The 57,372-nt window shown below is 57.9% G+C and carries 53 protein-coding genes and 3 tRNA genes (2 of these 56 running past the window's edge); 29 read left to right on the top strand and 27 right to left on the bottom strand.

Features of this window, described 5'->3' with window-relative positions:
* The 4 genes from fdhD to H035_RS18360 form a co-directional block, all read left to right on the top strand.
* On the top strand, positions 1–802 hold the 3' portion of the coding sequence (gene fdhD / locus H035_RS0105565; protein ID WP_022948009.1) for a formate dehydrogenase accessory sulfurtransferase FdhD. Its footprint begins 41 nt before the window's first position; 802 of the gene's 843 nt are visible here — the last part of the coding sequence; the start codon falls outside the window, past its left edge; the stop codon is at positions 800–802.
* The gene (locus tag H035_RS0105560) at positions 799–1,035 is read left to right on the top strand and encodes a formate dehydrogenase subunit delta (protein ID WP_022948008.1); all 237 of its coding nucleotides are present in this window, start codon (positions 799–801) and stop codon (positions 1,033–1,035) included. The genes fdhD and H035_RS0105560 overlap by 4 nt, the downstream gene beginning before the upstream one ends.
* Before the next feature lie 102 nt (positions 1,036–1,137).
* Positions 1,138–2,058: a LysR family transcriptional regulator gene (locus H035_RS0105555; protein WP_022948007.1), complete on the top strand. Its 921-nt coding sequence runs from the start codon at positions 1,138–1,140 to the stop codon at positions 2,056–2,058.
* Between the two features lie 108 nt (positions 2,059–2,166).
* Positions 2,167–3,348: an NAD-dependent formate dehydrogenase gene (locus tag H035_RS18360; protein ID WP_022948006.1), complete on the top strand. Its 1,182-nt coding sequence runs from the start codon at positions 2,167–2,169 to the stop codon at positions 3,346–3,348.
* A 224-nt stretch (positions 3,349–3,572) separates the two neighbouring features.
* Here the strand turns inward: H035_RS18360 and H035_RS0105545 are convergent.
* Positions 3,573–3,647 (bottom strand) — tRNA-Val (locus H035_RS0105545).
* Positions 3,648–3,833: 186 nt separating this feature from the next.
* Between H035_RS0105545 and lon the strand changes: the two genes are divergently transcribed.
* The 6 genes from lon (at position 3,834) to H035_RS0105510 (ending at position 9,612) form a co-directional block, all read left to right on the top strand.
* Positions 3,834–6,230, top strand: a complete 2,397-nt coding sequence (gene lon, locus H035_RS0105535) for an endopeptidase La (protein WP_022948004.1) — start codon at positions 3,834–3,836, stop codon at positions 6,228–6,230.
* Between the two features lie 173 nt (positions 6,231–6,403).
* Positions 6,404–6,676 carry an HU family DNA-binding protein gene (locus H035_RS0105530; RefSeq protein ID WP_022948003.1) on the top strand — a complete coding sequence of 91 codons (273 nt, stop codon included), beginning with the start codon at positions 6,404–6,406 and terminating at the stop codon, positions 6,674–6,676.
* 18 nt (positions 6,677–6,694) lie between these two features.
* A tRNA-Val gene (locus H035_RS0105525) sits at positions 6,695–6,770 on the top strand.
* A 7-nt stretch (positions 6,771–6,777) separates the two neighbouring features.
* A tRNA-Asp gene (locus tag H035_RS0105520) sits at positions 6,778–6,854 on the top strand.
* A 61-nt stretch (positions 6,855–6,915) separates the two neighbouring features.
* Positions 6,916–8,802: a SurA N-terminal domain-containing protein gene (locus H035_RS18355; protein WP_022948002.1), complete on the top strand. Its 1,887-nt coding sequence runs from the start codon at positions 6,916–6,918 to the stop codon at positions 8,800–8,802.
* A 198-nt stretch (positions 8,803–9,000) separates the two neighbouring features.
* Positions 9,001–9,612 carry a DUF502 domain-containing protein gene (locus H035_RS0105510; protein ID WP_022948001.1) on the top strand — a complete coding sequence of 204 codons (612 nt, stop codon included), beginning with the start codon at positions 9,001–9,003 and terminating at the stop codon, positions 9,610–9,612.
* A gap of 102 nt (positions 9,613–9,714) precedes the next feature.
* Here H035_RS0105510 and H035_RS0105505 read toward each other — a convergent pair whose 3' ends face one another.
* The 4 genes from H035_RS0105505 to dusA form a co-directional block, all read right to left on the bottom strand.
* Complete coding sequence (locus H035_RS0105505) at positions 9,715–11,970, bottom strand: heavy metal translocating P-type ATPase (protein WP_051149820.1); 2,256 nt, start codon at positions 11,968–11,970, stop codon at positions 9,715–9,717.
* 163 nt (positions 11,971–12,133) lie between these two features.
* Entirely contained in the window at positions 12,134–13,597 is a 1,464-nt protein-coding gene (locus H035_RS18350) for an urease accessory protein UreH domain-containing protein (protein WP_022947999.1), read from the bottom strand.
* A 161-nt stretch (positions 13,598–13,758) separates the two neighbouring features.
* Positions 13,759–14,037 carry a heavy-metal-associated domain-containing protein gene (locus H035_RS20720; protein ID WP_022947998.1) on the bottom strand — a complete coding sequence of 93 codons (279 nt, stop codon included), beginning with the start codon at positions 14,035–14,037 and terminating at the stop codon, positions 13,759–13,761.
* Positions 14,038–14,193: 156 nt separating this feature from the next.
* Positions 14,194–15,153, bottom strand: a complete 960-nt coding sequence (gene dusA, locus H035_RS18340; protein WP_084684836.1) for a tRNA dihydrouridine(20/20a) synthase DusA — start codon at positions 15,151–15,153, stop codon at positions 14,194–14,196.
* 87 nt (positions 15,154–15,240) lie between these two features.
* On the opposite strand from dusA, the gene H035_RS20715 reads away from it, so the two are divergent.
* Positions 15,241–16,422 carry a GGDEF domain-containing protein gene (locus H035_RS20715; protein WP_022947996.1) on the top strand — a complete coding sequence of 394 codons (1,182 nt, stop codon included), beginning with the start codon at positions 15,241–15,243 and terminating at the stop codon, positions 16,420–16,422.
* Here H035_RS20715 and H035_RS0105480 read toward each other — a convergent pair.
* The 12 genes from H035_RS0105480 to rpoE all read right to left on the bottom strand — a co-directional run bounded on the left by H035_RS0105480 (position 16,410) and on the right by rpoE (position 27,115).
* Complete coding sequence (locus tag H035_RS0105480) at positions 16,410–17,114, bottom strand: hypothetical protein (protein WP_152485970.1); 705 nt, start codon at positions 17,112–17,114, stop codon at positions 16,410–16,412. The two genes, H035_RS20715 and H035_RS0105480, sit on opposite strands and share 13 nt — an antisense overlap.
* An 85-nt stretch (positions 17,115–17,199) precedes the next feature.
* Positions 17,200–17,940, bottom strand: coding sequence for a pyridoxine 5'-phosphate synthase (gene pdxJ / locus H035_RS0105475; protein ID WP_022947994.1), 741 nt, complete (start codon positions 17,938–17,940; stop codon positions 17,200–17,202).
* Positions 17,930–18,652, bottom strand: a complete 723-nt coding sequence (gene recO, locus H035_RS0105470) for a DNA repair protein RecO (protein WP_022947993.1) — start codon at positions 18,650–18,652, stop codon at positions 17,930–17,932. The genes pdxJ and recO overlap by 11 nt, the downstream gene beginning before the upstream one ends.
* 12 nt (positions 18,653–18,664) lie before the next feature.
* Entirely contained in the window at positions 18,665–19,546 is an 882-nt protein-coding gene (gene era, locus H035_RS0105465; protein WP_022947992.1) for a GTPase Era, read from the bottom strand.
* 3 nt (positions 19,547–19,549) lie between these two features.
* The gene (gene rnc, locus H035_RS0105460) at positions 19,550–20,242 is read right to left on the bottom strand and encodes a ribonuclease III (protein ID WP_022947991.1); all 693 of its coding nucleotides are present in this window, start codon (positions 20,240–20,242) and stop codon (positions 19,550–19,552) included.
* Positions 20,239–20,613 carry a DUF4845 domain-containing protein gene (locus H035_RS0105455; protein WP_022947990.1) on the bottom strand — a complete coding sequence of 125 codons (375 nt, stop codon included), beginning with the start codon at positions 20,611–20,613 and terminating at the stop codon, positions 20,239–20,241. The genes rnc and H035_RS0105455 overlap by 4 nt, the downstream gene beginning before the upstream one ends.
* 7 nt (positions 20,614–20,620) lie before the next feature.
* Positions 20,621–21,385 carry a signal peptidase I gene (gene lepB, locus H035_RS0105450; protein WP_022947989.1) on the bottom strand — a complete coding sequence of 255 codons (765 nt, stop codon included), beginning with the start codon at positions 21,383–21,385 and terminating at the stop codon, positions 20,621–20,623.
* A gap of 15 nt (positions 21,386–21,400) precedes the next feature.
* A complete protein-coding gene (gene lepA, locus H035_RS0105445; RefSeq protein WP_022947988.1) occupies positions 21,401–23,209 on the bottom strand; it encodes a translation elongation factor 4 in 1,809 nt (602 codons plus the stop codon).
* Positions 23,210–23,229: 20 nt separating this feature from the next.
* On the bottom strand, positions 23,230–24,657 hold the full coding sequence (locus H035_RS0105440) for a DegQ family serine endoprotease (protein ID WP_407635329.1): 1,428 nt from the start codon (positions 24,655–24,657) through the stop codon (positions 23,230–23,232).
* 213 nt (positions 24,658–24,870) lie between these two features.
* Positions 24,871–25,875 carry a MucB/RseB C-terminal domain-containing protein gene (locus H035_RS0105435; RefSeq protein WP_040574348.1) on the bottom strand — a complete coding sequence of 335 codons (1,005 nt, stop codon included), beginning with the start codon at positions 25,873–25,875 and terminating at the stop codon, positions 24,871–24,873.
* Position 25,876: 1 nt separating this feature from the next.
* A complete protein-coding gene (locus H035_RS0105430) occupies positions 25,877–26,455 on the bottom strand; it encodes a sigma-E factor negative regulatory protein (RefSeq protein WP_022947985.1) in 579 nt (192 codons plus the stop codon).
* 15 nt (positions 26,456–26,470) lie between these two features.
* Positions 26,471–27,115 carry an RNA polymerase sigma factor RpoE gene (gene rpoE, locus H035_RS18330; protein WP_022947984.1) on the bottom strand — a complete coding sequence of 215 codons (645 nt, stop codon included), beginning with the start codon at positions 27,113–27,115 and terminating at the stop codon, positions 26,471–26,473.
* A 174-nt stretch (positions 27,116–27,289) separates the two neighbouring features.
* On the opposite strand from rpoE, the gene nadB reads away from it, so the two are divergent.
* Positions 27,290–28,891: an L-aspartate oxidase gene (gene nadB / locus H035_RS0105420; protein ID WP_026596294.1), complete on the top strand. Its 1,602-nt coding sequence runs from the start codon at positions 27,290–27,292 to the stop codon at positions 28,889–28,891.
* Between the two features lie 3 nt (positions 28,892–28,894).
* Here the strand turns inward: nadB and amrS are convergent, their stop codons facing one another.
* On the bottom strand, positions 28,895–29,989 hold the full coding sequence (amrS, locus tag H035_RS0105415; RefSeq protein WP_022947982.1) for an AmmeMemoRadiSam system radical SAM enzyme: 1,095 nt from the start codon (positions 29,987–29,989) through the stop codon (positions 28,895–28,897).
* A gap of 90 nt (positions 29,990–30,079) precedes the next feature.
* Here amrS and amrB point away from each other — a divergent pair, with 90 nt between their 5' ends.
* A complete protein-coding gene (gene amrB, locus H035_RS0105410; protein ID WP_022947981.1) occupies positions 30,080–30,862 on the top strand; it encodes an AmmeMemoRadiSam system protein B in 783 nt (260 codons plus the stop codon).
* Positions 30,849–31,421, top strand: a complete 573-nt coding sequence (amrA, locus tag H035_RS0105405; RefSeq protein ID WP_022947980.1) for an AmmeMemoRadiSam system protein A — start codon at positions 30,849–30,851, stop codon at positions 31,419–31,421. Before amrB ends, amrA begins: the two co-directional genes overlap by 14 nt.
* A 6-nt stretch (positions 31,422–31,427) precedes the next feature.
* Here amrA and malQ read toward each other — a convergent pair whose 3' ends face one another.
* Both malQ and glgC read right to left on the bottom strand, forming a co-directional pair.
* Positions 31,428–32,909: a 4-alpha-glucanotransferase gene (gene malQ, locus H035_RS0105400; RefSeq protein WP_022947979.1), complete on the bottom strand. Its 1,482-nt coding sequence runs from the start codon at positions 32,907–32,909 to the stop codon at positions 31,428–31,430.
* A 47-nt stretch (positions 32,910–32,956) separates the two neighbouring features.
* On the bottom strand, positions 32,957–34,234 hold the full coding sequence (glgC, locus tag H035_RS0105395; RefSeq protein ID WP_022947978.1) for a glucose-1-phosphate adenylyltransferase: 1,278 nt from the start codon (positions 34,232–34,234) through the stop codon (positions 32,957–32,959).
* Positions 34,235–34,352: 118 nt separating this feature from the next.
* On the opposite strand from glgC, the gene glgB reads away from it, so the two are divergent.
* Both glgB and glgA read left to right on the top strand, forming a co-directional pair.
* The gene (glgB, locus tag H035_RS0105390) at positions 34,353–36,524 is read left to right on the top strand and encodes a 1,4-alpha-glucan branching protein GlgB (RefSeq protein ID WP_026596293.1); all 2,172 of its coding nucleotides are present in this window, start codon (positions 34,353–34,355) and stop codon (positions 36,522–36,524) included.
* Complete coding sequence (gene glgA / locus H035_RS0105385; protein WP_022947976.1) at positions 36,521–37,996, top strand: glycogen synthase GlgA; 1,476 nt, start codon at positions 36,521–36,523, stop codon at positions 37,994–37,996. Before glgB ends, glgA begins: the two co-directional genes overlap by 4 nt.
* Here the strand turns inward: glgA and guaD are convergent, their stop codons facing one another.
* Together guaD and H035_RS0105375 are read right to left on the bottom strand one after the other, a co-directional pair.
* Complete coding sequence (guaD, locus tag H035_RS18325) at positions 37,997–39,322, bottom strand: guanine deaminase (protein ID WP_022947975.1); 1,326 nt, start codon at positions 39,320–39,322, stop codon at positions 37,997–37,999. It lies immediately after the preceding gene.
* Positions 39,319–40,122 (bottom strand): TIGR01458 family HAD-type hydrolase, encoded by an 804-nt coding sequence (locus tag H035_RS0105375; protein ID WP_022947974.1) that lies wholly within the window; start codon positions 40,120–40,122, stop codon positions 39,319–39,321. Before H035_RS0105375 ends, guaD begins: the two co-directional genes overlap by 4 nt.
* Positions 40,123–40,278: 156 nt before the next feature.
* On the opposite strand from H035_RS0105375, the gene fae reads away from it, so the two are divergent.
* Together fae and H035_RS0105365 are read left to right on the top strand one after the other, a co-directional pair.
* Positions 40,279–40,830, top strand: coding sequence for a formaldehyde-activating enzyme (gene fae / locus H035_RS0105370; RefSeq protein ID WP_022947973.1), 552 nt, complete (start codon positions 40,279–40,281; stop codon positions 40,828–40,830).
* Positions 40,831–40,885: 55 nt separating this feature from the next.
* Positions 40,886–41,911 (top strand): isocitrate/isopropylmalate dehydrogenase family protein, encoded by a 1,026-nt coding sequence (locus H035_RS0105365; protein WP_022947972.1) that lies wholly within the window; start codon positions 40,886–40,888, stop codon positions 41,909–41,911.
* Positions 41,912–42,068: 157 nt separating this feature from the next.
* Here the strand turns inward: H035_RS0105365 and H035_RS0105360 are convergent, their stop codons facing one another.
* The gene (locus H035_RS0105360; protein WP_022947971.1) at positions 42,069–42,248 is read right to left on the bottom strand and encodes a hypothetical protein; all 180 of its coding nucleotides are present in this window, start codon (positions 42,246–42,248) and stop codon (positions 42,069–42,071) included.
* 242 nt (positions 42,249–42,490) lie between these two features.
* On the opposite strand from H035_RS0105360, the gene H035_RS0105355 reads away from it, so the two are divergent.
* The 9 genes from H035_RS0105355 (at position 42,491) to hepT (ending at position 49,312) form a co-directional block, all read left to right on the top strand.
* Positions 42,491–43,423 carry a nucleotidyltransferase domain-containing protein gene (locus H035_RS0105355; protein ID WP_022947970.1) on the top strand — a complete coding sequence of 311 codons (933 nt, stop codon included), beginning with the start codon at positions 42,491–42,493 and terminating at the stop codon, positions 43,421–43,423.
* Positions 43,424–43,437: 14 nt separating this feature from the next.
* On the top strand, positions 43,438–45,045 hold the full coding sequence (locus H035_RS18320; protein WP_022947969.1) for a MutS-related protein: 1,608 nt from the start codon (positions 43,438–43,440) through the stop codon (positions 45,043–45,045).
* Positions 45,042–45,530: a flavin reductase family protein gene (locus H035_RS0105345; RefSeq protein ID WP_022947968.1), complete on the top strand. Its 489-nt coding sequence runs from the start codon at positions 45,042–45,044 to the stop codon at positions 45,528–45,530. The genes H035_RS18320 and H035_RS0105345 overlap by 4 nt, the downstream gene beginning before the upstream one ends.
* Positions 45,531–45,541: 11 nt before the next feature.
* Positions 45,542–46,219, top strand: coding sequence for an HAD family hydrolase (locus H035_RS18315; RefSeq protein WP_161624003.1), 678 nt, complete (start codon positions 45,542–45,544; stop codon positions 46,217–46,219).
* Positions 46,195–46,962, top strand: coding sequence for a Nif3-like dinuclear metal center hexameric protein (locus tag H035_RS0105335; protein ID WP_022947966.1), 768 nt, complete (start codon positions 46,195–46,197; stop codon positions 46,960–46,962). Before H035_RS18315 ends, H035_RS0105335 begins: the two co-directional genes overlap by 25 nt.
* A gap of 19 nt (positions 46,963–46,981) precedes the next feature.
* Positions 46,982–47,650, top strand: coding sequence for an ABC transporter ATP-binding protein (locus tag H035_RS0105330; RefSeq protein WP_022947965.1), 669 nt, complete (start codon positions 46,982–46,984; stop codon positions 47,648–47,650).
* A complete protein-coding gene (locus H035_RS0105325; protein WP_022947964.1) occupies positions 47,637–48,413 on the top strand; it encodes an ABC transporter permease in 777 nt (258 codons plus the stop codon). The genes H035_RS0105330 and H035_RS0105325 overlap by 14 nt, the downstream gene beginning before the upstream one ends.
* A 74-nt stretch (positions 48,414–48,487) precedes the next feature.
* Complete coding sequence (gene mntA / locus H035_RS0105320; protein ID WP_022947963.1) at positions 48,488–48,901, top strand: type VII toxin-antitoxin system MntA family adenylyltransferase antitoxin; 414 nt, start codon at positions 48,488–48,490, stop codon at positions 48,899–48,901.
* Between the two features lie 63 nt (positions 48,902–48,964).
* Positions 48,965–49,312 carry a type VII toxin-antitoxin system HepT family RNase toxin gene (gene hepT / locus H035_RS18310; protein ID WP_268741928.1) on the top strand — a complete coding sequence of 116 codons (348 nt, stop codon included), beginning with the start codon at positions 48,965–48,967 and terminating at the stop codon, positions 49,310–49,312.
* Between the two features lie 257 nt (positions 49,313–49,569).
* Here the strand turns inward: hepT and pntB are convergent, their stop codons facing one another.
* From pntB to H035_RS18305, 3 genes are all read right to left on the bottom strand, one after another.
* On the bottom strand, positions 49,570–50,967 hold the full coding sequence (gene pntB, locus H035_RS0105310; RefSeq protein ID WP_022947962.1) for a Re/Si-specific NAD(P)(+) transhydrogenase subunit beta: 1,398 nt from the start codon (positions 50,965–50,967) through the stop codon (positions 49,570–49,572).
* A 12-nt stretch (positions 50,968–50,979) separates the two neighbouring features.
* The gene (locus H035_RS0105305) at positions 50,980–52,548 is read right to left on the bottom strand and encodes a Re/Si-specific NAD(P)(+) transhydrogenase subunit alpha (RefSeq protein ID WP_022947961.1); all 1,569 of its coding nucleotides are present in this window, start codon (positions 52,546–52,548) and stop codon (positions 50,980–50,982) included.
* Between the two features lie 305 nt (positions 52,549–52,853).
* Positions 52,854–54,008: a mitochondrial fission ELM1 family protein gene (locus H035_RS18305; protein WP_022947960.1), complete on the bottom strand. Its 1,155-nt coding sequence runs from the start codon at positions 54,006–54,008 to the stop codon at positions 52,854–52,856.
* A gap of 235 nt (positions 54,009–54,243) precedes the next feature.
* On the opposite strand from H035_RS18305, the gene H035_RS0105295 reads away from it, so the two are divergent.
* Positions 54,244–55,170 carry a sulfotransferase domain-containing protein gene (locus H035_RS0105295; RefSeq protein ID WP_022947959.1) on the top strand — a complete coding sequence of 309 codons (927 nt, stop codon included), beginning with the start codon at positions 54,244–54,246 and terminating at the stop codon, positions 55,168–55,170.
* A complete protein-coding gene (locus H035_RS0105290) occupies positions 55,167–56,129 on the top strand; it encodes a hypothetical protein (protein WP_022947958.1) in 963 nt (320 codons plus the stop codon). The genes H035_RS0105295 and H035_RS0105290 overlap by 4 nt, the downstream gene beginning before the upstream one ends.
* Here the strand turns inward: H035_RS0105290 and H035_RS20710 are convergent.
* Positions 56,095–57,372: the 3' end of an EAL domain-containing protein gene (locus tag H035_RS20710; RefSeq protein WP_022947957.1), read on the bottom strand. It continues 1,413 nt past the right edge of the window; 1,278 of the gene's 2,691 nt are visible here — the last part of the coding sequence; the start codon falls outside the window, past its right edge — the gene reads right to left on this strand; its stop codon occupies positions 56,095–56,097. The genes H035_RS0105290 and H035_RS20710 overlap by 35 nt on opposite strands.

Genomic DNA, 57,372 nt, shown 5'->3' with positions numbered 1-57,372 from the left:
GGAAAACACCGTCGAGCGATGGCAGGGGGCGGTACAGACCCGGCAGCAAGATTTTGTCGCCGAGGAAGTACCGGTCTCCCTGATCTACAACGACGTTCCCCATGTGGTTATGTTGGCCACGCCCCTGGATCTGGAGGATTTTGCCCTCGGCTTTTCCCTCACCGAGGGGATCATCGCCGACGCCGCGGAAATCGGCTCGATCAGAGTTTACCAGCGCACCGAAGGCATTGAGGTACGTCTGCGCATCCCTGAGGCGCGGGCCGCATGTCTCACCGGCAAGGGGCGCAATCTCACCGGCCGCACCGGTTGCGGGCTGTGCGGCGCCCAAAGCCTGCGCCAAGCGGTGCGCCACCCTTCGCCGGTGGGGCAAGGGGTTTACGCTTCCGCCCGGGAGCTTCAGGAAAACTTGGCAAGGCTTCGCGACCATCAAACCCTGAACCGCCTCACCGGGGCCGTCCACGCCGCCGCCTGGGTGTTGCCGGAAAATGGTATTCAAAAAGTGAGGGAAGACGTGGGGCGGCATAATGCTTTGGATAAACTGATCGGGGTTCTTTCCCGGACGGGCACCGATTTTGACCGTGGATACGTCCTGGTCACTAGCCGCGCCAGCTATGAAATGGTTCAAAAGTGCGCCACCATGGGCATTACTCTGATGGCGGCCATTTCCGCCCCCACCGCGTTGGCGATCCGGTTGGCCGAAGAAACCGGCCTTACCCTGATAGGCTTTGCCCGCGGCGACAAATATGTCGTCTACACTCACGCCCACCGCCTGGTTCATTCAAAGGAGAAGGATCTAATATGAACGTTGAGCAACTGGTCAAAATGGCCAACGACATCGCCGCCTTTTTCAACGCCGAACCCGACCACCAAACTGCCGTGGACGGTGTTTACAATCACATCAAGCGCTTTTGGGACCCCAGAATGCGCCAGCAGATCATCGCCCATCTTCAATCCGACGGCCCTGGTCTCTGCGACTTGGCCACGGAAGCCCTTCAACGGCTCGAAACCGAGCAGAAGCAACAAAAAGCCTCTTAACCAAGACTTTTGCTTAAACTTGGGGTTAGAGGGTACCGCCCGGGCGGCCGCACAACTTGCTGAGGAGTGGGGTGGTACAAATAAAGCGGGGAATCGACACGCGTGTTCCTACGTCACCTCAAATATCTAGCGGCCCTAGCTGAAACCGAACATTTCGGCCGAGCGGCGGAGATATGCGAGATCTCCCAACCGACGCTTTCTTCCGGCATCCAACATCTGGAAAATGAATTGGGTGTGACCCTGGTTCAGCGCCGACACCACCGCTTCGTCGGTTTTACCTCCGAGGGCAAACATTTGCTCGTCTGGGCTCGCCGTATACTGGCCGACTGGGAGGGACTACGGCAAGAGGCCGGGGTCGCCCGCAGAGAATTGACCGGGGAGCTGCGTATCGGCGCCATCCCTACCTCCCTGCCCGCCGTCCCCCTGATCACTTCCCCCTATATCGCCGATCACCCTCGGGTTAAGCCGATGATTCATTCGCTCAGCGCGGAGACGATCATTCATCGGCTCGATAACTTCACACTCGATCTGGGGATCACCTATTTGGAAGACCCCAGACTCAAGGGATTCAAAGTTCAACCTCTGTACGAAGAACACTACGTCCTGCTCGCCCGCGATACTTCCGCTTTCGGCGATAGAACCGAGTTACGGTGGTCGGAGATCGGCGATTTGCCTTTGTGTCTTCTACCACCCAATATGCAAAATCGGCGAATTGTGAATGCCGCCTTTCGGGAAGCCGGAATTATCCCACACGTCCGGGTGGAAACCGATTCCATCTTCACTTTGTATGCTCAAATCCGGTACGGCGGATTGTTCAGCATCGTCCCCCACAGCCTTCTGTGTCTTTTTGAAATCCGCCAGGAAGTCTCCGCGATTCGCTTGCACCCTCCCCTCACCCGCATGATCGGTGCCATTGCACCCAAGCGTGAACCCTGGCCTCCGGTAATCGATGCCGCCTGGTCGCTCCTTGACCAACTCGACTTACAGTCCCGCTTCGACGCTTTAATAAAAACGATCTATTAGTCCATTCAGGATCACGATTGGATCGCTAGCCGCCAGTTTAAGTACACTCATCTCGTCCAGCCTTTAAGTGGCTGTCAATCCTTATCGACTCAGAACGAGGTGAGAAAAATGGCGAAAATACTTTGCGTCTTGTATCCCGACCCCGTTACCGGCTATCCCGAAACCTATCCCCGCGACGATCTCCCCAAAATGGACCGTTATCCGGATGGACAGACCCTGCCAACGCCCAAGGGACTGGACTTCCAACCCGGCGCAATGCTGGGCAGCGTTTCCGGTGAACTGGGACTGCGGAAATATTTGGAAGGGCTGGGTCATACCCTGGTCGTCATCAGCGACAAGGAAGGTCCCGACAGCGCGTTCGAGCGGGAACTCGTGGATGCCGACATTGTCATCTCACAACCGTTTTGGCCTGCCTATCTCACCGCCGAAAGGATCGCGAAAGCACCCAAGCTGAAGTTGGCGATTACCGCCGGCATCGGTTCGGACCACGTCGATCTCAAGGCGGCCATCGAGCACGGCGTGACCGTGGCCGAAGTCACCTATTCCAACAGCATCAGCGTGGCCGAACACGTGGTGATGATGATTCTCGGCTTGGTACGCAATTACCTGCCCTCCTATCAGTGGGTGGTAAACAAGAACCTGTGGGACACTACCGGCGGACAAGGCTGGAACATCGCCGATTGCATCAGCCGGGCCTACGATCTGGAAGGCATGGAAGTGGGAACGGTGGCCGCGGGCCGAATCGGCCTTGCCGTCCTGCGCCGGTTGCAGCCGTTCGACGTTCAATTGCATTACACCGACAAGCACCGCCTGCCGGAAGCAGTGGAGCGGGAACTGAATCTCACCTTCCATCCGGACGTGGAATCCATGATTCGCGTTTGCGACGTGGTCACGATCAACTGCCCCTTGCATCCGGAGACCGAGCACCTGTTCGACGACAACCTCCTGGGTAAAATGAAGCGCGGCGCCTATCTCATCAACACCGCGCGCGGCAAGATCTGCGACCGGGATGCCGTCGCCCGGGCTTTGGAAAGCGGACAGCTTGCCGGCTATGCCGGCGACGTCTGGTTCCCCCAACCGGCACCCAAGGACCATCCCTGGCGGACCATGCCCCATCACGGCATGACGCCGCATGTGTCGGGCACCACCTTATCAGCGCAAACCCGTTACGCTGCCGGCACGCGCGAAATTTTGGAGTGCTGGTTCGAAGGCCGGCCGATCCGGGAAGAGTATCTGATCGTCGACGGCGGCAAGCTGGCAGGGACCGGCGCCCATTCCTATACCGCCTAGGACCGGATTCGCGTCAAGCAAACACCCCTCGCCCATCGGGCGAGGGATTCTTCATGGGGAAAAAAATCGAATCGAGGATGCGTCGACGAAGTTGATGCATCCTTGTAGTCACCGCTCTGAAAATCACAGCAGATAGGAACCCGCGACAAAAGACGGGAAACTCGCCATCGGCGAACGGCGATCTCTTCGGATAAGGATTGAGGCGTCCGCTTGGGATATGAAGATGGTAGGCGCGGGCAGGATTGAACTGCCGACCTCTGCCGTGTGAAGGCAGCGCTCTCCCACTGAGCTACGCGCCTGAAGAATTTATTATTATACAATTTTATCTGCTTTTGACAAGCCCTTTTGAGCCGGAACCGTCGAATCGAGGAACCATTTTATCGTTCCGGTCCTCAAAAACTTGTATTTCCAGAACTTACCCCCCATATTTAACAATAGCCTCAGTTTCGAAATCCTATCCATTTTCAATCATCAGGATTTGACCTATGACCTCAGAAAAATTCGTACCCGTCCTTCCCTTACGTGACGTAGTGGTCTACCCCCACATGGTCATTCCCTTATTCGTGGGACGAAAAAAATCCATCGAGGCCCTGGATGCCGCCATGCGCGACAACAAGCAGATATTCCTGGTCGCCCAGAAGGATGCCGAACAAGACGATCCCGGCTTCGATGACATTTACCGGGTAGGCACGCTCGCCACCATTCTTCAACTTCTCAAGCTGCCCGACGGCACCGTCAAGGTGTTGGTGGAAGGCAACCAACGCGGCCAGGTGGAAGGTTTTGCCGAAATCGAAGGCACGCTGGTTGCCGATCCCGTTTCTCTGCCCGATCAATGTCACTGCAGCGACCAAGAATTGGACGTTCTGATGCGCACGGCAGTGAATACCTTCGATCACTACGTCAAGCTGAACAAACGCATTCCGCCGGAGGTACTCAACTCCTTGAACGGCATCGACGAGCCGGGCCGCCTGGCGGATACCATCGCCGCTCACATGACCCTCAAGCTGGACGAAAAACAAACCGTTCTGGAAATGAGCGATGTGGCCACGCGGTTGGAAAAGTTGATCCTGCTGATGGAAGGCGAGGTTGACATTCTCGAACTGGAGAAGCGCATCCGCGGCCGGGTCAAACAGCAGATGGAAAAGAACCAGCGCGAGTACTACCTCAACGAGCAAATGAAGGCGATCCAGAAGGAACTGGGTGAATTGGACGATGCGCCCAACGAAATCGAGGAACTGACCCGGAAGATCGCCAAGGCCGGGATGTCCAAGGGAACCCGGGAAAAGGTGGAGGGCGAACTGAACAAGCTGAAAATGATGTCGCCCATGTCCGCCGAGGCCACGGTGGTGCGCAACTATATCGACTGGATGGTCAGCGTGCCCTGGAAAAAGCAGACCAAAGTCAGCAACGATTTAAAAAAGGCCCAGGAGATTCTGGATACCGATCACTACGGCCTGGAACGGGTCAAGGAAAGAATCCTCGAATATCTGGCCGTGCAGCAGCGGGTCAAAAAAATGCAAGGCCCCATTTTATGCCTGGTCGGGCCGCCGGGAGTGGGCAAAACCTCATTGGGGCAATCCATCGCCAAGGCAACCAACCGCAAATACTTGCGGATGGCCTTGGGCGGGGTGCGCGACGAAGCGGAAATCCGCGGACACCGGCGTACCTATATCGGATCGATGCCGGGCAAGGTGGTTCAGAATCTGGCCAAGGCCAAATCCCGCAATCCGGTCTTCATGTTGGACGAGATCGATAAAATGGCGATGGATTTTCGCGGAGATCCGGCTTCGGCCCTGCTGGAGGTACTCGATCCGGAGCAGAACAAGGCGTTCAACGACCATTATTTGGAAGTGGATTTCGATCTTTCGGACACCATGTTCATCGCCACCGCCAATACTTTAAACATTCCCCCGGCCCTGCTCGACCGGATGGAGGTAATCCGCCTGCCGGGATACACGGAAGAGGAAAAGGTCAATATCGCCAAACGCTACCTGATTCCCAAGCAAGTTAAGTTCAACGGCTTGAAAGAAAACGAGATTCATTTAAGCGACGGGGCGATTCGGGATATCATCCGACGCTATACCCGCGAAGCGGGTGTTCGCAACCTGGAGCGGGAAATCGCCAGCATCTGCCGCAAGGTGGTCAAACATCTGCAAAGCAAGGCGGCTTCCCGATCCGTCCGGATCAGTGCGCGGAATCTGGCGAAATATTTGGGGGTCCCGCACTTCCGCTACGGCCGCGCCGAAGAGGCCAATCAAATTGGACAAGTAACGGGGCTTGCGTGGACCGAAGTGGGAGGCGAGCTGTTGACGATCGAATCGGTGGCGGTTCCCGGCAAGGGCAAGCAAGTCTACACCGGCAAGCTGGGGGAAGTGATGCAGGAATCCATCCAGGCAGCCCTGACCGTCGTGCGCAGCCGATCCGAGGTGTTGGGCATCGATCCGGACTTTTACCACAACAAGGACATGCACATTCACGTGCCGGAAGGTGCCACCCCGAAAGACGGCCCCAGCGCGGGCATCGGCATGTGCATCGCCCTCATCTCGGCCTTGACCGAAATTCCGGTCCGCTGCGACGTGGCCATGACGGGCGAAATCACCCTTCGCGGCGAAGTCCTTCCCATCGGAGGGCTCAAGGAAAAACTTCTGGCCGCGCACCGGGGAGGCATCCGCACGGTCATCATTCCCCAGGAAAACGAGAAAGATCTGATGGAAATTCCGACCAATATCAAGCAAAACCTGGAGATCCTCGCGGTTCGCTGGATCGACGAGGTGGTGGAGCGCGCGCTGGAGCGCCCTCCCCAACCCTTGGACGCCCAGTTGGAGGTAACCACCCCTCGAGCAAAATCGGCCAGGGGAAGAAAAGCGGTCACCGCGCACTGAGAAAGAAATCTCACAGTCCCCGAAAAGTAAGGCTCCATGCGGCTTGGCAGCTTGACAGGTCTTTCAGGGGACTGTTATAACAGCCGTCAAATTTGCACGACGCATCGGCGGCGTGTCCAAATTGGACGATTTACAATCTTTTTGCCCAAAACCACACACTCAAGGGGGAATCCATGAATAAATCCGAATTAATCGATGCCATCGCCGACAAGGCCGACCTGACTAAAGCCGATGCTGCGCGGGCGCTGGATGCCTTTCTCGATACGGTCGAGGAAACGTTGAAAGGGGGGAATGCGGTCACTTTGATCGGTTTTGGCACCTTTGCAGTCAAGGAACGGCAAGAACGCCAAGGTCGCAATCCTCGTACGGGTGAACCGATGACGATTAAAGCGGCAAAAATTCCTGCATTTAAGGCTGGCAAAACATTAAAAGATGCAGTACAATAACCTCTTCAGTTCGAGAGGGGGTGCTTAGCTCAGCTGGGAGAGCATCGCCCTTACAAGGCGAGGGTCGCAGGTTCAATCCCTGCAGCACCCACCAGCAATTAGGAGTGGTAGTTCAGTTGGTTAGAATACCGGCCTGTCACGCCGGGGGTCGCGGGTTCGAGTCCCGTCCACTCCGCCATTATTCCGAAACCCCGCCTTGGCGGGGTTTTTTATGCTCGTAGTCTTTCGGGAACTTCACTATGTTGCAAACGATCCGAGATCGTGCCCAAGGAATCTTTGCCTGGATCATTCTGATTATCATCACCGTGCCCTTCGCTCTCTGGGGGATCGGGAACTATTTCGACACCGGCAAGGAAAAGCCCATCGCCGTGGTCGGCAAGCGGGAATTTTTCGAACGCGATTTAATTCGGCTTTACGAGCAACAATTCGCTCACCTTCTGGGGCAAAGTCCATACAGTGAGCAGGAACTGAAACGGCATGCCCTGAATCAGCTGATCGATAACGAAGTACTCTTTCAGGAGGCACGTGACAAGGACTTGGCGGCCAGCGATGGACAAACGGCTGAATTTGTCCGAAGTCTCCCTTTCTTTCAGACGGAAGGGCGCTTCGATGAGGAAAAATATCAACGTCTATTGGCAAGCCAAGGATTGAGCTCGGAACAATTCATCGCTCAAGTGCGCCGTTCCCTGCTCCTGCAACAGATTGAACAAAGCGTGGAGGCTTCCAGTTTCGCCATCGAGAAAGAAGCGCAAAGATTCTACCGGCTCCAGAACCAGCGCCGTAAGATCGCCTACGCGATTCTTCCCTTACCCGAAGAAAAGATGACGGTGGATGATGCGGAAGCCAAAGCCTATTACGAGCAACACCAAGATCGATTCCAAACGCCCGAGCAGGCCTCGGTCGATTACCTCACCTTATCCATCGACGCCATCGGACGGAACATAGAACCCGAAGGAGAAGACCTGCGCCGTTACTATGAAGAGCAACGCACGGCATTGACCCCGGCGGAACAGCGCCGCATCCGACACATTCTTATCTCAGTTCCGCCGACGGCTTCTTCCGATGACAAGCAAAAGGCGTTGACCCAAGCGCGTGAAATCAAGCAGCGCCTGAACCAAGGCGAGGATTTCGCGGCACTGGCCGAGGAATTTTCCGAAGATCCCGGTTCCAAAACGAAAGGCGGCGACCTGGGCTTCGTCAAACCCGGGGAGCTGGAGGGGAATTTCGAAGAAGCGGCATTTTCCTTATCGGAAGGGGAAATTTCCGAACCGGTGGAAACGCCGTTCGGTTACCACCTCATCCAAGTCACCGAGATTAAAGCCGGCAAGCCCAAGTCTTTTGAAACGGTGAAAGAACAAATTCGGCAAGAATTTCAGCGCCAACAAGCAGAAAGCCGCTTTTATGAACTGAGAGAACGACTGGCCCGGCTTGCCTATGAAAACCCCGGAAGCCTGGACCCCGCCGCGGAGGCCTTGGAGCTGGAAATTCAAACCACCGACCGCTTTACGCGAAGCCGAGGGGAAGGCATTGCGGCCAACCCCAAAATCCGTACCGCCGCCTTCAGCGACGAGGTGCTGGCCGGTAACAACAGCGAACCCCTCGAGCTGGACGAGGGGGAAGTGGCGGTCTTGCGCCTGCACGAACATACACCCGCGCAAAAACGCGCCTTCGACGCGGTCCGCGATCGAATCGTCGCCCGACTCCGCCAACAAAAAGCGCGACAAGAAGTGGAAAATCAAGCCAAAAAATGGCTTTCCAAATTGAATCAGGGCATTCAACTGGAAACGCTCGCGGAGCAAACTCAGTCAGAAATTCAAACGGCCGATCTGGTTCGCGACACCCCCGTTCCCGAACTCCGGGAGGCCACCCGCACCATTTTTCAGGCACCCCACCCGGCCAAAGACCAACCGGTATTTACCCGGGTCGCCTTGGCTGACGGTCGCCAAACGCTCATTCAAATCCTCTCGGTGGAAGACGGCGACTACGGCAGTTTGGAAGAGGACAACAAGGACAAACTCATAGCCAATCTGGCCCGTCTATTCGGGCGGATCACCTTTCAAGAATACCAGTTGCAAAAACGGGATCAGGCCAGCCCTGAAATCAACTGGCCTCCGACCGAAGACTAACTTCCGGCAAGAAAACAGCCGGCTCCCGGGGCACGGATGCCCGTCAGCTAGTTCATGCGTCAATAGCGCACGCCTGAACTTCGTCCACCGACGAAGCGTTTTCTTTTTTGCGCCACCGCCGGAAATCGAACTTCCCGCCTGAGTCCGGTTTTTTTACAATATCACCCACTTGGATCAACCGACAAAGAGAATCTTTTTATGCTCAGGATCGTCAAACAAGGCTTCAAATACTTCATGCTCGGGGTGCTGGCGGTTATCCCCCTGCTGTTGACCGTTCAAATCGTCCTGTTCACCAAGGAGCTCCTGACGGACATTATCGTCAGTCTGTACGGTTATTCCGCCAGTTATTCCTTCACTACGACCCTATTGGTCTTGAGCATCGCGCTGCTCACTTACATCGGCTATTCGTTGGCCAAATACCGGCGTTCCATCATTATCTCTGCTTTCGATACCGTCATCGAAAAAATCCCCTTTCTCAATACCATCTACCGCGTCACCAAAAAAATGATCACCCTATTCACCGTCGATAGCGAAGTGAGGAAAAGAGAGGTGGTGTACGTGGAATATCCGAAGGAAGATGTTTGGGTGCCCGCCTACGTGACCAATAAAGTGGGTAGTATGTACGTCCTGTTCGTTCCGACTTCGCCCAATCCCACTTCCGGTTTCACCGTCGTGGTTTCCGAATCGAAGGTGGTTAAATCGGAGATGGATATCGAGGACGCCGCCAGCTTCATTATCAGCATCGGTTCCGATTATCCGAAGCCGGAAGAGGCCGATATCTTAAAGGCAAGGTCCAAACTTTTGGAATAAATGGTTCCAACCGAACCGTGTTCCTAGAATGACATCATCCCATTCCAACTAAAAACTAAAAAGCCTCCCTCTCAAACCCTGAGAAGGAGGCTTTTTTCATCCTTACAATCGGATATAGCGTAAGCGATTGGCGTTGGTCACCACCGTGACCGACGACATGGCCATGGCCGCCCCGGCGATCATGGGATTGAGCAGCAAGCCGAAGATGGGATAGAGCAGCCCTGCCGCCACCGGAATGGCGGAGACGTTATAAATGAAAGCCCCCAATAGGTTTTGCTTGATATTGCGGACCGTCCCCTGGGACAGCTTGATGGCCGCCGGCAATTTCAGCAACGAGCCCTGCATGATGACCACATCCCCGCTTTCGATAGCGATGTCGGTTCCGGTGCCGATGGCAAAGCCCACATTCGCTTGAGCCAACGCGGGCGCGTCGTTGATGCCGTCGCCGACCATTCCCACCGATTCTCCGCGCGACTGCAGCTCGCGCACGACCTCGGCCTTGTCTTCGGGCAGCACTTGCGCCTGAACCTCATCGACGCCCGCTTCCCGGGCGATGGCACGGGCGGTTTTTTCGTTGTCGCCGGTGACCATCCAGACCTTGATGCCCAACTCCTTGAGCTGGCGAATGGATTCCTTGGAATCGGATTTGATGGTATCGGCCACCGCAATGATCCCGGCCACTTTCTTGTCTACCGCCAGGATCATAGGGGTCTGGCCCTGCTCGGAATAATGGTCGAGCCGCGAAGCGACCTCGTCGGCGTCGACACCTTCCGCTTCCATCAAGGCCGGATTGCCGAAGAGCAGCTTCTGGCCGTCCAGCTTGGCGCGCACCCCTTTTCCGGTGACCGCTTCGAATCCGGTCACCGAACGCAAGGAAAACTCGCGATTTTCGGACTCTCCCACGATCGCGCCGGCAAGGGGGTGTTCGGAGCCGGCCTCGATGCTGGCCGCCAATTGCAGGACCAGATCCTCGGTCCAGCCGGGCATCGCTTCGATGGCGGTGACCCGGGGTTTGCCTTCGGTCACGGTACCGGTTTTGTCTAGTACCACCGTGGTCAAACGCCCAGCGGTCTGAAGTGCGTCGCCGTTGCGGATCAAAATACCCATCTGGGCGGCCCGACCCACCGCGACCATGATGGAAATAGGCGTGGCCAGCCCCAAGGCGCAAGGACAGGCGATCACCAACACCGTCATCGCGGTGACGAACGCATAGCCAAGGGCCGGATCGGGACCGAAAGTCCACCAGCTCAGGAAGGTAAACGCGGCGATTCCCACCACCACCGGCACGAACACCGAGGCGATCTGGTCCACCATACGGCCGATCTCGGGCTTACTCCCCTGGGCCCGCCGCACCGATTCAATGATGTGGGACAACACGGTGTCGGTGCCGATTCGGGTCGCCTTCATCAGGAAGCTGCCGCGGAGATTGACCGTTCCGCCGATTACTTCGTCGTCGACGCTTTTCTCCACCGGAATCGATTCGCCAGTGAGCATGGATTCGTCCACGCTGGAGTGACCGTCGATCATCACCCCGTCCACCGGAATCTTCTCTCCCGGCCGCACCCGGATGGTCTCCTCGACCCCCACCTCCTGAATAGGAATGTCCATCTCTTTCCCGTTTCGGACCACCCGCGCGGTTTTCGGTTGCAGTCCGATCAACTTGCGAATCGCCGCAGAGGCTTTACCTCGGGCCCGGGTCTCCAACGCGCCGCCCAAGGTGACGAAGGCGATGATGATGATCGCCGCCTCGAAATAGGGATGGGCTTCGGCCGGCAATACCTCGGCGAAGTCAATCACGATGGTGGAATACAACCAGGCCGCGCCGGTACCCAGGGCGATCAGAGTGTCCATGTTGGCCGATCCGCCACGCAAGGATTTGATCGCTCCGCTGAAGAAATGGCCGCCGGCATAATACATGACTCCGAAGGTCACCAGCGACACCACCGACCAGAAGGTGCTCCCTTCGGCGGTACCGATCAGCGGCCATAAATCGAACCATTCGCCAGCCATCAAGGGAACCCCCCAGGCCGCCGCCACCGCGGATTTACGCAGCAGGGAACGGTAACGATTTTCCTCCATTTGCTCCTGGGCTTCCAAATCCTCGAAGCTTTCCATCACCGCCGCGTCGTAGCCTACCTCCTGGAGCGCCGATCGCAATAGATCGGTGTCCACCTCGCCTTCGACCACGGCCGAATGATCGGCGAAGTTGACATTGACCGCTTTGACGCCGGTCACGCCTTTGAGCGCGTTTTCCACCGTCTTGACGCAACCCGCGCAGCGCATGCCCAGGATGGACAAACGAATATTGCGCTCACCTTCTTCCTGCGCCGGTTGTTCTCTTTCCACTGCTACCGCCATATCGGTATCCTCTTCATCAAACCGTTGATTGTAATTGCTCAATTCTCACGCAAACCCCGGAGCAAATCAAACTCCAAACCAGAATAATTGATTCCACCCTCTCCCCGTCCGGCTTCCGGGAAAGGGCGCTGCGAGCTTGGCTGAACTCACTTCCGATCACTGCCTATTCTTCCTGCAGACACTGTTCGCAACGCTGCAAGGATGCCGCCGAACTGCGCACCCGGCCGCGCCGTATCCAGGGACGGGTTTGAGATTCAGCGGTCGATTCCGCGCCATCGAATACTTGAAACTCGCCGTGCAGCATCCCCATCCAGCAACTCCAGGATATCCGTCCGATCTCCCGGGGAGTGAATTCGACTGTCTGGGTCCCCGGCTTGAGTTCAATTTCCAGATTCAGCTTGGGAACCAGGATCACCCGGTTGCAACCGGTCAATTCCTTGCCTTCGATCACCCATTTCACCGGCACGCCGCGCCGAAGGACAAAGCGATTGGGCTCGTAGCCCCGGGCCAAGGCCTGCATGTGGATCACCTGCTCGGAAACATCCTTATCCGGCTTGCCCTCTCGGGAAACGGAATCGAAGAGCTGCGGAGCGGAATCCTTGCTTCGTTGCAGCAACGTATGGAAATCGTAACCGGAACCGGTCATCGCCAACCCCCGGTTGAGCATGATCAACCCCAGGCTGATTACCAGGATTCCGGAAGCATTGAGGATTTTATGGGTCATCCGATGGGAAATGATGCTCGCCAGAAAGCCGAAGCCGAACATCAAGGGCAAGGTGCCCAAGCCGAATATAAACAGTAGCTTGGCTCCCTCCAGGGCGCTGCCGGTGCCCGCCGCCATAACGTACATCGCCTGCAAGGGGCCGCAGGCGATCATCAAGCCGTTCAGCAGGCCGATGACGAACGGTTGGGTGGTGCGGTGAGTTTCCTTGCGCACAAAACGCGACAGAAAACGCGGCATGGTAAATCCGACGCGAACCGCCGAAAACACATGCAGCATATTGAAACCGTACAAAATCAAAAACGCCCCGGCGAGAATCGCGGCGATGCCGCGCAGCGTGGGGGTAAAGCTGATGAGTGCCCCCAGCATCCCGAAACCGGCGCCCAATACCGTATACGACAGCAGCTTGCCCACCGCATATTGGGTATGAAGCCAATAGGTTTTTTGGCCTTCCTGGGCACCCTTGGCGGTATAACTCAATACGAATCCGCCGCACATCCCCACGCAATGAAAGCCGGTGAGCAACCCCACCACCAGAACCGCCCAGTACCCCAGCTGGACATTCAGATCGGGCAGTTGAAAATGGTCGACGAAACGGGAACCGCCGTAGAGGATCAGCAGGATCCCGGCAACTCCCAAGATGACGCCCAGGGCCCGGTTAAACAAATCCTTGCGCCGGGCGGAACGGTCGATCAGGACACCGCGGTATCCCTTGCGTTCCACCACATCGAGAATTTCCGCCAGGGAAATCCGACCGGGATCGAAAGCCACGCGAACGACCTGGGAAGCGAAATTGGAGCGGACCTTCGCGACGCCGGGAAGCTTGCTCAGGGCCAGTTCGATGACTTTCTCGCAACTGGTGCAATGCATTCCCTCGGCCCGGAATGTCACATGACGCATAAGCATGAAAAACTAGATTCTTCCAAAGAATTATTATTAGACGCATTCTGCGCCTAGATACTCCCTGCAACCTGAAATTCTAATTATATTAGCCGGCAGCAAACCGCCGGATGCGGCATATTGTCGCATCCGGCGGCCCACGGGAGCTGAATCGTCAGTGCCGGGCACTAACTTTTGAAGAATTTGAACAGATTGTCCAAATAGGCTTTGATCTTGTCGAACAGGCTTTCTTCGCCGAAACCGACCACCTTGAATCCTTGGCTCACGATGGTCTGCTTGAGAGCATCCAGATCGGCCTTATTTTCGTCGTAATCGATTGCGACGGACTTGGCTTGATGATCCGCCTTAACCTCGACCACGCCCTCTCGCTCCATGAGCGCGTCGTGGATTAGATTTTCACACGCATCGCACTTCATTCCAGTGACTGACACAGTCGCTTTCGTCATTCCACGTTCTCCTCTCGATTTTTCGGTCCACACGACCCGGGCACATCTCGCCCGAATCCCCGTCAGTAACCGTTTCCACCTTTTCTAATATTACCAGACTCGGGGGAACGCAAAAATGCGCGGTTTGCCGGATCTCTCGCCTCGCTCGGTAGCTCATCACGCCGCCGACCGCCTTTTCTCCAGCCATGCCTCCAATACCTCGAGACCGGCACCTGGTCGACACGCACCGCTTAGATGGCGCCGCCAGTTACGCGCCCCGGGCTGGCCGTGATAGAGGCCCTGCAAATGACGGGTCAGGGTATGCAAACGGATGCCTTGATCCAGCTGTGCGGCCGCATAAGGCAAAAAAGCGCTCAATACCTGTTCGCGATCGGGGACGGGATGATCGTCTCCGTAAAACCTCGCGTCGGCTTGCGCCAATAGATAGGGATTATGGTATACCGCGCGCCCCAGCATCGCCCCATCCACCTGCTCGATCTGACGCCGCGCCTGATCCAGGTCGGCAATGCCGCCGTTGAGAACGATGGTCAAATCAGGAAAATCTCGTTTAAGGCGATAAACATCCGCATATCGCAGCGGTGGAACGGTTCGATTCTCCTTGGGAGAAAGCCCCTTCAGCCAGGCTTTGCGTGCATGGACGATAAAGGTGCGACAACCGGCTTCCGCCACAGTAGCCACGAAACCGCTGAGGTATTCGTAGGTATCCAAATCATCGACTCCGATGCGGCACTTGACGCTCACCGGCAAGGAAGTATAGGCCCGCATGGCGGCGACGCATTCGGCGACCAATTGCGGAGATTTCATCAAGCAGGCGCCGAAACGGCCGGCCCGCACCCGATCGCTGGGACAACCCACATTAAGATTGACCCCATCGTAACCGTATGCCTCGGCGATCTCCGCACATCGTCCCAACTGCGCCGGGTCGCTCCCCCCCAACTGCAGAATCAATGGCTTTTCCCGAACGTCGAAACCCAAAATGCGATCTCGATCGCCATATAACACCGCACCAGCGACTATCATTTCCGAATACAACAAGATCCGGCGACTGATCAGACGCAAAAAAAATCGGAAATGCCGGTCGGTCCAATCCAACATCGGCGCCACGGATAGCATCATTGCATTCCTTTCAGTTCCCAGCGACCCAGAATAAGATAGAATCTATAGCGTTGAAGAATATCAATCCAGGCTGCTCGAAACCATTTCATGAACACCCTGTCATGCGATATCAAAAAGCTGCTTCAGAAATTGGAGGTACTCGACGATTACGACGTGGAGCACCTGTTCATCGAGCATTTGCAAATCAGCCTAAGCACACTGGACGAGCTGCAGCAGTCCTATCAACGCCACTATCTCAATATCATTCGGACCCTGCTGCAGCAATTGTCCCTGCTTCCCGCGCTGCAGCACGAGCCGGTACAGAAGCGCTTGGCTTTTTTGGACAAACTACTGACCTATTCCCCTTCCCTGAGGGATTTGGAAACCTTACACCGCGGCTTGGATGAATTGCGCGCGCTCGGCCCGCTGCCCACCCTCGCGCCGCCATCCGATCAAATTATCGGGGATCCGCCCACCGGGACTTACGCGACATCCCGCCCCCATCCCGCTCCTGCCGGGCAGAGCGAGGTGACCGATAAGATCCAATCCATCCAAAAAAACAACGATCATTTTTCGCAGGCGGTGGAGAAAATTCTCCAGATTATCGAACATCTCGGCCAGGGCGTTCAATTGGACGCCGTCCAGCAGGATCTGAAGGATCAAGCCCAGCATCTGTTGCATGGACAGCATCAATTGGCCCTCCACCTGGAGCAGATCCAGCAGCAACTGGCCGGCACCCAAGCCAGAAACAAGCGTCTCCAGGAAGAACTTCAGCAGGCCCGCGCCCTCAGTTTGACCGACGAGTTGACCGGCCTTCCCAATCGACGCGCGTTTTTGCGGCGGATGGAGGAGGAAGTCGTGCGCGTCCAGCGCCACCCAGAGCCCTTGACCTTGGCGATCATCGACCTCGATCACTTCAAGCAAATCAACGATCGGTACGGCCATCAGGTAGGCGACGAAGTTCTAAAGGCATATGCGCAACACGCCTTGTCGGTCTTTCGACGCCACGATCATGTCGCCCGCTTTGGCGGCGAAGAATTTATCGTCCTCTTACCCAACACCGATATGGACGGCGCGGTCAAAGCCCTGGGAAAAATCTATCAGCGTTCGGCCGACCACGCCATCTCCCTAGGGGCGACTTCGATTTATTTACCTACCTTCTCGGCGGGGGTTGCGCGCTATCGACCCGATGAAACCGCTTCCTGCTTCATCGAACGGGCCGACCAAGCCCTCTATCGTGCCAAGGAAGGGGGGCGGAATCGAATCGAATGCGCCGATCAGGCCGAATGACGCGGGTGTTGAAGCTGGCCGCGTAGTTGGGATAAATCGGCATCCAAGCGTTTCAACCGGATGCCGTAGCGAAACCAGTATCCCCCGGCAGCGATCGTCACCAAGGCAAATGATCCCAAGGTAAAGTAGAACAAAGTTTCCAGCCGGCCGAACCGTTTCAGAAGATCCGCCGTTTCCGCCTGAGCCGCGCCCGGAACCGCCATCGTCGAACTTTGGTTGAAAGCCGCCGAAGCCGGCTCGTCGAGATCACGCGCCAGCAAGCGAATGTCTTTTTTAATGGATTCGATCAACTCCAAATCCTGAAGGCCGGCACGCCCCAAGCGGATGCGATCCTCCAGGGATTCCAACTTCATGCGTAGAGTCTGGGTGACGGCCTCGCCCAACTGTTGCTGCAAACGGGTCAATTCCCGGTTGAGCCGGTCCACCTGAGGATTGCCGGCGGCGACGGGTGCTTCAGGCGAAGTCTCGGCTGGCGAGGCTGTCCGCGCTTCCCACCAACGGGTCAAAGACGGTTGCTTGAAATACAATAGCCCCGCCAACCACAATAAAAGAAAGGCGGTCAATCCGGCCACTAAACGCCGGGTGAAACGGCGCTGCTCCTCCACCGCCAGGCGGGCAAGAAATAACGCGTCCGGCTGTGCGGCAGCCTCCGTTTGAGGAATCGTTTTTTGTTCCGATGTGCTTCGAGTCATTTTGTTTCGCTCCATACAGCGCCCCCTCGAATTTACGCTGTAACCCCCAAGGGACAGATCAATATGACAAATCCGTCGGCGGCGGTCAAATACTCACCCGGCCATCCCGCATCAGTCGTTTCATTTCCCGGACCGCCTCCTCCCAACCCGTGAACACCGCGCGAGCGACGATGGCATGACCGATGTTGAGCTCCGTAAGCTCGGGAATTCGGGCGATAGGCGCCACATTGTGGTAGTGGAGGCCATGACCGGCATTGACCTTCAGTCCCAGGCGGCTTCCCCGTTCGGCCGCCGCCTGCAGTTGATCGAGCTCCCGCATTTGCTCGCTTCCACGCGCATCGGCATAACGGCCGGTGTGCAACTCGATCGTCGGCGCACCCGCCTGCTGAGCCGCTTCAATCTGGGTGGCGTCCGGATCGATGAATAAGGAGACCTCGATGCCGGCTTCCCCCAATCTCTCGCATGCATCGCGCACGCGATCCAGCTGTCCGGCCACATCCAGACCGCCCTCGGTGGTCAGCTCGGCGCGTTTCTCCGGTACCAGACAACACGCATTCGGGAGAATAGCACAGGCGAGAGAAATCATTTCCTCGGTGATCGCCATTTCCATATTGAGACGCGTGTGGATCAATTCCCGCAGCAAACGGATGTCCCGATCCTGGATATGGCGGCGATCTTCGCGCAGATGCGCGGTAATTCCGTCCGCACCGGCTTGCTCAGCCAAGAGAGCAGCCTGGACGGGTTCGGGAAACGGTGTTCCCCGAGCTTGCCGGAGGGTGGCGATATGGTCGATGTTGACCCCTAACAAAATCGGTCTATGGCTCATGTTTCCCCATCCGTTTACGAAACAGGGCGCGGCTTTTCAGCGCCCGCCCTTCGAGACGATGATCGATCAATCCCCGCAGCAAGCGTTTGGCCTCCCGCTGCGCCACCGGCGTTTCCAGGCGCCCTTGAGAGAGCGCCAACAGTGTCTGTCCGTGCAACCAACCCCTGTCATCGCGAATCGGACCGCGCTCCGGGTGGTAACGGTAGCAAGCCGTTGGAACGACTGCGGTTCCATATTCTACCTCATGATCGAGAATCAGACCGTAGCCGATTTCAGCGAACAGTCGTACTTCGAAACAGCGCAGACAATTCTCGAGTTCTTCCCCCCGGGAAAGGGCGGAAAGAGACTGGCAATATTCCCTGTACAAACCGGGGTGGGGATCGTGGCGCTCGAGCAAGCGAGACAGCAATTCGTTCAGGTAAAATCCGCAATACAAGGCGGGACCCGCCAAATGAAGGCGGTGATCGAGCGCTTCGGCGGCGATCAAGTTACCCAGATCGCTTTTTTCCCGCCAACGCATCAGCAAGGGTTGAAAAGGCTGCAGCAATCCATTGCCCCCCCGCTTGCTTCGTCGTCCGCCCTTGGCCAGCAAGGCAACCTTGCCGAGATCGGGCGTGAAGACCTCCAACCAAAGGCTGGTTTCCCGCCAGGGGCGGCGGTGCAGGATGAAGCCCTCGCGCCAGTCTCCTCCGGAACCTTGTGTCGTTCCCATGGGACCGTCTACCTAATCGGCATACCCCATCCGCCGCAAGGCGCGCTCGTCGTCCGACCAGCCCGTTTTGACCTTGACCCAAAGGTTGAGATAGACCTTGGCTTGAAGGAAATTCTCCAATTCCAAACGCGCTTTCCGGCCCACTTTTTTCAGCAAATCGCCCTTCTTTCCGATGATGATCCGCTTTTGACCTTCGCGCTCCACCCAAACAATCGCGTGAATCCGAACCAGTTTTCCCTCTTCCTGGAACAGCTCGATTTCCACGGTCAGTTGGTGAGGCACCTCATCGCCCAGGTAGGACAGCAGCTTTTCCCGAATGATCTCGGCGGTGAAAAAGCGTTGCGGTTTGTCGCTCAATTGATCTTCGGAATAGATCGGCGGGCCTTCGGGGAGACGAGCGACGATGGCGCGCTCCAAACGATCCAGATTGACGTCCTCCAAAGCCGAAATGGGGATGATCTCGGCAAAGGAATAGCGCTGATCGGCTTCGGCGATCAAAGGCAACAAGCTTTCCTTGTCCTTGACCAAGTCCACCTTGTTGACCGCCAGGATCACCGGCACTTTGACTTCCCGCAGTCTTTCGAATACCAAGCGATCGTCTCCGCGAAACCCCTTGCCGTCGATCAACCATACCACCACGTCCACGCCTACCAAAGCCGTCCCGGCGGCCTTGTTCAGATAGCGGTTCAAGGCCCGGGGACCGGCCCGGTGGATACCGGGCGTATCCACATACAGGATTTGGGCTTCGGTGGTGGTTTTAATCCCCAAGATTCGATGCCGAGTCGTTTGGGGTTTGCGCGAAACGATGCTGAGTTTTTGCCCCAGCAAGCGATTGAGCAAGGTGGATTTGCCCACATTGGGGCGACCGATCAAAGCGACATAGCCGGTATTCATCGATTACAAAGCCTTCCCGAACTGTTCGGATAAATTTTCCAACACCGCCGCAGCGGCCCGCTGTTCGGCGCGTTTGCGGGAAGAGTCCTTGCCATAACCAGGCTCGGGCAACAGGGTGACATGACAGGCCACCTCGAAAATTTGGTCGTGGGGGGCGCCCCGCTGGGAGATTTGCTCATAACGGGGAAGCGAAAGCCCCCGCGACTGCAAAAATTCCTGGAGGCGGGTTTTGGGGTCCTTGCGACATCGGCCGGCACTTAATGCTTCCAACTTGGATTCGAACAATTTCAAAACCCATTGCCGGCAAGTATCGATTCCTTGATCCTCCAACAAAGCCCCCATCACGGCTTCCAAAGCGTCCGATAAAATGGAATCGCGCCGAAAACCGCCGCTTTTCAATTCCCCGGGACCGAGGATGAGATGGTTTCCCAGTTCCAATTGCCGAGCCAAGGCAGCCAAGGAGGTCTGATTGACCAGGGTTGCCCGCATCCGGCTCAATTCCCCTTCCTGGACATGGGGAAAGCGATGAAACAGCTCGTGAGCGATAATAAAACCCAGAACGGCGTCCCCCAGGAACTCCAGCCGTTCATTATTGCGCGCCCCCGCACTGCGATGGGTAAGCGCTTCCTGGAGCAGCTGGAAATTCTGAAAATCAAGATCGAGTTTTTTGCATAAGGACTGTAGATCGCCGGTCACCCTCCCGCCTCGACCACATCATTAAAATAGACGATCACGCTTAAATTCCCCAATATCGGCTTTTCCACCGCATAATCGATTTCCACCTTACTGACCCCTTCCCCTTTGGAAATGTGGATATTCTCCTGACCGACATTTTCCACCATGTTGATATCCAGACGCCGAACCAAAAGACTCCGGATTTCCCGGCGGGATTTTTTCGCCAGATCGGGGGTAGCCTTAAGTGACTCCAAGGAACTGGCAACCTTGAAGTGCTCCAAGTAAATAGGCAGGATCTTCAATGTCAGAAGAGCAAAAAAACCGATCAGCCCCAAGAGCAGGAGCATACCGATCAAGGTCATGCCAGATTGACGCGATGGATTGTGGTTCATAATGTCCTCACTGCAAAACCGTCCCGATGCGGTCGAATATGACGCCGGGGTTACTGGGTTCCCAGTGCATCCAGATGAAGAACGCCTCGCCCACCAGGTTTTTTTCCGGGACAGGTCCCCAGTAGCGACTGTCATTACTGTTGTCGCGGTTATCGCCCATGACGAAATAATGCCCCTGAGGCACGACGTACTCCCCCTCCACCGAAGACTGGCCCGGCATGACTAACATTTGATGCTGCGCTTTCCCCAGCTTTTCTTCGTACATCATGGCACCGTTATAGCGTTGATTCTGCCCCACCCCCACGTAAGTTCCGAGGGGCTTCAAGGGCACCGGTTCGCCGTTGACGTACAGTTTTTTATTATAGTAGGCGATATGATCGCCCGGCAGGCCGATCACGCGTTTGATGTAATCCACGGAGGGGTTGTTGGGATAACGAAACACCACGATATCCCCCCGCTCGGGTTCGCTGACTTCGATCACCTTGGTATGAATGACCGGGAGACGAATCCCGTACACGAATTTATTGACCAGGATGAAATCCCCCACCAACAGAGTCGACATCATCGATCCCGAGGGAATCCGGAACGGTTCCACCACGAAAGAGCGCAGCACAAGCACGATTAAGAGGATGGGAAAAAAGGAATGGGCGTACTCCACCAGCAAAGGTTCCTTGGCCTCGCCGCTTTTGCGGAACCACCATAGCCACCCCCCCCAAATCATCCCGGAAATCAAGGTACCCGCTAAAAGAAAGAACTCGAAGTCGAAATCCATGATTTTTATCCTTATTTACTCGGATTCTTGACCGGCCTTCAGGACGGCCAGAAAAGCTTCCTGGGGAATATCTATTTTACCCACTTGTTTCATGCGCTTTTTGCCCGCTTTTTGCTTTTCCAGCAGTTTTTTCTTGCGGGTAATATCCCCTCCGTAGCATTTGGCGGTCACATTCTTGCGCAATGCCTTGACCGTGGAACGGGCGATAATCTTGGAGCCGATTGCCGCTTGGATCGCCACCTCGAACATTTGTCGGGGAATCAAGGTTTTCATTCTTTCCACCAACTCGCGGCCGCGGCTTTGCGCCATGTCCTTGTGCACGATCAACGACAAGGCATCCACCCGTTCACCGTTGATCAAAATGTCCAATTTGACCATCGGAGAGGCTTGAAAACACTTGAAGTCGTAATCGAACGAAGCAAACCCGCGACTGACCGACTTAAGCCGATCGAAAAAATCCAAAACGACTTCGCTCAAAGGCAATTCGAAGGTCAACGAAATCTGATTGCCCAGATATTGCAGGTTTTTTTGCGCGCCGCGCTTTTCGATGCATAATCCGATCACCCCACCCAAATACGCCTGCGGCACCAGAATATTGGCCTCGATGATGGGTTCGCGTATTTCTTCGATCTGATTGACCGGCGGCAGATCGGCCGGATTATCCACCGCAAGGGTCTCTCCTTGGGTGGTCAACACTTCGTAGACGACCGTCGGCGCGGTGGTGATCAGATCCAGGTCGTACTCCCGCTCGAGCCGCTCCTGGACGATTTCCATATGCAGCATACCCAGGAATCCGCACCGGAATCCGAAGCCCAAAGCCTGCGAGGTTTCCGGTTCGAATTGCAAGGCGGCGTCGTTCAAACGCAGCTTGTGGAGGGCCTCGCGCAGATTGTCGTAATCCTCAGAGCTGACCGGATAGAGGCCGGCGAATACCCGGGGCCGCATTTCCTGAAATCCCGGCAGAGGCGCGCTGCACAAGTTGTCGGTGGCGGTGATCGTGTCGCCCACCGGGGCCCCGAAAATATCCTTGATCCCGGACACCACGAATCCGACCTCCCCTGCATGCAGGGAATCCCGAGACTGGCGCTTGGGAGTGAACATACCGAGTTGATCCACTTGATAACTTTTGCCGGTGGACATCACCGTGATGCGCTGCCGTTGGAACAACGCCCCGTTCACCACTCGAACCAGGGAAACCACACCCAGGTAATTGTCAAACCAGGAATCGATGATCAAGGCTTGCAATGGGGCGTCCACATCACCCGCCGGGGGGGGAATCTTGGCCACGAGCTGCTCCAGCACTTCCCGGACGCCGAGGCCGGTCTTGGCGCTGATTTCCAGGGCCTCGTCGGCCGGAATCCCGATGATTTCCTCGATCTCGTGCTTGACCTTGGCCGGCTCGGCCGACGGCAAATCCACCTTATTGAGGACCGGCAACACCTCGAGCCCCTGGTCGATGGCGGTATAGCAATTGGCCACGGTCTGTGCCTCCACCCCCTGGGCGGCGTCCACGACCAACAAAGCCCCTTCGCAGGCCGCCAGGGAGCGGGAAACTTCGTAGGAGAAATCCACGTGCCCCGGCGTATCGATGAAATTCAACTGATAGGTTTCCCCGTTCTCGGCTGTATAGCTCAAGGTGACGCTTTGGGCCTTGACGGTGATGCCCCGTTCCCGCTCGACATCCATCGAATCGAGCACCTGTTGGCTCATCTCTCTTTCGGTCAACCCCCCGCAGAGCTGGATAAACCGATCGGCGAGGGTCGATTTGCCGTGATCGATATGGGCGATGATGGAAAAATTACGAATATGGGTTAATTCGGTCACGCTCGATTTATTCCCTTAACTCACTGAGTTTCTTCAGGTTTGATAGCCAAAAACAACGAACCGTCGCCCCGTTTCACCAAGACCGCCACCGGTTTGTCGCCGGGCAGGCGCTTGAGCTGGCGCAGGAGAGTCTCCACGTCGGGGGTCGGGGTCTTCCCTACTCGCAATAACAGATCCCCCGCGCGAATGCCCGCCTGGCGAGCCGGTCCCGGCAATACTCGACGCACGACCACGCCTTTGTCACCGCTGCGCTGGCGTTCTTCTTCCGACGGATCGGCAACGACGAGCCCCAAGGATTCCACCTTAACCGTATCGGGCTCCAATTGATCCGCCGGCGGAGCCGCAGCGGCTTCATCCTCCGAAAGCTGGCCAATTTTCACCCGCAAGGTACGCAGGCTGCCCTCTCGCAGGACCTTCACCGGCACCGTCTCTCCCACCGCAGTCACCCCCACCAAGGGAGGAAGCATGGAAGAGGTTTTGATCGGATGACCGTCGTACTCGACGATGACGTCTCCCACCTGCAAGCCGGCATTGGCCGCCGGACTGCCTGCCAACACTTGGGCGATCAATGCGCCGTGGGGGCGCTTCATACCGAAGGACTCGGCCAGTTCGCGGGTCACGTCCTGAATCTGGACACCCAACCAACCGCGGATCACCTTGCCCTGGGCCTTGAGTTGTTCGACCACTTCGAGGGCCACGTCGATGGGAATGGCGAACGATAATCCCATAAAGCCGCCGGTACGGCTGTAGATCTGGGAATTGACTCCCACCACTTCTCCTTCCATATTGAACAAGGGCCCCCCCGAATTGCCGGGATTGATGGCCACATCCGTCTGGATGAAGGGAACGTAATTATCCCCGGGCAGACTCCTTCCCTTGGCGCTCACGATGCCGGCGGTGACGGAATGATCGAAACCGAAGGGCGAACCGATGGCAACCACCCATTCACCCACCTCGAGCACCTTCGACGAACCGGTCCGGACGACCGGCAAATCTTTTGCTTCCACTTTCAACAGCGCCAAATCGCTGCGCTTGTCGGACCCGATCAGCTTGGCGGTCAATTCGCGCCGATCCTGCAAACGCACGATGATCTCATCGGCATTTTGCACCACATGATGGTTGGTGACAATGTAGCCGTCTCCGGAAACGATAAAACCGGAACCCAAGGAGCGGGTTTCCTGGGGCAGTCCCCGCTGGCCGAAAAAGTGTTTGAATAATTCCTCCAGGGGGGAACCTTCCGGAATATCCATTCCTTCCGGGAGTTGCGGCATTTCTTGCGGCTCGATTTTTTTAGTGGTGCTGATATTGACCACCGCCGCGCTGGTGTTTTGCACCAATTCGGTGAAATCCGGCAAACGCGCGGCCACAACGTCTCCGCTCAGGAACCACAAACTCCATAGCAACCCCGTCATCAGGTCGCATAGCCGTAATCTTCGAATAATTTTCATCGAATTCCATCCACTACGTATATAAAAATTTCCCCAGAAAAAACCGGTTGCAGGGTCGGGAACCTTCAGGCATTCAATCATCCGGAGTCGGCGAGCCGGTATGAACGGCCCCACACTCTCTCAAACCGTACCAGATGTGGCAACCACAAAACAGAGACAACCATCCCCCCGAGTTCCCGCCCTCATTCGGACCGACCTCGAGAAAAACAGCGCCTAGGGAGAATCAAAAATATCCACCGGATCGGTCTCGTCCGCCTGGACGCCGTCGCCGATCAGGCGGACGGTTTCGGGGGGGACATCCCCCAATACCGTCACCAGGTAACCGTCGATCCGCTTATTGTAGACGTTGACCGCCCCCAACCGAAGCTTCCCCGGATCGAACTCCTCATCGTCGGCATCCTGTTGCTTGATGTAAACGGAAACCGATCCCAAGCCATCAGTGATCAAAATGTGGTCGATCGGTTTGGCGTCGATCGGGTCCACGCGACGGCTATGCCTAACCGTCTGAAACCCCGGCGGCAACTGGGCCAACTGCCAACGGCGCTCGGCCGGTTCCTCCTTGCGGGTCAGCACCTTCCAATGCTCGGTAGCGCCCTCGGGCACTACGCCCGAAGTGGTTTCTTCCTCGACGCCGCCCACGCCCAATTCGGTCACGACAATCGCTTCCAGCACCGCTCCATTCCGATTCAACAACTCGAGCTTGAGAGGCAGCTTGCTATCCCGGTCCACCCAGATACGGCGGCCATAGCGATAGGAATCGGCGGGCTCGATGACGATCTCCTGGGCGGCGCGACCGGCCTCGTGGCCTTGTCGACCCAGTTCCAGGCGATAATATTCGGTCTGTTGCTCGCGCTGGTCGGACCACTCACCGAACAGTGAAGGTGGCAAATTCCGGGACTCCACTACGATTGTCCGCCGCTCGGGAAAATAACAGGTAACCTTGCCTGCTTCCCGAATTACTTCGCGCAACGGATCGTTGAGCGTTTGGAGATGCTCGTGGATGACGCCGTCTTCGATGCGATGGGTCAGGCGCAGCGTCTGGATTCGATTATCACGCGTATACACCACCGTCGCCCGATAATCCAGGTGCTGCATCGCCTCCCCCAACATTCGCAACCATTCACCGGGATTGCGGCGCTCCGGTTCCACCGCCACCGCCAACATACTCCAGCAGGCGAGCAACCAGCCCAGGGTCTGGCACCAACTACGACGATCCATCTTAGCGGTCGGCATGACTGACGATGCGGGCATAGCCGAGCATGTGCTGCGGACCTGCCCAATACAGGCTATCCTCACTGTGGACCAAAAGATAATCCTCCAGGCGGGAATAGCCCGGGCGCCGCCGGATGGGCCTTACTTCGGCGGGATAAACCGGCGGCTGGGCAACGATCATTCGAGGTTTTGCTTCGATATTTTGCGGGGGGGAGGCGGCTGGATCCAGCATCTTTTTGCCGATAATGACGGCCACCATGGCAATCGCCGCGGCTACGGCAAACGGCATAGCCCAACGGTTGAAACGGTATCGCTTGAAATCCGAGGGCTGCGGGTCGGGGTAAGAGGGATTGGAGGGCATGGGCAGGGTTTCTTCTTCGAGAGCACCCCTGACTCGCTCGAGAAACCCTGGGTGGGGTTGAATGCCGCTTCCCGTTTGGAGGGCCTGACGAATCACCTGGTAGCCATACCACTTGGCTTGGAGTTCCGGATCCCCATGGATCTGTTCCAACAAGCCTATCGCTTCCTCAGACTCCAATTCGTCATCCAATAATAGAGATAATTTCCAATTCACATCATCCTGCATGGACCGGCGCCTCTCTCATTTTTCTGCAGATGGCTCAGTTTTTTCATTGCGTTTTTTTTTCTCGCGCATACCTGCACGCAAGATTCTCAGTTTCTTATCGATCGCCTCTCGGGCTCGGAAAATACGTGACCTGACCGTGCCTACCGGGCAATTCATGGTCTGGGAGATCTCTTCGTAACTCATGCCCTCGAACTCACGCAGCGTGATTGCCGTACGCAATTCCTCCGGCAATTCCTCGATCGCCTGCCGCACTCCTTCGGCGACTTCCTCACTCAATAAAACGTCCTCCGGCGTTTCCTGGTCCTTTAGACGTATTGCCGTCTCGAATTGTTCCGCGGTCTCGAGTTCGATTTCCGAATCGGATGGACGGCGGGCACGGGCGGCGATATGATTTTTGGCGGTATTGATCGCGATCCGGTACAACCAAGTGTAAAAAGCACTGTCGCCGCGAAACTTGGCTAAGGCCCGGTAAGCCTTGATAAAAGTCTCCTGGGCGACATCCAAGGCCTCCGACGGGTCTTTGATGTATCGAGTGATCAATTGGACGATCTTGGGCTGATACTTGAGCACCAACAAGTCGAACGCCCGCTTGTCGCCCTGTTGGACTCGTTGCACCAGCTCCTGATCGACTTCTGCCGCCGATCGATTTTCCCCCTTCAATACCGCTTCCCCGTGATGTGATGATGATCGGGCTCGCGCCGCCATGATGAAACCTGGTTGAATCGCCCGCCTTTTCCGGGTTACCCAATGATTTCCTTCATTATCCCGGTTTCCCTTCCCCCGTTCAATGCAAGGCGAATTGGCAGCGATCCCATCTTTTGTTATAAAAATGCAATGAATAGAACCCTTTCTTACGATGTTCTCATTATCGGTAGCGGCGCCGCAGGCTTGGGCGTCGCGTTGCGCATCGCCGATACGGCCAAAGTGGCCGTGGTTTCCAAAGCCCGTCTTTCCGAATGCAGCACCTTCTATGCTCAAGGGGGTATTTCGGCGGTGCTCGATGCCCAAGACTCGATCGATTCCCACATCCAGGATACGCTCGACGCCGGTGCGGGGCTGTGTGACGAAGCCATCGTCCGCTTGGTCGTCTCCCGCGGCAAGGCCTCCATTCAATGGCTCTTGGATCAAGGCGTCACTTTCACCGAAGTGGAATCGGAGGACGGGGAAAAACAGCTCCATCTCACCCGCGAAGGCGGGCATAGCCACCGCCGGGTGGTCCATGCCGCCGACGCCACCGGCAAAGCGGTGGAGGCCTCGCTGCTCGATCATGCCCGGTCCCACCCCAACATCGACCTGTACGAATTCCATAACGCCATCGATCTGATCACCGCCGCCAAGCTGGGGGATTCTCCCCAACGGGTTTACGGCGCCTATGTGCTCGATCGCGAAGCCCAACATGTCAAGGCGTTCCGGGCCCCAGCCGTGGTCCTGGCTACCGGCGGAGCCGCCAAAGCATATCTTTTCACCAGCAACCCGGACACCGCCACCGGCGACGGCATCGCCATGGCCTGGCGCGCCGGCTGCCGGGTCGCCAACTTGGAATTCATGCAGTTTCATCCCACCTGTCTTTACCATCCCCAGGCACGATCCTTTCTGATTTCAGAAGCCTTGCGGGGAGAAGGCGCGAAATTGCTCCTGCCCGGTGGCACCCCTTTTATGCATCGTTTCGATCCGCGCGCCGAATTGGCTCCGCGCGACATCGTCGCCCGCGCCATCGACCATGAAATCAAACGCTTGGGCGTGGACTGCGTTTATTTGGATATCTCCCATAAATCCGCCGATTTCATCCAAGGTCATTTTCCCAACATTTACGCCAGTTGCCTGAAATTCGGCATCGACATGACCCTGGAGCCCATCCCGGTGGTCCCCGCCGCGCACTATACCTGCGGCGGCGTTCTCACCGACTCCCGGGCGCGCACCGATATTCCCGGTTTGTATGCGGTGGGCGAAACCGCCTGCACAGGCTTGCACGGGGCCAATCGCATGGCCAGCAACTCCCTCTTGGAGTGCCTGGTGTTCGCCCAACAAGCTGCCGACGATCTGCGTCGGCGACTCCCGGATTTACCTCCCCCACCGACCATTCCTTGTTGGGACGAATCCCAAGTGACCGACTCCGACGAAGAAGTGGTGGTCAGCCACAACTGGGACGAAATCCGCCGTTTCATGTGGGACTACGTGGGCATCGTGCGCACCGACAAGCGGCTCGAGCGAGCTCTCAGGCGGGCGGAACTACTGAAACAGGAAATCTCCGAGTATTACGGCAATTTTCGCGTGACCAGCGACCTTCTGGAGCTACGCAACCTGATCATTACCGCCGAGTTGATTGTCAAAAGCGCCATGCGGCGCAAGGAAAGCCGGGGGTTGCACTATACCCTGGACTATCCCGCTCCGAACCAAAGCCGTCCGGCCGAAAACACGATTTTGCTGCCTCGTTAACGCTCACGCCGCATATCTCGCCATATCCACCGGATAGCGCCGCGCCCCCCAATCCCCGGGCTGAGCTTCGAATATTCCGGCAAGCGGCGCAGCGCATCGGTTACATTTGCCATCGTCGGTAAGATTCCAATCCGTCAACACATACCAATCCCGCCCGATCAGGCGCTGACCGCAGCCATGGCAGCGGGTACTGTCACCTTCCGGATTGTGCACATTGCCGGTATACACGTAACGCAATCTGTTCTTGAGGGCGATTTCCCGCGCCCGGATCAAAGTGGAACGGGAAGTCGACGACTTATCCATCATTTTCCATTCGGGATGGAAGGCGGTGAAGTGATGGGGCACCTCGGGTCCCAGCCTTTCCGCCACCCAACGGGTCATCCGATCGATTTCTTCGTCCGAATCGTTCTCGCCCGGGATCAACAAGGTGGTGATCTCCAGCCAAACGTCGGTCTCGTGCTTGATGTACTCCAAGGTCTCCAAAACCGGTTGCAAACGACCGCCGCAGATCTTTCGGTAAAAGCCGTCGGTGAAGGCCTTCAAATCTACATTGACCGCATCCATATAACGATAGAACTCTCGGCGCGGTTCGGCGCAAACGTACCCGGCGGAAACCGCCACGGACTGGATCCCCGCCTCCCGGCATGCCCGGGCGGTGTCAATCACGTATTCATGAAAGATCACCGGGTCGTTGTAGGTATAGGCCACGCTTTTACACCCCAGGGCCTGGGCGGCCCGGGCGACGGCGTCCGGCGAAGCTTCGGCGGTCAAGGTATCGAACTCCCGCGACTTGCTGATGTCCCAATTCTGGCAGAACTTGCAGGCCAGATTGCAACCGGCGGTCCCGAAAGACAAAATCGGTGTGCCGGGAAGAAAATGATACAGCGGTTTCTTTTCGATGGGATCGACGACAAATCCGCTGGCCCGACCGTAGGAGGTCAGAACGATCTGGCCGTCCCGGCAAGCGCGAACGAAGCACAATCCCCTTTGCCCCTCGTGAAGCTTGCAAAAACGAGGACACAGGTCGCACTGCACCTTGCCGTCGGGTAGTGCGTGCCAATGCCGGGTCGAAACGGTATCGTTGGCAAACGTTGCCATGTCGGTATTCCCCTATTGAATTTAGGCTTAATTGCCTCCATATAGACACAACTCTCCCACTTCAAGTTCTTCTAGACCAGGAGGTTTGGCATGACATCGGTACGCTACCCCGCAGTCGCCGGACTGTTTTACCCCGACGACCCGGTGGAATTGAGCGAAGTCGTGCGGCGTTTTGTAAGCGCCGAAACGCCACGAGGCCCCATTCCCAAGGCCATCGTCGCGCCCCACGCCGGCTATGTCTATTCCGGCCCGGTGGCGGCGAGCGCCTACCGCCTGCTGACCCCGGCCAAAAACACCATCAGCCGGGTAATTCTGACGGGTCCGGCCCACCACGTTCCTTTTCGCGGCCTGGCGATCCCCGGCGTGGATGCCTTTCTCTCTCCGCTGGGAAGGGTTCCGGTGGATCGCCCGGGCGTCGCGAAAGTCTCCGAATTGCCGTTCGTGAAGCGACACGACGGACCCCATGAGCCGGAACACAGCCTGGAGGTTCACCTGCCCTTCTTACAAAAAGTCCTCGGTGATTTTACGGTCATCCCCATCCTGGTCGGCGACGCCACCGGCGAGGAGGTGGCGACAGTGCTGGAGCAATTGTGGGAGAAAGACACCCTCATCGTAATCAGCTCGGATCTCAGTCATTACCATGACTACCCCACGGCCAAGCACCTGGATGCGGCCACCTCGAAAGCGATCGAGCATCTCGACCCCAGCCGGATCACTTTTGAGTCCGCCTGCGGGCGGATACCGCTGAATGGAATGCTGCTCACCGCTCGCAAGCACGGACTCAAGGCCGAAACGCTCGACCTGCGTAATTCCGGGGATACCGCAGGCCCCAGAGATCGTGTCGTAGGATACGGTGCCTATGCCTTCTTTTGAGCTTTCATTTTATCCGGAGGATCGCCGGACGCTGCTGGAATTGGCCCGGGAATCGATCCATTTCGGAGTCCGTCACGACCAACCGCCGGAAATCGAACCGGATATTCTGCCTAGGGCGCTCCTCGCGCACCGGGCCACTTTCGTCACCCTGGAAAAGCATCGGCGGCTCCGGGGTTGCATCGGCTCCCTCGAGGCGCGGCGCCCTCTGGCCGAAGACGTGATTCGCAACGCATTCGCCGCCGCCTTCGGCGATCCCCGTTTTCCGCCGGTGACCGCCGAGGAGGCGGAGCAACTGGAGATCCATCTCTCCATCCTTTCTCCACTGGAGGAAATCTCCTTCCAATCGGAAGCAACGCTGTTAACCGAAATCAGACCCCGCGCCGATGGCCTGGTTCTGGAGGACGGCATGCACCGAGCCACTTTCCTACCCGCGGTTTGGGAAGCCCTGCCCGACAAGCGGGATTTCCTGCGCCAACTGAAAATGAAAGCGGGCCTGACGCCCGACCATTGGTCCGATACCCTCAAGGTCTATCGCTATCGCGTCGATACGATCGGTTAGCATCGCTTAACCCCGGCCGTATAGATGAACCCAGTGCTTGAGCCGGTCCCCATGCCGGGATTGAAGCTGGTCCCAGGAGAAACGCCAACGCCAGTTGTTGGCGGTGGTTCCGGGGGTATTCATGCGCTGGTCGGACCCCAGGCCGAGCACATCCTGCATCGGCAGCACCACCAACACCGCAACGGATGCAAAAGCGCAGCGAACCAGCGCCTCCGGCATGGACGCCCCGGGTTGCCCCAGGTAGTCGTACAGATATGTTCGGCCACCCGGATCCAGGGACTCGAACCAACCCAGCGAAGTATCGTTGTCGTGGGTGCCGGTATAGACGACGTTGTCGATCGTATGATTATGCGGGAGATAAGGATTGCCGGCCCCGCCCTCGAAGGCGAACTGCAGCACCAGCATCCCGGGAATGCCGAATTTTCTGCGCAGAGTTTCCACTTCTGGGGTGATGATGCCCAGATTTTCGGCCACCAACGGCAATTGGCCGAATCGGGCGTGGACGGCCTCGAGCAAGGCCTCCCCCGGCGCCTTTACCCATCGGCCTTGGACGGCGGTGTCGGATTCGGCCGGGATTTCCCAGCAGGCCTCGAAGCCCCGGAAATGATCGATGCGGACCCAATCGAACATTTCCAGTTGGGTATGCATTCGCTCGATCCACCAGGTAAACCCGTCCTCCTCCATCGCTTGCCAGTCGTAATGGGGATTCCCCCAGCGCTGACCGGTGGCGGAGAAATAATCCGGCGGCACCCCGGCCACCACCGTGGGCTTTCCCTGATCATTCAACCGGAAATACCGGCGCTTGGCCCACACATCGGCGCTGTCGGCCGCCACGAAGATGGGCATGTCGCCGAACAGCAGCACGCCGCGCCGATGGGCATACTGGCGCAATTCACGCCATTGCTGGAAAAACACGAACTGTTCGAAGCGGATTCGATCGATTTCATTTCCCAGCCGGCCCCGGATCCGGATCAAGCTATCCGCATCCCGAAGACGGTACTTAAGCGGCCATTTCCACCAAACCTCGTCCTGGAAACACCCCTTAAGCGCCATGAACAAGGCATAATCCTCCAGCCAATAGGCATGGAAGCGGACGAATCTTTCATAGTCCCCGGCCAAGTCCCCTCCGCCGCAGGCCCGGAAGGCTTCATGGGCCGCAGATAGGAGGGCTGCCCGGCCGGCGGCCGTCGTCTTGTCCTGTGCGACCCTTTCCTCGACGAGCCAGCCGCGCCTCATCAGCCAATCCAGGCTGATCAATTCAGGATTGCCGGCGTGGGCGGAGAGGCATTGATAGGGCGAACCGTCGCTATGGGTCGGACCCACCGGCAGAACTTGCCATACGGATAAACCGCAATCGGCCAAGAAATCCACGAACCGGAAAGCGTTTTCCCCCAAATCTCCGCCGGCATCCCCCGGAAGTGAGGTGACATGGAGCAAAACCCCCGCCCGGCGTCGCTCCAGGACGCTATTTTCCACCGCTCTGGGCATATACTCTCCTTAATTAAAGCGCTTCCGGCCTTCCGCCATGCCTCGCATCAACGCACGAAGTGGATCTTCTGGCCGAGCATATCCGGGGTAACGGTCACGATACCGCCGGGACTGACATCGAAACGCGCTTTGTCTTTTTCCAAATCGTAGCCGATCTCCATTCCTTGCGGAACATCGCAGCCGCGGTCGATGATCGCGCGCCGAACCTTGGCGTAGCGGCCGATGTTGACGTCGGGCAACACCACCGAATGCTCCACCAAGGCCCAGGAGTTGACGCGCACATTGGGAGACAGGATGGAATGGCGCACCGTGGAACCGGAAATGATCACCCCGCCGCAGACCATGGAATCGAATGCATGACCGACGCGATCGTGGGCCGTGTCCTCGAAGACGAATTTCGCCGGGGGCACCTGCTCCTGGTAGGTCCAGACGGGCCAATTCTTGTCGTACAAATTGAGCTCCGGATTGACCCCGATCAACTCCATATTGGCGGCCCAATAGGCGTCGATGGTCCCCACATCGCGCCAGTAGCTTTGCACGCCGGTTTGCATGTTGAGGAAAGGATAGGCAAAGGCGCGGTATCGGTTAATCACCTCGGGAAGGATGTCCTTGCCGAAATCGTGACTGGATTTGGAGTTGTCGGCATCCTTGATCAACTGTTCGTACAAAAATTTGGCATTGACCACGTAGATCCCCATGGAAGCCAGCGCCGTATCGGGACGCCCGGGAATTGCCGGCGGTTGATCCGGTTTTTCGACGAAATCGACGATGCGGCTGGAGTCGTCCACGTGAATCACCCCGAACGCGCTCGCATCCTTGACCGGCACCTCGACGCAAGCCACGGTGATATCGGCCTTATTCTCCACATGATAGGCCAGCATGGCACCGTAGTCCATTTTATACACGTGGTCGCCAGCCAGAATGAGCACGTATTCCGGATCGTGCGGGCGCAGAATATCCAGGTTCTGATAGACCGCGTCCGCCGTGCCCTTGTACCAGGAGTCGTGGATCCTCTGCTGGGCGGGGAGCAAATCGATAAACTCCCCCAACTCGCCGCGGAGGAACCCCCATCCCTTCTGGATATGGCGAATCAAGGAGTCGGCCTTGTACTGGGTCAGCACGCCGATGCGCCGGATACCGGAATTCAAACAATTGGACAGGGTAAAGTCGATGATTCGATATTTGCCTCCGAAGTGAACCGCCGGCTTGGCGCGCCAGTCAGTGAGTCTCTTGAGCCGGCTGCCGCGCCCCCCGGCGAGAATCAGGGCAACCGTTTGACGAGTCAGGAGGCTGACGAAGCGTTGGGGGTAGTTGTTTTCGGACATGGTATTAAGATCTCCTTGGCCTGGCGGAATTTGCTACTATAGTTCCAAAACGCAAAATCATTATTAAGGCATCGGCAAAGTGAACTCAAGTATTTCCTCATCCGACAGGACGCATGGATTGTCGCCAGCCTTGGAGTTGATCGTCCAAGCGCGACACTACGACCCCTTTTCGGTACTGGGCCGTCACCACGAACAGGGCGACGACATTGTGCGGGCATTTTTCCCGGGCGCCCGCAAAGTCCGGATCGAAAACGGGCCGGAATTGACGCCGACCAAAAAAACCGGCCTGTTCGAAGGGTCCATCAAGGATCACGATATTCCATTGCATTACGCCCTACTATGGACCGATGCCAAGGGGCAGGAGCACCGCTCCATCGAGCCTTACACTTTCGCCCCACAGATCCCCGATTTCGACCTCTATCTATTCGGCACCGGGAAACATTGGCACATCTATCGGATCTTGGGCGCCTCCCTCAAAAACGTGGACGGCGTGGACGGAACCCTATTCGCGGTTTGGGCACCGAATGCCGAGCGGGTCAGCGTGGTCGGCGATTTCAACCAATGGGACGGACGCCGCCACCCGATGCGTTGCCGCTACGATTCCGGCGTTTGGGAACTGTTCGTCCCCGGACTCGGCGAAGGCACCTTATACAAATTCGAAATCCGCAATCGTCACAGCGGCGATGTGTTCGTCAAGACCGACCCCTACGGCCGTTTTTTCGAACTGCGCCCCAATACCGCGGCGATCGTCGTTCGCGACGACCAATATGAATGGAATGACCGGGACTGGATGCGAGACCGCCAGCAATGGGACTGGCAACACAGCCCCATGTCCGTCTACGAAGTGCATTTGGGCGCCTGGCGGCGGGACAAGGACGATGGTTTTCTGGGCTACCGGGAACTGGCGCGGCAATTGGTGGAATACGTCAAGGAACACGGCTTTACTCACCTGGAACTGATGCCGGTCACCGAGCATCCCCTGGATATTTCCTGGGGCTATCAGACCACCGGTTATTACGCCCCCACCAGCCGTTTCGGATCTCCGGACGATTTTCGCTGGTTCGTGGATTACTGCCACCAAAACGATATCGGCGTGATCATCGACTGGGTGCCGGCGCATTTTCCCAAGGATGCCTGGGCCCTGGCCTGGTTCGACGGCGCCCCCTTATACGAACACGCCGATCCGCGCCGCGGCGAACACCCCGACTGGGGCACCTTGATCTACGATTACGGCCGCAACGAGGTCAGGAATTTCCTTTTCGGCAGCGCCATGTATTGGCTCGAGGAATTCCATATCGACGGCCTCCGGGTCGACGCGGTCGCTTCCATGCTGTACCTGGACTATTCGCGTCAGCCGGGCGAATGGATTCCCAACAAGTACGGCAGTAACGAGAATCTGGAAGCCATCGATTTTCTGCGCGAACTCAACAATATCACCCAGGAACAGCATCCCGGCACCGTGGTGATCGCCGAAGAATCCACCGCTTGGCCCCAGGTCACCCGCCCCCCCTGGGTGGGCGGCCTGGGATTCGCCATGAAATGGAACATGGGCTGGATGCACGACACCCTCGCCTTCCTGGCCAACGACCCGGTTTACCGCCAATACCATCACGACCAACTCACCTTCGGTCTGCTCTATGCGTTCACCGAAAACTTCGTCCTCCCCTTCTCCCACGACGAAGTGGTGCATGGCAAAGGCTCCATGCTGGCCAAGATGCCGGGAGACGAATGGCAGCGGTTCGCCAATCTGCGCCTGCTTTACACCTATATGCTGACCTATCCGGGGAAAAAGCTCCTGTTCATGGGCAGCGAGCTGGCCCAACCCTCGGAATGGGATGTCGAGCGCGAACTGGAATGGGACCTCCTGCAATACCCGCTGCACCAAGGCGTCCAAAGCCTGGTGGCGGACCTCAATCGCCTCTACCGGAACCAGCCGGAACTCCATCAGTACGATTTCGAGTCGCCGGGATTCGAATGGGTCGACTGCCACGATTCCTCTCAATCCACCTTGAGTTATCTGCGCAGGAGCGCTGACGATTTTCTCCTCGTCGCGCTCAATTTCACGCCGGTGCCGCGCCACGACTACCGCCTGGGCGTACCCGAGCCGGGCGCCTATCAGGAGATTCTCAACTCCGACTCCCAATTTTATGGCGGCAGTAATCTGGGCAACGGCTGGATCGAGGCCGACCCCATTCCCTGGATGGGACGCCCCTATTCCATCAGCATTACCCTGCCCCCCTTGGCAGGCGTGGTCTTCTGTCGCCAACCCGAAGAAACAGCCGCTTCGTGAACATCCTTTTCCTCGCCAGCGAACTGCATCCTCTGATCAAAACCGGCGGCCTGGCGGACGTGGCGGGCAGCCTTCCTCAAGCCTTGCGCGAACTGGACCACGACGTACGGGTACTGTTGCCCGCCTATCCCCAAGCCAAAGCGCAATGCACCGACCTGAATCCGGTGGCGGAATTTGATCTTTTGGATCGTCCCGCCACTTTATTGGACGCCACCCTTCCCGATATCGCCATGCCGGTGTGGCTCCTGGACGTCCCTCCTTGGTTCGATCGCCTCGAGAACCCCTATTTGAGCCCGGAGGGAGAGCCCTGGCCGGACAATGCCGAGCGTTTCGGCGGTTTTTGCTGGGCGGGCTTTCATCTGGCTTTGGATCGGCTCGGTCTCGACTGGCAACCGGACGTGGTCCATTGCAACGACTGGCAAACCGGGCTGGTGCCGGCACTTCTCTCCCAGGAGAAAACGCGACCGGCCACCGTGTTCACCATTCACAACCTGGCCTATCAAGGCGTTTTTCCCCCGGCGGTTTTTTCCCAACTGAGACTCCCCCGCTCTTTATGGCATATGGACGGACTGGAATTCCATAGCCAGCTGTCTTTCATCAAGGGGGGATTGATGTACGCCGATCGAATCAACACCGTCAGCCCCACTTATGCCAAGGAAATCCAAACGCCGGCTTTCGGCTGCGGCCTGGAAGGCGTGCTTAAGGCACGCAAAGAACACCTCTCCGGCATTTTGAACGGCATCGACACCCACAAATGGAATCCGGCCACCGACCCCTGGATTCCCCATGTCTACGACCGCGATTCGCTGCGACAGAAATCGCTCAGCAAGGCCGCCCTGCAAAACCGCTTCAAACTTCCCCAGGAACCCGACACGCCGCTGTTGGCTTTCATCAGCCGACTGGTGCCGCAAAAAGGAATCGATCTGATTCTGCAGTCGCTCACCCATTTGATCGATTACCCGCTCCAATTCGTGTTTCTCGGCAGCGGCAACAGCGACTTCGAGCATGGCTTGTTTTATTGGTCGCGCCGCTATCCCGACCGGGTGGCGGTCCATATCGGCTTCGACGAACCTTTGTCTCACCTGGTCGAGGCCGGGGCGGATATCTTTCTCATGCCATCGCGGTTCGAACCTTGCGGCCTCAACCAAATGTATAGCCAGCGCTACGGTACGGTACCCGTCGTCCACCGTACGGGGGGACTTGCGGATACGGTGGTGGATGCCACGCCCGACCGATTGGACAATCATACCGCCACCGGCATCGGCTTCAGCCAGCCCGTCGGCGGCGCCTTCCAGGAAGCGGTCAAACGGGCTTGGCTGCTCTACAGCCAAAAAGACACCTGGCGCGATTTGCAGCAAACCGGAATGGCCCAAGATTTCTCCTGGAAACGGAGCGCCGCCGAATACCACCGACTCTACAAGCAAGCCCTGGACGACCTCGAGGCTCGCCCCAAAACCGGGCTCAGCGTCTAGTCACTTCCGCGCCGGACCCCGCCCATGGTTTTGGAAACTGCCGCCAAGCGCCTTCCCGGCCACGTAGGTGGCGCGTGACGGGGACCGGGCGGCCAAATGCATGAGCACGAACAAGGCATCTTCCAGGTCGCGGCAGCGCTGCAAGCGCTCGTTCAGATAGTCGTCGTCATTCGGCGCCAACACCCAGAAGTCGGCCCATTTTCCCGCTTCGAAATTGCCGATTTCCCGATCCAATCCCAACGCCCGGGCCGCTCCCAAGGTCACCCAATAGAGAAGCTGACCGGCATCCAGAGAAACCGACCGGAGACGCTGAACCTTATGGGCCTCCGCCAACTCCCCCCACACCGAGAAATTGAGGCCCGCACCGATATCGGTTCCTATGGCCAGGGGGACGCCGTGTTCCAGATGGCGTTCGAGCGGGAACAAACCGCTTCCCAAAAACAGATTGCTGCTGGGGCAATGGCATATTCCGCAGCCGCTCTCGGCCAAGCGCGCCAATTCCATCTCCCCGGGATGAATGTTATGGGCCAAAATCGTTTTGTCGCCCAACAAGCCGAAGCGGTCGTACACATCCAGATAATGGGAAGCTTGAGGAAAATCCCGGGCCACGGCGGCGATCTCCTCCCGGGTTTCGTTGATATGGGTCTGAAGATACACTTGGGGATACCGCTTTTTCAGAGCCCCCAAAGCCTCCATGAGTTCGACCGAACTGGTCAGGGCAAAACGCGGGGTCAAAGCATAATGGAGCCGCGGGTGACCGGCATAACGGCGGATGAAGGCTTCGCTGCTCCGATAGACCGTCTCCGGATCGGTCAACAACTCCTCCGGACCGTCCCTATCCATGACGGTGACCCCGGCGATCAGGCGCACCCCTCCCCGGCCGGCGGCTTCGAAGAGGGCTTCGGTGGCATCGAGAAACTGGGAACCGAACACCATGGCGCAAGTGACACCGCCGCGTAGCAAATGCCATATCAGCTTGTCCGCAACCCGGGCCGCGTAGGCTCGATCCCGAAATGCCGCCTCCGCCGGGAAGATGGTCTCTCGCAGCCAGCGCAGCAAGCCCCGATTGGGAGCGGCCACGGCGTAATATTGGGGAAAATGGAGGTGGGCGTCGATCAGGCCCGGCAGGATCCAACCTTCACGGTACTCCACCCGCCCGACGGAAGCAGGCAGGCGCGGCAAAATGGCGTCCCGCTCGCCCACCGCCACGATGCGACCGTCGTCTCCCACCCACAAGGCACCCCGCTCGATGATTTCCAACGCGCCGGACGCGGCGAAGGGATCGCCCTGCAGATGGGCGACGGTACCCAGATACACCGTACTCATGGGATCCCCAACACTTGCGGCAAGTCGCGAATCGAGTCGATGATCCCGTCGGGTCGAACGGAAACGGCGCGGACATAGTCCTCCCGGTATTTTCCCGTCTTGACCAAAATGCCGGACAAACCCGATGCCTGGCCGCCACCGATGTCCGCATCGATGTCATCGCCCACGATGGCCACCTGGTCGGCTGGAAGCCCCAGGTCCTGCAACGCCAATTCGAAAAACGCCGGCGAGGGCTTGCCGATAATTTGGGCTTGTTTGGCGCCGGCGTATTCCAAAGCCGCGACAAAACCGCCCAGATCCATTTGCAACCCTTCCTCGGTCCGCCAGAATCGATTCTTATGCACCGCAATCAACGCCGCGCCTTCTATCAGAAGCCGAAAAGCCCGGTTTAGGACGGCGTAATTCCACCTCTCGCCGATATCCCCGACCACCACGTAATCGGCATGGGTATCGGATTGTCGGAAAGCTGCGAAATCGCACTTCACGTCCTCGGCCAAAAGAAGGTGGCAGAGCGGATCGTCGCACGACTGAAGGTAAAGCAACACCGCCTGGGGGGCGCTGATGATCTCTTCGCGCGGAATATCGAACCCCAGCGCATTCAATTTACCCTGAAGAGAGGCCAGGGAAAGAGTGCTGGTGTTGGTGATGAAGCGGCACCCGTACCCCGCCTCGCGGATGCATTCGAGCGCTTCGCGGGCGCCTTCGATCACCTGACCGCCCACGTATAAAACCCCGTCCAGATCGAAGAGAAACCCTCGGACGGACTCGAGCCTCGTCACGCCGGCATTAAAATCAATCATGACCGAACTGTATTGAAATGATCGGATATTCGCAGTTTACCACTATCTCATTCGCTCGCCATCGGCGATGGCTTTGAAGTTCCCCTCATTCCCCACTGATTGATATACTAGGGGGTTGTTTTTTCATTCCCACAACATCACAAGGAGATGCCAAACATGTCCGAGATTCCGATTTTCAAGACCGGCGAGGCCACCGTGTTCGCCAGCGAGGATCAGGGCACCGACGCCATGCCCGAAATCGTCCTGGGGGCCGCCAACGGTCCGGTGGGCACCGCCTTTGCGACCCTGATGGGGCAAACCGAAGGCCATACCCGCCTGTTCGCCATCCGCGCCTGCAACCAGCAGGTCAAGCCGGCCACGCTGATGGTGCCCAAAGTCACCATGAAAAACACCGCCTACATTTCCCTGTTTTTCGGGGTGGTGCAATCGGCGGTCGCCGACGCGGTGCTGGACAGCGTCATCGACGGCGTGATTCCCAAGGAATGGGCCAACGAGATGTGCATCATCGTCAACGTGTGGCTCGATCCAGAGTGCGGCGTCCAGGAAAACCCGGACAAAAAAGATCTTTATCGGACCAATTACGAAGCGACCAAGCTGGCGCTCAAGCGCGCCCTCAACGACGAACCCGGGATCGACGAGTTGATCGCCAACCGGAAGAAAATCCATCATGAAATGTACGACCCGGTCACAGGAGAATCCTTGTGGTGAGTGATCCGCGGCCTGTCTCGTCCCACTTCGTTTCCAACCTCCGGAGAACAACCCTATGCATACTGTGACGCTGATTCCCGGCGACGGCATCGGCCCGGAAATCACCGAAGCCGCCGTCCAAGTCGTCGAAGCGGCCGGCGCCCCTATCCAGTGGGACCGGCAACTGGCCGGCATGAGTGCCGTGGACCGGCACGACACCCCCCTGCCGGATGCGACCCTGGACTCGTTCCGCCGCAACCGGGCCGCCCTCAAGGCACCCTTGACGACGCCCGTGGGCGGCGGTTATCGCAGCGTCAACGTGACCCTGCGCCAGGAATTCGACCTCTACGCCAATGTCCGGCCGGCCCTGTCCTTCGAGGGAACGCAAACCCGTTACGGCAATGTCAACCTGGTCACGGTACGGGAAAACACCGAAGGTCTGTACGCGGGCATCGAGCATTACATCAAGGCCGAAGGCAAGACCATCGCGGCCGAGAGCATCGCCGTGGTCACTCGCAGCGGTTGCGAACGGATCATCGAGCACGCCTTCCGCTACGCTCGGCAAACCGGGCGTAAAAAAGTCACCGCGGTGCACAAGGCCAACATTCTCAAATGCACCTCGGGGCTGTTTCTGGAAATCGGACGGGAAGTGGCGCAGAAGTATCCGGAGATCGAGTTCGAGGATCGCATCGTCGATGCCTGCGCCATGCAGATGGCGATGCACCCGGACCAGTTCGACGTGATCGTCACCACCAACCTGTTCGGTGACATCCTATCGGATCTGGCCGCGGGCCTCGTGGGAGGACTGGGACTGGTCGCCGGCGCCAACATCGGCCGGGAAGCGGCGATGTTCGAACCGGTTCACGGCAGTGCGCCGGACATCGCCGGCAAAAATATCGCCAATCCCACCGCCATGATCATTGCCACGGTCATGATGCTCGACCATCTCGGCGAACAAGCCGCGGCGCGCCGGATCGAACAGGCGGTTCGCGAAGTGATCCGGGAAGGCAAACACGTCACCGCGGATCTGAAACCCGGCTCCATCTGCTCTACCCCGGAAATGGCTGAAGCGATCGCGGAAAAAGTCCGACTCGCTGGCTAAGTTCGGAAATCGGAAACCGCTCTCTCCAAGCTTTGTCGGCAAACGGAGCCGGCGTTTCGGCAAACTGGCGTGTCAAAAAAATTGACAGTTGGGAAGGCGACACGGCGCGATATGCTCAGTGTCGCCTGTTCCGTTTTGCGGCGGAAAAACAGCTGCTTCACAAAACCACGATCAGACTGGTGCCTGAAACTTCCACCGGTTTGCGCCACTCGGCGGAGATCCGATCGGCGCAAGCGCGCGCTTGATCCGGATCGTCGAAATAAGCGGTGATCATACCGGCCACTTCGTAGGCATAACCTTGAAAAGAGCGGATCAGAGTCTGAATGCGACGATTCATGATTGGGTCCTCCTCTCAAAAATAGCGGACTTTGGGCTTATCTCTGCATTCCCTGTGCCAGGCACAGGAAATTCTCTTAAATCAAAGAGATAAACCGATCACGTTGTAGTAGTTGTTTGTCAACGACAATTTTTGTCAAAAATGCTGACAAATTTCAACACTTCAACGTGTTTTGCTCAACCCCTCAGTTAAAAAAATCTTCAACTAATAAGACGTACCTCAATGCCGGTATAATCTGATTCATGTTTCAGGCTCGTGATTTCATCATCACCCGGGAAGGACTGGTTTTCGCCGTCACCTTGAACGAAACCGAGGCGGGGCGCGTCGTCGCCTGCCTGCGTTACGCCCCCACGCCCGCCGGACTTCGCAAAGTCACCACCCATGAAGCGGAAGCGATCTTGCGGACCCGCTATCCCCGGTATCTTTACTACTCTCCGCGTAGAGACGCGCTCCTGCACGCCGTGCCCATCAATGCGGTCGAAACCCATCTATGCCCGCGCCAACGCCTGCGGGAATTGCTGGACCGTCCCGCCACCGAGCCGCTAATCGACAAATTGCAGCGATTGGTGGATCTGTTCGAGGTGGAAGGACTTTCCAGCGAACAGCTGGGAGTGACCGGTTCGCTGTTGATCGGTCTGCAGCACGAAGCTTCCGACCTGGACCTGGTGGTTTACGGCCGCGAACCGTTCGAACAGGCCCGCCGCATCGTCCGCGACGGCTTCGCCCACGGATGGTTGCAAGCACCCGACCGGGCGCTGTGGCGAGCCACCTACCAGCGCCGCGGGTGCGCTTTGAGCTTTGACGAATACCTTTGGCACGAACAGCGAAAGTACAACAAGGGCGCCATCGACGGAACCAAATTCGATCTGATTCTGATGGAGGAAAATTCCATGGATGCCGATCCCCGTCTATGGTGCAAATTGGGGCGCACCCGTATCCGCGCCCCCGTCATCGATGCCGAGGGCGCTTTCGCCACCCCCGCCCGCTATCGTCTCGACCACCCGGAGATTCCCCTTGCCTTGTGTTTCACCGCCACTTATCTGGGCCAAGCCGAAGCGGGGGAACGGGTGGAAATTTCCGGTCACCTGGAACAAGCCTCCGACGGGGAACGCCGAATCGTCATCGGCACCAGCCGGGAGGCGCCCGAAGAATACATCAAAGTCATCCCATCTTGAGGAGGAACGCGGCCATGCTCGAAAAGCTCTCCAATCATTATTCCCCTTTTCTCAGCCAGTGGCAGGAGGGGGCCGAAGTTAAAGCGTCCCGGCCCAGCGAAGCGGGGGGCTTGGATCCCGCCACCGCCGATACCATGGAGGTGGAAGCCCTGTTCGACGCCGTCGACGGCACCCGCACGCTAATCGGTCAGGCCACCCTGCACCGTTCCCTGACCAACCCTTTGACCGACATCGATCTGATTCGCGCCAAGCAGGAGGCATTGCGCGAACTCCAGGCCAACGACGGGCTGCGCCGAGATCTGGAACGATTGGTCGAGAACGCCGCCCATCCCGAGCGGGAGAGCGAATTCTACAAACTCCTTTACGCGTTTTTCCTAGGGCTCGCCGGGACGCCGGTCAATTCCCGGGAAATCAAGGGATTCGGCTACGAGGCCTATCTCAACGGGACCCGTTTCATCCTGGAAACGGTCGACCGGGCAAAGCAGCTGCCGACCGCGCAAAGCCCCTACCTCAAAACCTTGATCGCCACCCTGACCGATTTCGCCGCCAGCCGCAGCCACGCCCTGATGCAAGGACCGGCCTACCGGACCGAGAAACGCCTGTTGACGAAGGCGGAAAAGGGCTGGCTGCCGGCAATCCGCTTCCGCCCTTCCCTGTTTAAACCGGGCTTGATCGCCGCCGGCGTGGGCGGCCTTCTGCTCGCTTGGACGGGGCTGCCGGCGCTGTTGAACCTGTCCCGCCCGGCACTCGGCGTTGCCTGGCTGTTTCTGCTTCCCTTGGGCGCGGTCTATACCCCCATCGTGGGCACCTACGACCGGGATCGTTTTATCTATCCCTTGCGCAAGACTTTCCGGGAAGCGACCGAAGTTCATAGTCTGTTGGAGGCGCTGGGCTATCTGGACGAACTGCTGAGTTTCCTGCGTTTTGCCGATGACTTCGGTCATCCCACCTGCCTTCCGGAGATGCTCGACGACGGCCACCACCGCTTCCTCGGTCGGGATCTGCGCAACCCGATTCTGGGAAAGGCCAATCCCGACTATGTGCCCAACGACATCGACCTGGACACGCACCGCCTCACCTTCATCACCGGCCCCAACAGCGGCGGCAAGACCGCCTTCTGCAAGACCTTGGCCCAATCTCAATTGCTCGCCCAGATCGGAGGCTTCGTGCCGGCCAGGGAAGCGCGTTTGACGGTGGCCGACCGGATCTTCTACCAAGCGCCGGAAATCAGCCATCTGAGCGATCGGGAAGGCCGCTTCGCCACCGAGCTCAAGCATACCAAGCGGATTTTCCTGGCCACCACCCCCAAAAGCTTGGTGATCCTGGATGAACTGGCCGAGGGCACCACCTACGAAGAGCGCTTGAAGATTTCTTCCGACATCATGGAGGGTTTTCACAAAAAGGGAGGGACCAGCCTCCTGGTCACCCACAATCACGAACTGGTGGACCAACTCATCGAGCGGAACATCGGGCAACCCAAGCAGGTGGAATTCGTCGGCGACCGTCCCACCCATCGTCTCATCGACGGCATTTCCCGGGTCAGCCACGCCGATCGGGTGGCCAAGGAAGTCGGCTTTTCCAAGGAAGACATCGAGCGTTACCTGAAAGAGGAAAAGCCGTGACCCGCCCCAGCGAACTCCTCAAGACCTTGACCGCCGGCGTCTATGTCGTCGGCGTGGCCGCCGGCGAGCATCGCAACGCTTTCACCGCCGCCTGGGTCATGCAAGTGTCGTTCGATCCGCTCCTGGTCGCCTTGAGCATCCATCCGCGCCATCGCTCCTACGCCCTTCTCCAGTCCGGCGGCGGTTTCACCGTCAACCTGCTGGCCAGCGATCAATTGGACCTGGCGCGCCATTTCGGACAAGCGGCGACGAGCGACAAGCTGGCGGGTATCGAGTGGCGGCCCGGAACCATAGGCGCGCCCATCTTGACCGAATCCCTGGCCTATTTGGATTGTATCGTCCGCGACGAATATCCGGCCGGAGACCACAGATTGGTACTGGGGGAAGTGACGGGCGGGGAAATCCAGCGTCCGGGCGAACCGATGAATTATCGCGATACCGGCGACATGGATGGGGCCAGTCGCCTGTATCCGGAGAAGTTTTGAAAGCAACCGCCATGCCGTCACCCTATGACGCCGTCATCCTGGATATGGACGGTCTGATTCTGGACACCGAAGCCCGCTACCGTCAAGCATGGCGGAGTGCGGCCGGTATCCTGGGATTCGAGCTGGACGATACCCTGCTGAAAAAGCTGTCCGGGCTTTCCGTCGACGCCGTGGAAACTATTTTATGTCGGGCCCTGGGTCCCGGATTCGACTTCGAACGCTTCCTTGATACCGGCACCCGGTGCTGGCATGAGGCGGTAGCTCGTGAGGGCATCCCGGTCAAATCCGGCTTCGGGGATTTGCTTGCCACCCTGAAGCGGCAAAGGCTGCCGTTCGCCCTGGCCACCAACAGCCACCGCCCCGATGCGGAAAACTGTCTGAACCTGGCCGGCATCCAAGCCCATTTCCCCATTATCGTCACCCGCAGCGAGGTCGCGCACGGCAAACCCGCACCGGATATCTATCTCAAGGCGGCCGAGCAGCTTGCCCTGGCCCCGGAAAATTGCCTGGCGGTGGAAGACTCGGAGGCCGGACTCCTTGCCGCATTCCGGGCGGGAATGCAGCCAGTATGGATCCCCGATTACGCACCGGTTTCGGAAACCGCTCAAAGACTCGCCGCGGCCCGTTTTTCATCTCTCGACCAACTCGCTCACAGTTTGAATTTATGTCCATTGAACGCGATCGATTAACCGCCTTTTTCAACCGACTATTGGAACCCGAACGCTACCAGGACTACGGTCCCAACGGTCTGCAAATCGAAGGGACCGAAACGATTTCCAAAATCGCCTTCGCGGTTTCGGCCACCGTCCGATCCGCCCAGAAAGCCATCGAAACCGGCGCCGACGCGTTGGTGGTCCACCACGGCCTGTTCTGGCGCTTCCACGGTCCTCGTCCCCTAGTCGGTCCTTTCGCCCAGCGGGTCCATCCCTTGGTGCGCCATCGCATCAATCTCTACGGCTACCACCTCCCCCTCGACGGGCATCCGGAGGTGGGCAACGCCGCCGCCCTCGCCCGCCGGATCGGCCTGACCGACCTGTCCCCTTTCGGCGAATATCAGGGCGCGACCGTGGGCATGCAAGGCACCCTTTCCAACCCATGCGCGCCCAAGACGTTACAGCAACGCCTGGAACAAGTGCTCGAACATCCGGTGATGCTCGCCTGCCCCGAGCCCGAAGCCCGCCTGTCCCGGATCGGCATCATCACCGGCGGCGCCAACGGGGAATGGAAACAGGCCCTGGCCGCCGGCATGGACGCCTACATCACCGGCGAGATGAGCGAGCACGATTGGCACGAAAGCCAGGAGGCGGGCATCCACATGTTCGCCGGCGGCCATCACGCCACCGAGCAGTTCGGCGTGCAAGAATTGATGGTCAAGGTGAGCGAAGCTTTCCCAGTGGAGTGCGTTTATCTACCCTCGGACAATCCGGCTTGAGGAAAACGCCGTCTCCGCCATGACCGGAAACCTCCTCCTCCGTTTCGACCACGTCAGCGTGACGGTCGGAAAAAAGGCCATTCTCAAGGACCTCAATCTCACCTTGAATCCGGGGGAAAAAATCGCGCTTAAGGGCAAATCCGGCTCGGGCAAGAGCACGCTGCTCAAGACCGTGCTGGGGCTCTATCCCCTGACGGGAGGCACGCTTTTTTTCCTGGGAAAACCGCTCGACCGGGCAACGATTCAAACCCTTCGTGGCTGCACCGCCTACATCGACCAGGAACCGGTGTTGGGCGCCGACACGGTCAGGGAGGCTCTGATGCTGCCTTTCCGCTTCAAGGCACACCGGGACAGACAGCCTTCCGAGCCCCGCCTGCACGAAACCCTTAAGCGGGTTCGCCTGCCGGAAACGATTCTCGGGCAGGAATGCCGCCGAGTCTCCGGCGGCGAGAAACAACGCATCGCCGTCGCCCGCGCTCTGCTGCTGGGAAAAAGCCTCTTTCTCCTCGACGAAGTAACCAGCGCGCTGGATCCGGTAAGCAAACAGGCGGTGATGGACGTGATTTTCGCTTCCTCTCACACGGTTCTGTCGGTCTCCCACGATCCGGCCTGGCTCGACCGCTGCGAGCGCGTGTACGAACTGGAAGCAGGTCATCTGCGCGAGGAGAAGCCCCATGGATACGCTTGATATCGCCGCGCCGCAAATGACCCTCCTGTATGCCCTGGTCCTGGTGCCGTGGCTGCTGCTGGGGCTCATCGGTCTGAGGATGAGCGGCGAGATCGCGATCGCCCTCGTGCGCATGAGCCTGCAGCTCGCCTTGGTCGGCGTCTATCTCAAAGCCCTGTTCGCCTTCAATCACCCCTTGCTGAACGGCCTCTGGCTGTTGGTCATGCTGGTGGCGGCGGATCTCACCATCCTCCGCCGCAGCGGTTTGAGGATACGCCGTTTCTTCCTTGCTACCTTGACCGCGGTGGCCGCCAGCGTGCTGCTTTCCACCGCCTATCTGGTATTTCTGGTGATCCGTCCGCCGCAGATCCACGACGCCCGCTATCTGATTCCCTTGGCGGGCATGATCCTGGGCAATTGCCTGCAAGCCAACGTCATCGCCCTGGAGCGCTTCTATGCGGCGATCCGAAAAAACGAATCGGAATACCTGACCTTCCTTCTCCTCGGCGCCACCCGCTGGGAAGCGGCGCGGCCTTATTTTCGAGAGGCGGTGAAGGCAGCGGTCAATCCAATCCTGGCCAGCATGGCGACCCTGGGGCTGGTCTCGCTTCCCGGCATGATGACCGGCCAAATTCTAGGCGGATCAGAACCCTGGGTAGCGGTGAAATATCAAATCGCCATCATGGTAAGCATTTTCACCGCCACCACCGTGGCTTCCATACTCAACCTCAAACTCAGCCTGGCAATCGCGTTCAACGAGTTTGATGTGCTCAGGGAGGAATAGATTTACCATGGGAAGGCGTGCATATGGGTGACACGAGGCGACAAGGGTGAAAATGTTCAGAAGGAGGTGACCATATGATCGCCGAGAACGAGATCGTTCGAACGGTGCTCACGGCTTTCCCCGCTACCCAGGCGATTTACCTGTTCGGTTCCTGGGGAACGGAAAACGAGTGGCCGGACAGCGACGTGGATATCGCCGTGTTGCTGCCGCCCGAGACGGCGCAAAAGGCCGGCAGCCTTACCCTGAGCGAATTGCGTTATGCGCTTGAACGACTGCTTGACAGGAACGTGGACCTGATCAACCTGCGCCGGGTATCGACCGTGTTTCAGAAAGAAATCGTCATGGCCGATCGGCGGATCTTCTGCGGCAACCGATACGCGGCCGACGAATTCGAAATGCTGGTCCTGTCCTTATACCAAAAGCTTAATCAGGAACGGGCGGAGGTGTTGGCCGACGGATTGCGCAGCGGGAGATTTTACCAACTATGAATGAGGTCATTCTGAACAAGAAAATCAGCATCGAACGCTGTGTTCACCAAATCAACCAATATTATGCTCAGGACAGGGGCGTCCCCTATTGAACAAGATTTTCTCAAACAGGATGCCATCGCCATGAATCTGCAGCGGATCTGCGAATTGGCGATCGACATCGCCAATCACCTTATCAAAACCAAAAAACTGGGATTGCCCCAGGACAGCAGAGATTCCTTTGCTCTATTACAGCGCGCAGGGTTGATCGGTGCCGAACAGATGAAAACCCTGCAAGCGATGGTGGGCCTTCGCAATATTCTGGTGCATGAATACCAGGAATTGGATCTCAAAATCATGGTGGATGCGATCGAACACCGCATGCGGGAGGTTGTCGATTTCGCAAACCTCGCCTTGAAGGCGGCGGACTGAAAGGGCAAAAACGCTTCGCGCTACCGGACCAGCGAAGCATCGAGCGCCACGGCGATTCCGAAAGCTATCTTGAGCCAACCGATCTCTTCCTTAATGACAACCGTAGGGGCAACCCCCCGTGGTTGCCCTCCCCCTCCTTATCAAGGCTGGGGCAGGCACAGGGGCCTGCCCCTACTGTTTAAGGATCAGGGCAGGGACAGGGGGGGACCTGCCCCTACAATTGAAACCAGGATCAGGGCAGGCACAGGGGCCTGCCCCTACTGTTTAAGGACGGCCAGCACTTTCTCCAGGCTGTCCTTGGCGTCCCCGAACAGCATTCGGGTGTTGTCGCGGAAGAACAGCGGATTGTCCACCCCCGCATAGCCGGTGGCCATGCTGCGCTTCAAGACGATGCAGGTGTTGGCCTTCCACACCTCGAGCACCGGCATCCCGGCGATGGGGCTTTGGGGATCCTCCTCGGCGGCGGGATTGACGATGTCGTTGGCGCCGATCACCACCGCCACATCCGTAGAGGGAAAATCCTCGTTGATCTCGTCCATCTCGAAGACGATATCGTAAGGGATCTTGGCCTCGGCCAGAAGCACGTTCATGTGCCCCGGCATCCTACCCGCCACCGGGTGGATGGCGAAACGGACGTTGACGTTTTTACTCCGCAGGGTTTTGACGATCTCGGCCACCACGTATTGGGCCTGGGCGACCGCCATCCCGTAGCCGGGCACGATGACGACGTTCTTGGAACCGTCCAACAACCCGCCGGTTTCGTCGGAATCGATCGCCTGGACTTCGCCCGCTTCCCCGGCCGCCGCCGCGGCGGTGCCGCCCTCGGTGCCGAAACCGCCGGCGATGACGCTGAGGAAATTCCGGTTCATTCCCCGGCACATGATGTAGCTGAGGATCGCCCCGCTGGAACCCACCAAAGCGCCGGTGACGATCAAAAGGTCGTTGGAGAGCATGAAGCCGGTGGCCGACGCCGCCCACCCCGAGTAGCTATTGAGCATGGAGACCACCACCGGCATGTCCGCGCCGCCGATGGCCATCACCATATGGACGCCGAAGGCGAAGGCGATCGCGGTCATCAGTATCAGCGGGATCATCCCCACGCCGACGCTTTCCAGGCCCAGGAACCACTTGCCCAGCAGCACCGCCGCCACCAGCAGGGCCAAATTGAGCCAGTGGCGGGCGGGAAGCAGGACCGGCTTGCCGGAGATTCGTCCGCACAGTTTGCCGAAAGCGATCACCGAGCCGGTGAAGGTCACCGCCCCGATCAGCACTCCGAGATAGATTTCCACCTCGTGGACGGTCTTGGCGACGCCTTCGAAACTGGCGCTCGGATCGATGTAGTTGGCATAGCCGATCAGCACCGCGGCCAGCCCCACCAGGCTGTGAAGAATGGCCACCAATTCCGGCATCTGGGTCATCTGCACCCGGCGGGCGACATACACCCCCACCGTCCCGCCGATCACCATGGCCGAGATCACCAATCCGTAGGTGGTGACCCGCTCCGATAAAACCGTGGCCAGGATCGCCAGGGTCATGCCGACGATGCCGTAGAGATTCCCGCGCCGGGCGGTTTCCGGATGGCTCAACCCTCGAAGAGCCAGGATGAATAGAATGGTCGCTGCGATATAGGAAACGATAATAACGCCCTGTGGCATGTCACACCCCCTTTATTGATTTTTTCGGAACATGCCAAGCATGCGCTGGGTCACCCAAAAACCGCCGAAGATATTCACGCTGGCGATCAATACCGCCACCCAGGCGAGCAACTTCAGCATCACCCCGGGGGAGGAAACCTGAATCAACGCCCCGATGACGATGATCCCGGAAATGGCGTTGGTCACGCTCATCAGCGGCGTATGCAGGGCGGGCGTGACGTTCCAGATCACCATATAACCGACGAAACACGCCAGCACGAACACGGTGAAGTGGGACAGGAACTCGGCCGGCGCCACCATGCCCATGCCGTAGAGGCCCAACCCCGCCACCGCCAACAGTCCGGCGGCGATCCATTGCGTGGGCAACTTCCTTTTTTCCGGCTTCTCCTCCACCGGAGGCGAAGCCACCGCGCCGGCGGGTTTTTCCTCCTTGGACACCGGAATCGGCGGCGGCGGCCAGGTGATTTTGCCTTCCTTGACCACGGTCGCGTTGCGGATCACCACATCGTCCATATCCACGTGAACGATGCCGTCCTTTTCGGGACACAGATCGGCCAGTAAATGACGCAGGTTGGTGGCGTACAATTGGCTGGCGGTGGTGGGCATTCGGCTCGGCAGATCGGTATAGCCGATGAGGGTGGCGCCGTGCTTCTTCACCACTTCGCCCGGCACGGTGAGTTCGCAGTTTCCTCCCTGCTCGGCCGCCAGATCCACGATCACGCTGCCTTCCCTCATGGACTCCACCATGCCGGCGGTGATCAGCTTGGGAGCCGGTTTGCCGGGAATCAAGGCCGTGGTGATAATGATGTCCACCTCCATCGCCTGACGGGCGAACAATTCCATTTCCTTGCGGATAAACTCCTCGCTCATCTCCTTGGCATACCCGCCCGCTCCGGCACCGGTCTCTTCCTCCATCTCAACCTGGAGGAACTCGGCCCCCAGACTCTCCACCTGATCGCGCACCTCGGGGCGCACATCGAAGGCGCGCACAACCGCGCCCAAGCTGACCGCGGCGCCGATCGCCGCCAATCCCGCCACCCCGGCACCGATCACCAGGATCTTGGCCGGCGGCACCTTGCCCGCGGCGGTGACCTGTCCGGTAAAAAAGCTGCCGAAATGCTCGGCCGCCTCGATGACCGCCCGGTAGCCGGCGCAATTGGCCATGGAACTCAAGGCATCCATTTTCTGCGCCCGGGAGAGCCGGGGAATGCTGTCCATGGCCTGTACGGTCGCCTTTTTGGCGGCGAATTTGTCCATCAATTCCGAATGCTGGGCGGGCCAAATGAAACCGATCAGATGCCCTCCTTCCCGCAACAAATCGGCTTCCTCCCCACAGTAAGGATGGGTTTCCGGCGGACGGACCTTAAGGACAATATCCGACTCCGCCCACAACAGACGGGCGTCTTTGACGATCTCAACGCCGGCTTCCCGATAGGCGTCATCGGTAAAATTGGCATCGCGCCCGGCGCCCGTCTCGACAGCGACGGAAAAACCAAGCTTTTGGAGTTGCTCGGCCACACTCGGGGTAGTTGCCACCCGGCGTTCCCCCGGATGAACCTCTTTGGGTACTCCGATTTTCATAACGTGCTCTCTCTCCTAAACTTATTTATTTTTTTGCGAATATAATCCTGCCTCGCAGCGACAACCTCATGCTTTCTGTCGCCAAAGGTTGTTCGCCGCTAAACTAAGCAGAAAAATCAGACAGGGTCAAGCATGATGCAAGGGATGGATGGCCACAAGCGGCCGCTTCTATGAGGTTCATCCGCCGCCCCGCATGATAAGGGCAACCCTCTGTCGTTTCCTTAAAGCGGTATCGACCCGGAAACTCGGGAAGGATTGGATAGGAATCGGGGATGCCTGATGAACAGAAAAATGCTAAGAAAGGATCAGGAAAAAACCGGATTCAAGGACTCGCTACGGGAAGCCTTCAGCGTTCGGGACTCTTCCACGAACAAGGACCTAACGCGCGACACCGCACGGCACATATCGGTGGAAAAATCCGGAATGGGTCCGACGGGAAAAGGCTGTCCCAGCCAAACCGCACGGCGTTCGGCGATCATTCGTTCGTGCACCCGGGAGATATCGCGGGTCAGACGCTTGGGCGCCCCATGCATCGCCCAGCGATAAATGGAAGCGCGCAGACGGTTCCAACTCACATCCTGCCAGCATCGAGCCACTTTGCCGAGATCGAAAATATGCACCGGCTTGCCAGTGGCGCAAGATTCGGTCAGCATGGAAACACTGTCGCTGGTGACCACGATTTGATCCGCCAAGGCCAAATAACCGTAATAGGGATTCTCCCGGGAATCCGGAGACCAGCGAAACAAATGCGCGGGCGCGGTAATACTCGCGGCAAAGGTCTCCAAAATGTCCGGCGGCGTTCGGGCGCTGGTGGTTACCAGCAAAGCACCGTTCAGTTCCCGAGCCAGTTTGTCCACCTGCGTGGCCAACTGGCGCGCCGCCGCTTGATCCATGAGGTAAGGACCACTCGAGCCGCCGATCATGACCGCGATTACAGGACGCCGAAGATGCGCCAACCGCGGCTGCCAGCGCTTGGCTTCGCGGGCGAGGCGATTCCGAGTGACTCGATGCAGGGTCGTCCCGTTGTGGAGGACGTTGGCTCGACGAGGCAACCGATATTGAGGCGTCGTGATCACCAGATCGAAGCGGCTCAGGCGATTCCAGGGTCTGCCGATGTGGACCAAGCGCACCCGTTTGCCCGCCTTGGCGGCCTGACGTTGAACCCAGCGACAGATGGGCTCGTTGCGAGCACTCGCACTGATGATCAAATCCGGCCAGGGGGCAGCGAGGGAGTCGGATTGCTCCTCGTGAATACCGGACAAGGAGGCTCCCACCAGCAGATAGGGCACGTACTTGCGGTAGGTAAATTGCTTGATCTCGAAGGGCCAGTTCAAAGCCTCGGCAAGCGCCAGCACCTGCGCGTTTTCCCCGGCGCGATGATTAAGCAACGCCCAGACACGGGGGGCAGTGGGGGCAACACACGTTTGTCGACCGATCCAGTGATGCAACATAAACCACATACCCTGCTCCTGCGCTACTTGCTCAATACTATAGCAGACAAAAAACAACAAATTGTATTTTTGACGCAAATCTACTACAGTTTGACTCTCGAAACAAGGTCGGCCGCCCCCTGCTCGTGCAATTTCTTAGAGATTGCACGAGAAAGCCAGCGGGATTATTCGTATAATCAAATTCAGATATCCATTAGATATTCGTCTAGATATTCGTCGACTTCAATTACTTCCGGATTTACCCATGCATACCCTTTGGAAAAAGGTTTCTCGCCATCTGGCCCTAGCCGCCGCTTGCTACCTTCCCGAGCAGCGCCGAATCGGCCTGGAGCGACGTTTGCGCGGGCGCGAGGAAGCACGCAAGCTCGCCCTCTGCGATGCGGCCATCGTCTCGTACGGAAAAAGCGGCCGCACCTGGCTGCGCGTCATGCTGTCACGTTTTTATCAAACCAAGTACGGGCTGTCCTCTCGGCAGTTGTTGGGTTTTGACAACTTGCACCGTCAAAGCTCCAGCATCCCCAAACTATTTTTCACCCATGACAATTATTTAAAGGACTATACCGGCCACGCCGATTCCAAGGCCGATTACGCCGGCCACAAGGTAATCCTGCTGGTACGCGACCCTCAAGACGTAGCGGTTTCCCAATTTTTCCAATGGAAATATCGGATGCGGCCGGCGAAGAAAATCCTTAATCAATATCCCCCGCACGACAGCGATATTTCCCTGTTCGATTTCGTGATGTATGAAACGGCGGGGTTGCCCAAGATTATCGATTTTCTCAATCTCTGGGCCGAGGAGATGCCGAAGCTGGACGATCTGCTTCTGGTCCGCTACGAAGACCTGCGCAGCGACACCGCCGGGCAAATGAGGCGCATCACCGATTTCTTGGGAACGCCGGGGACGGAGGAGGCAATCCGGGACGCGGTGGAATACGCCTCGGTGGACAACATGCGCAAGCTGGAGCAGGAAAAGAAATTCTGGCTCAGCGGCAGCCGGATGGTCCCCAAGGATAAGGCCAATCCCCATTCCTATAAAGTACGCCGGGCCAAAGTGGGCGGCTGGCGCGATTATTTCGACGATGAACAGGTAGCTCGGATCGAAGCCTACGTCAACGAGCGACTCGATCCCGTCTACCACTACACCCCAACCAAACAAGCGGTGAACGCATGAGCGAATCCAAGGATTATTGCGTTTTCATCCATACCAATCATAAACAATGGATCGGCGCGCTGGTGGCCCAGTACGCCATGCAGCGCAATTCGGCTTTTGCCGACCGTTTCGACGTGCGCATCCTCCATCACCGGGATTACCCGTTCTTCCAGGAAATGGAAGGCAAATCTTTCCTCCGGGACGGGTACGAACGCATCTGGCGCAACGACGACCTGCAGTCTTTCACGCCCTTGCGCTTTATGCCGCCGCAGCTGATGAACTACCAAGGTCGGGCCATCGTAGTGGACCCGGACATTTTCGCCGTCGGCGACGTCTGGGAGCTATTGACGCGGGACATGGAAGGCAAGGCGATTCTCTGCCGCCCCCGTTCCGGCCCCAAATGGTGGATCGACAAATGCTACGCCTCCAGCGTGATGCTCATGGACTGCGCCAAACTCACCCACTGGCGCTGCGAGGAGCAGTTCCGAGCCATGTTCGACTTCCAACTGGACTACATGGACTGGATCGGCCTGCGCCGGGAACCTCAAGGGAGTATCGGCCTCTTCGAACCGGAGTGGAACGATTTCGACAAGCTGACCCCTGAAACCAAACTACTCCATAATACCCGTCGCCTGACCCAACCGTGGAAGACCGGGCTGCCCATCGACTGGACCCCGGCCGAACGCTTTCGCCTGTTTCCACCCATCGGCTGGCTGATGCGCACCCGCCGGCGCCTGTTGGGGGATCACGCTTTATTGGGCACCTACAGGCGCCACCCGGACCGCAACCAGGAACGGTTTTTCTTCGGCCTGCTCAAGGAATGCCTGGATCACGGCATTGTCAGCGAGGACGTGCTGCGCGAAGAAATGGGCCGCGATCATATCCGCCACGATGCCCTCGAAGTCCTCGACCGCACCCCGCCCTTGGGACCGCCGGGCGACCCCCTCAATCTGGGTTGGCGGCAAAGCAAAGCGGCTTGAGCTGGGAAAGCGCTACCGGCCGACCGAACAGAAAACCCTGCATCACCTCGCAACCGTACTCGCGTAGCAACGCATACTGGGCTTTCGTTTCCACGCCCTCGGCGATGACCTTGAGCCCCAGGTTATGGGCCAAGGCGATGAGGGTATTGACGATGGTTCGCCCCTCGGAATCCCAAGTCATATCCGCAATAAAGGATCGGTCGATCTTGAGGTTGGCAATCGGCAAGCGGCGCAAGTAACTCAGGGAAGAGTAACCGGTACCGAAGTCATCGATGCAGATTTCCATGCCCAATTTTTTTAGATTACCAAAAATCCGCATCGATCCCTCCGGATCGCCCATGGCCGCCGATTCGGTCAACTCGAGCTTGAGCCAATGCGGAGCCAGGCGATATTCTTCCAACAGCGCACTAATTAACCCAGGCAGCCTTGAGGTCAATTGATGCACCGACAGATTCACCGCCATCGTCACCTCCCCTTCCCGAGCGCCTAAAGCCCTTACCGTATCGCGGTACTGAGCGCATGCCGTGCGCAATATCCACTCCCCCACCGGTATCATCAAGCCGGTTTTTTCCAAGATGGGAATGAATTCGCCGGGACTCACCAAGCCGTGCTCGGGGTGACGCCATCGGAGCAAAGCCTCCAAACCGATGACATGCCCGTTTTGCGCCGCTACCTGGGGCTGATAGTAGAGCTCGAATTCCTCCCGATCGAGGGCGTTGTACAACTGGTTTTCCAGCATCAAGCGGCGCTTAGCCTGCGCATGCACCTGGCTGTCGAAAAACCGATAACCGTTATGACCGGCCTGTTTGGCATGATACATGGCCTGGTCGGCATGGGTGATCAGGTCATCCAGAGTCTCGGTGTTGGCGTCGGGATACAGGGCGATGCCGATGCTGGCGGTGACCGAACGCTTCAACTCTCCCAGCACAAAAGGCGCTTGCAGGCGGCTGATAATTTTGCGCGCCACCGTTTCCGCATCCTCGCGGGAGGTCAAATCATTCAAAATAATCGTGAACTCATCCCCGCTCAAGCGCGCCACCACGTCTCCCATGCGCGGCGCCTGCCGCTGTCTCAAACAATGCCTAAGGCGCTTGGCGACCTGCTGCAGCAACTGGTCTCCGACCTGATGGCCGAGGGTATCGTTGACGGTCTTGAAACGGTCCAGATCCAGCATCAACAAGGCCGTGTATTTGCCGTTGAAACGAGTACGCAACATTGCATGCCTCAGTTCGGCCTGAAACAC

The organism is Methylohalobius crimeensis 10Ki, from assembly GCF_000421465.1.
Classification (GTDB): domain Bacteria; phylum Pseudomonadota; class Gammaproteobacteria; order Methylococcales; family Methylothermaceae; genus Methylohalobius; species Methylohalobius crimeensis.
This window is presented reverse-complemented; position numbering and strand designations above follow the sequence as displayed.

What these genes read in the sequence shown, in the direction of transcription:
- H035_RS20715 (WP_022947996.1), top strand. Translation starts at nt 15,241, where the DNA reads ATGAACACCCTGTCATGCGATATCAAAAAGCTGCTTCAGAAATTGGAG.
- H035_RS18355 (WP_022948002.1), top strand. Translation starts at nt 6,916, where the DNA reads ATGTTGCAAACGATCCGAGATCGTGCCCAAGGAATCTTTGCCTGGATC.
- H035_RS0105480 (WP_152485970.1), bottom strand. Translation starts at nt 17,114, where the DNA reads ATGACTCGAAGCACATCGGAACAAAAAACGATTCCTCAAACGGAGGCT.
- H035_RS0105440 (WP_407635329.1), bottom strand. Translation starts at nt 24,657, where the DNA reads ATGAAAATTATTCGAAGATTACGGCTATGCGACCTGATGACGGGGTTG.
- H035_RS20720 (WP_022947998.1), bottom strand. Translation starts at nt 14,037, where the DNA reads ATGACGAAAGCGACTGTGTCAGTCACTGGAATGAAGTGCGATGCGTGT.
- amrA (WP_022947980.1), top strand. Translation starts at nt 30,849, where the DNA reads ATGCCTTCTTTTGAGCTTTCATTTTATCCGGAGGATCGCCGGACGCTG.
- H035_RS18315 (WP_161624003.1), top strand. Translation starts at nt 45,542, where the DNA reads ATGCCGTCACCCTATGACGCCGTCATCCTGGATATGGACGGTCTGATT.
- H035_RS18350 (WP_022947999.1), bottom strand. Translation starts at nt 13,597, where the DNA reads ATGCTTATGCGTCATGTGACATTCCGGGCCGAGGGAATGCATTGCACC.
- fae (WP_022947973.1), top strand. Translation starts at nt 40,279, where the DNA reads ATGTCCGAGATTCCGATTTTCAAGACCGGCGAGGCCACCGTGTTCGCC.
- lon (WP_022948004.1), top strand. Translation starts at nt 3,834, where the DNA reads ATGACCTCAGAAAAATTCGTACCCGTCCTTCCCTTACGTGACGTAGTG.
- pntB (WP_022947962.1), bottom strand. Translation starts at nt 50,967, where the DNA reads ATGCCACAGGGCGTTATTATCGTTTCCTATATCGCAGCGACCATTCTA.
- H035_RS0105355 (WP_022947970.1), top strand. Translation starts at nt 42,491, where the DNA reads ATGTTTCAGGCTCGTGATTTCATCATCACCCGGGAAGGACTGGTTTTC.
- H035_RS0105435 (WP_040574348.1), bottom strand. Translation starts at nt 25,875, where the DNA reads ATGGATCGTCGTAGTTGGTGCCAGACCCTGGGCTGGTTGCTCGCCTGC.
- H035_RS0105360 (WP_022947971.1), bottom strand. Translation starts at nt 42,248, where the DNA reads ATGAATCGTCGCATTCAGACTCTGATCCGCTCTTTTCAAGGTTATGCC.
- H035_RS0105530 (WP_022948003.1), top strand. Translation starts at nt 6,404, where the DNA reads ATGAATAAATCCGAATTAATCGATGCCATCGCCGACAAGGCCGACCTG.
- H035_RS0105560 (WP_022948008.1), top strand. Translation starts at nt 799, where the DNA reads ATGAACGTTGAGCAACTGGTCAAAATGGCCAACGACATCGCCGCCTTT.
- H035_RS0105305 (WP_022947961.1), bottom strand. Translation starts at nt 52,548, where the DNA reads ATGAAAATCGGAGTACCCAAAGAGGTTCATCCGGGGGAACGCCGGGTG.
- dusA (WP_084684836.1), bottom strand. Translation starts at nt 15,153, where the DNA reads ATGATGCTATCCGTGGCGCCGATGTTGGATTGGACCGACCGGCATTTC.
- lepB (WP_022947989.1), bottom strand. Translation starts at nt 21,385, where the DNA reads ATGGATTTCGACTTCGAGTTCTTTCTTTTAGCGGGTACCTTGATTTCC.
- H035_RS0105505 (WP_051149820.1), bottom strand. Translation starts at nt 11,970, where the DNA reads ATGGCGGTAGCAGTGGAAAGAGAACAACCGGCGCAGGAAGAAGGTGAG.
- H035_RS18305 (WP_022947960.1), bottom strand. Translation starts at nt 54,008, where the DNA reads ATGTGGTTTATGTTGCATCACTGGATCGGTCGACAAACGTGTGTTGCC.
- H035_RS0105325 (WP_022947964.1), top strand. Translation starts at nt 47,637, where the DNA reads ATGGATACGCTTGATATCGCCGCGCCGCAAATGACCCTCCTGTATGCC.
- recO (WP_022947993.1), bottom strand. Translation starts at nt 18,652, where the DNA reads ATGGGAACGACACAAGGTTCCGGAGGAGACTGGCGCGAGGGCTTCATC.
- H035_RS18320 (WP_022947969.1), top strand. Translation starts at nt 43,438, where the DNA reads ATGCTCGAAAAGCTCTCCAATCATTATTCCCCTTTTCTCAGCCAGTGG.
- mntA (WP_022947963.1), top strand. Translation starts at nt 48,488, where the DNA reads ATGATCGCCGAGAACGAGATCGTTCGAACGGTGCTCACGGCTTTCCCC.
- era (WP_022947992.1), bottom strand. Translation starts at nt 19,546, where the DNA reads ATGAATACCGGCTATGTCGCTTTGATCGGTCGCCCCAATGTGGGCAAA.
- glgC (WP_022947978.1), bottom strand. Translation starts at nt 34,234, where the DNA reads ATGTCCGAAAACAACTACCCCCAACGCTTCGTCAGCCTCCTGACTCGT.
- pdxJ (WP_022947994.1), bottom strand. Translation starts at nt 17,940, where the DNA reads ATGAGCCATAGACCGATTTTGTTAGGGGTCAACATCGACCATATCGCC.
- H035_RS0105365 (WP_022947972.1), top strand. Translation starts at nt 40,886, where the DNA reads ATGCATACTGTGACGCTGATTCCCGGCGACGGCATCGGCCCGGAAATC.
- nadB (WP_026596294.1), top strand. Translation starts at nt 27,290, where the DNA reads ATGAATAGAACCCTTTCTTACGATGTTCTCATTATCGGTAGCGGCGCC.
- amrB (WP_022947981.1), top strand. Translation starts at nt 30,080, where the DNA reads ATGACATCGGTACGCTACCCCGCAGTCGCCGGACTGTTTTACCCCGAC.
- H035_RS0105455 (WP_022947990.1), bottom strand. Translation starts at nt 20,613, where the DNA reads ATGAACCACAATCCATCGCGTCAATCTGGCATGACCTTGATCGGTATG.
- H035_RS0105375 (WP_022947974.1), bottom strand. Translation starts at nt 40,122, where the DNA reads ATGATTGATTTTAATGCCGGCGTGACGAGGCTCGAGTCCGTCCGAGGG.
- H035_RS0105290 (WP_022947958.1), top strand. Translation starts at nt 55,167, where the DNA reads ATGAGCGAATCCAAGGATTATTGCGTTTTCATCCATACCAATCATAAA.
- malQ (WP_022947979.1), bottom strand. Translation starts at nt 32,909, where the DNA reads ATGCCCAGAGCGGTGGAAAATAGCGTCCTGGAGCGACGCCGGGCGGGG.
- H035_RS18360 (WP_022948006.1), top strand. Translation starts at nt 2,167, where the DNA reads ATGGCGAAAATACTTTGCGTCTTGTATCCCGACCCCGTTACCGGCTAT.
- H035_RS0105335 (WP_022947966.1), top strand. Translation starts at nt 46,195, where the DNA reads ATGTCCATTGAACGCGATCGATTAACCGCCTTTTTCAACCGACTATTG.
- guaD (WP_022947975.1), bottom strand. Translation starts at nt 39,322, where the DNA reads ATGAGTACGGTGTATCTGGGTACCGTCGCCCATCTGCAGGGCGATCCC.
- H035_RS0105430 (WP_022947985.1), bottom strand. Translation starts at nt 26,455, where the DNA reads ATGCAGGATGATGTGAATTGGAAATTATCTCTATTATTGGATGACGAA.
- H035_RS0105510 (WP_022948001.1), top strand. Translation starts at nt 9,001, where the DNA reads ATGCTCAGGATCGTCAAACAAGGCTTCAAATACTTCATGCTCGGGGTG.
- hepT (WP_268741928.1), top strand. Translation starts at nt 48,965, where the DNA reads ATGCTCAGGACAGGGGCGTCCCCTATTGAACAAGATTTTCTCAAACAG.
- amrS (WP_022947982.1), bottom strand. Translation starts at nt 29,989, where the DNA reads ATGGCAACGTTTGCCAACGATACCGTTTCGACCCGGCATTGGCACGCA.
- H035_RS0105295 (WP_022947959.1), top strand. Translation starts at nt 54,244, where the DNA reads ATGCATACCCTTTGGAAAAAGGTTTCTCGCCATCTGGCCCTAGCCGCC.
- H035_RS0105330 (WP_022947965.1), top strand. Translation starts at nt 46,982, where the DNA reads ATGACCGGAAACCTCCTCCTCCGTTTCGACCACGTCAGCGTGACGGTC.